Below are 56,374 nucleotides of genomic sequence, written 5' to 3'. Positions count from 1 at the left end.
CCTGTGGACAACGGGTGACGCACCGTCTTGCCATGCGGTACGCCTGCCGCCTCACACGCCCCGATGGCAACCCCTGCCTCGCATCGTCACAGCTGTCGCCGGGGCGCGGAACGGGCGTACGGAGGCGCAGGGGTCCCCATGTGGAGCCGAGCGGCCGTACTCATGTGCGCCGCCGTGCCACCCGGGCACTCCGCTGCTCTGACACACGGCCACTCGGCGGGTCTAGTCGCCCGCGTCGAGGCGGACTTGGCCGGAGGCGTCGATCGACCAGCCCGGGTTGTGGCAGATCTCCCAGACCACTCCGTTCGGGTCCGCGAAGTGGCCGTGGTAGCCGTTGAACACCGGGACGGGCTCAGGGGACTTGACCAGGCGCCCGCCCGCCGCGACGGCGGCGTTCAGCAGTGCGTCGACTGCCTCCCGGCTCTCGACGTTGTGGGAGAGCGTCACGCCCGTGACGCTCGTGTCGGAGACGGCACCGGCGAGTTCGTCGCGGAACTTCTCCGAGTCGAAGAAGCCGAGCACCATGCCGGGGCCCGTCTGGAAGAAGATGATCTCCCCCGGGACGTCCCCCAGCGGCTGCCAGCCGAGCCCGTCCCGGTAGAAGGTGCGGGCGGCGTCGAGGTCCGGCGTCGCGAACGTGACGAAGTGTGTGCGCTGGTCCATGCGGCGAGTCTGGCACGGCCGCGCGCGGATTCCGGGGATGCCGACTCGCCGGTTCTGACGGCCTGTTGCTCTGTCCACAGCCTGTGGACAGAGCAACAGGCCGTCAGAACCTGACGCGTTCGAGCCAGAACTCCAACAGCCCCGCGTCGCCCAGCACTTCGGACCTGCTCTCCGCGGGCGCCAGACGGCGAAAGAGGACGAGGAACAGGTCCGTGAGGGGGCCGCGTACCGCGGTGGTGGCCTTCTCATGCGTCCGCGTCCAGGTGAAGCCGTCTTCCTCGATGCGGATCAGCCACTCCGCGGCGACTGTCCGCGAGGTGTCGGTGGCGTGGAGATGGAGCGTGTCACCGGCGCGCTCGGCGAGCGTGCGCAGCGCCGGCCACTTCGCCGACGCCTCGGGAGCTGCGGCGAGTTCAAGGAGTTCGTCCATGCAGTCGGCCGTCAGGCCGGGGGACGCGTCGAACCCGGCGCCCGCGGCCAGAGCCGCGTCCGCGCGGTGCACGAGCGTCTCGTGCGTCCTGCGCCGCGCCCAGAAGGCCGCGCGGTGCTCCCCGGCGAACGTCCAGGCGGGCGATTCCTCGCCTGCGACGCGCAGTTCGTCGGATACGAGCTGCGCGCTCTCGGAGAGCCAGGTGCTGAGAGCTTCCACGTATGCCCCGGGCGCGACGGCCGCTTCCGGGAGGTCCGCCGGGCCGCCGCAGCCTGGGATGTCGTCGGCCCGGATGGAGGAGGTCGCCCGCGTCCGTACGAGCTCGGCCGCGCGGCGGTGGCCGTCGCCCACGTGCACCGCCAGATCGCGCAGCGTCCATTCCGGGCAGGTGGGGACGCGCGAGTCGAGCCCGGCGCTCTTGAGGGTGTCCCTCAACAGACGGGTCTGCTCGATGATCTCGGCGCAGTAGCGGTCGAACGCGAGGGCGTTGGTCATGCCGGAAGCCTAAGAGCAGCTATGACGGCGGGTACGGTCAGGCCTCCGCGCGCGTGTGCGTGTCTGCTTCCGGGGCCCTGCATCCGGGCCTGCCCCAGCTCCGGTTCCGTCCCCTCGCCGCGCCCCTATCGGCTGCCGTCGCTCCTCGTCACCGCTTCCGCACCAGCGTGACGCCGTCGCGCAGCGGCAGCATCACCGACTGGACGCGGCTGTCCGCCGTGATCGTGTCGTTGATCTGGCGGATGGCCCGGTCGGCCGGGTCCTGCGCCGACGGGTCGACGACACGGCCCCCGCGCAGCACGTTGTCCAGGACCATCAGGCCGCCCTGCCGCATCCGCGGGACCAACTCCTCGTAGTACGTGGGATAGCCGGTCTTGTCCGCGTCGATGAAGGCGAAGTCGACGGCCTGGTCCGTCGGAAGGGCGCGCAGCGTCTCGTCGGCGGGCGCCAGGCGCAGGTCGATGCGGTCGGTCAGGCCCGCGCGCTCCCAGTAGCGGCGGGCGACGGACGTCCACTCCTCCGACACGTCGCACGCGAGCAGACGGCCGTCCGCTCGCAGGCCGCGGGCGATGCAGATGGAGGAGTAGCCGGTGAAGACACCGACCTCCACCGCGAAGGACACCCGTGTGAGGCGCACGAGCATCGTGAGCAACTCGCCCTCGTCGTGCGAGATCTGCATCGTCGTGCCCGGCACCAGCTGGTGGGTCTCCTCGACGAGGTCGCGGAGGATGTTGTCCGAGGGAGAGGCGTGCGCGAGCAGATAGTCGTCGAGGGCAGGGTTGATGATGTCCATGCGTCTCCGAAGGTGGTCTCGTCGTACCCGTCGGTCGTACGTGGTCGTACGTCGTCGTACGCGGCGGTCAAATCGGGGCTGCACGCGCGGGCGTTCGTCGTACGAGAAGGCGAAGTGGGGCCGCAGGAGCGGCAGTTGCCGTGCCGCTGTCGCCGTGTTGCAGGAGTGCACAGGGCGACCGGGCGTGACCGAAGTCACCGCGGGAGTCGTACGAGCGGGCGCGGCCCGCCGCCCGGGGAGAAGGTGACCGGGCGCCTCCCGGTCCCGAACTCCCCGGATTCCAGGGGCCGTACGGCTATACCGCCATGCCGTACACGATCGTGAAGAGAGTGCCGAGCGATCCGATGATGAAGACTCCCGTCAGCCCCGCCACGATGAGGCCCTTGCCCTGCTCGGCGCTGAAGGTGTCACGGAGGGCCGTGGCGCCGATGCGCTGTTTCGCCGCGCCCCAGATGGCGATGCCCAGGCAGAGGAGAATGGCTATGGCCATCACGACCTCGACCATCACCCGGGCCTCGTTGCCCAGCGACCCGAACGGACCCCAGTCCGGTGCGATTCCGCCGATGATGGTGGTGATATCGCCCTTGTCGGCCGCCAGAAACATGGTGAACTCACCGCCCCATGTCGGAGATTGAAACGTGCACGTCGGGAATGAAGATTGAGTGAGGATAGGGCGCGCGTGTTTGGCGCGCCCACCTGGATTCTGTCATGAGTCGGACGGGATGGGCAGTGAACCACGCCCGCATGGGGGATGGTTGAGTGGTGCGGATGCGTGGTGCGGGGCGTAAGAAGGTCTGGCTGCTGGGTGTCGGCGGCGGGTTGGGACTGTTCGCCGGCTTCATGGTGCTTCTCGTCGTCGGTACGTATGTGGCGGCCGCGCATCTGGGCGCCGGAGGCAGAGCCGTGGGGCTGGCCAAGGGCGCGGTCCCGACGGCCTATCAGGGCCTCGTCCAGAAGTGGGGCGCGCTGTGCCCGGCGCTGAACCCGGCGCTTCTCGCGGCCCAGCTCTACCAGGAGAGCGGCTGGCGGCCCGAGGCGCGCAGCGGGGCTCAGGCGCAGGGCATAGCCCAGTTCATTCCCGGGACTTGGGCGGCGCACGGCATCGACGGCGACGGCGACGGCGACCGTGACGTGTGGGACCCGAAGGACGCGATCCCCTCGGCGGCCAACTACGACTGCAAGCTGGCCTCTTATGTGAAGGACGCGCCCGGGGACCCGGCCGAGAACATGCTGGCCGCCTACAACGCGGGCGCGTACGCGGTGATCAAGTACGGAGGCGTGCCGCCGTACCGCGAGACGAAGAACTACGTCTCGACCATCCGGAAGATGGAGCAGAGCTTCGCCTCCACCCAGGGCCGAGTCGATCCGTCCAAGAGGGCGGCGGGCGCCATCTATTACGCGCAGAAGAAGCTCGGCACGCCCTATCTGTGGGGCGGGAACGGCACCCCGGAGCAGGACGGCCGGTTCGACTGCTCGGGCCTGACGCTGGCCGCGTACCGGAGCGTGGGCGTGAAGCTGCCGCGCGTCGCCAACGACCAGTGGAACAGCGGCCCGCATCCGAAACGCGGCGAACTGCTCCCGGGCGACCTGGTGTTCTTCGGAACCGACCTGGGCAACTCGCGCTCCATCGACCACGTGGGCATCTACGTGGGCGGCGGCTACATGATCAACGCTCCCTACACCGGGGCGAAGATCCGCTTCGATCCCATCGACACCCCCAACTACTTCGGGGCGACGAGGCCGACGGGCGACGCGTGAACCGATCCGGGTGACGGCACGTCACACCCTCGGACAGTTGTGCTGCGGGTGGAACCCGCCGGAGCGGCGAAGGGGATGTGCGGAAGCGTGTAATCATTGCGGGACGGTCCGTGAGCGACAGCCGCTGAGCTGGGAAGACGGGTCACCCTTCGATAACGTCCGGGTGATCGTTCGGTAAGGCCGGAACGGGCGGTGCGCCGACTGGCGTTCTCTGTACGGCGGAAGAACGTCGAGGACCGCTTCCGCATCCAGAGCCACAACGACACAACGACACAAAGCCACAAGGCCGTACGGCCAGAAGGCCGCAGAGCGGCAAGCCCACGGGGTACGGGGTCACGGGGCACGGGGGGTCAGACCGGCAACGACCACGAGCACGGCAGATCAGAGCAGAGTGAGGTCAGCATCACCATGGCAGTTTGGGACGACCCGGATGTCGACCTTCTCTACGAGATCAACGGTCTCGCCGAGGCGGCCCCGGCCTGGGCCGACCGGACCATAGGGTATGTCGGCGAGTTCGGCGTCGTGGCCGTGCTCGTGCTGCTCGGCGTCATCGCGTGGTGGCGGGTCGTGCGCCGCAAGGCTGCACGCGACGAGGCGGTCGCGGGCTTCGCCGGTCTGATCTGGGCGCCGCTCGCGGCGGGGATCGCACTGCTGGTGAACATCCCCATCAGGGATCTCGTCGAGCGGCCGCGTCCCTTCGTCGAACACAGGGGCCTCGACGTGCTCGTGCACGGCAAGGGCGACTACTCCTTCGTCAGCGACCACTCCACGCTGGCCATGGCCCTGGCCGTGGGCATCTTCATGGTCGACCGGCGCTACGGGCTGCTGAGCATCGTGCTCGCCGTGCCCGCCGGTTTCAGCCGCGTCTACCTGGGAGTTCACTATCCGACGGACGTGATCGGCGGGCTCGCCCTCGGCGCGGCGGTCGCGCTGCTGCTGGCACCGGTGGCGATGTGGGGGCTGACGCCGCTGGTGCGCCGGCTCGCGAACTCGCCTCGTACGGGCTCGGTGGTGTGGGCCGGGCCTGCGGAATCCGAGGCGGAGGCGGGAGCCGGAGCCTCGACGCCGAGCGAGGAGACGGAGCCGGAGCCGGAGACCGTGCAGGAGCGGGAGACGGAGCCAAAGGCCGCGTCGGAGGCGGAAGCACCCCGTAACGACCGGGATCTGGCGGCCTGACGGCGACAATCCCCGGCGAAGGAGCAGTGCCGCGCGCGGAGTTGCCGAAGTCGCCCGAGGAGAAGCCGCCGAAGTGGCCCTGACCGGGGGGCCGTTGCTGTCGTACCCCCGCTCAGAGCGGGGACCTGCGCACGCCTTCCGCTCTCCCGCCCGCGGCCCCGGCCTCGGCATCCGCCTCGGCATCGGCATCGCCCTCGGCGACGACGTCGGCCGCGCCGTCGCCCGAACCGCCGCCGTCCGGAACGTCCTGAACGTCCTGAGACGTGCTGTGAGCCCTCGCGTCGGCCTGTGACGTCTCTCTCGCCCGTCTCGCCGGCCCGAGCCAGCCGCATGTGCAGCGGGCGTGGCTGAACGCGCCACGCTCGACCGTCGATGTGCGGTGTCCGCCCTGGTCACCACTCTCGTCGTGCCCGCTTCGCTGTCGCACCCGCCCACCGTATCGGTCCCCCGTGACGGCGGGGCCCGGCCGTTCGTTAAGGGATCGAATCCCGGAGAGAGAACGCTTGTTGGGGGCGGCAGACGATGGCGGCGCGGCGGCACGGGCGCAGGCAGGCGTGGGTCACCGGGGTCGCGGCGGCCGCCGCAGGCGCGTCGCTGCTCCTCGCCACGGGGTGCACGGAGAACGACGCGGCGGTCGCGAGCGACAGGGACCCGCCCGCGTCATACGGGGATCCGGGAGCGTCCGGATCGCCGAACGGCTCGCGGGCGGGGGACGGATCGTCCGGTGCGGGCAGTGGTTCCGGATCCGGCGGCCCCGGCGCGCGGAGGACGCCGGGGCTGACGGCCCCGTCCGATCCGGGCAAGGCCGTGCGGGCGGCGGCCGACGCGCTCGCGAGGCACGGCACGTCACGTACTCGTACGTCCATGTCGATGGCGAGCGGCGGCACTCGCATCGCGGTGCGCGGCGAGGGCCGCTTCGACTACCGCAAGGGCGAGGGCGGCCTCACCGTCCGCCTGCCGGAGGGCACTTCGGGTGCGCGGCCCGGCGAGCGCCGTACGGTCACGGAGCTGGTCGTCCCCGGTGCGCTCTACATGAAGAACCGCGGCGCCGGCGTCCCCCGCGACAAGTGGGTGCGCGTCGACACGGACGCGCTCGCCGACGGGAACCTGATCAGCGCCGGGGCCACGGACCCGGAGAGCGCGGCCGAACTGCTGCGCGGGGCACGGCACGTGACCTACGAGGGCGCCGTGCGGACCCCCGGAGGGACGGCGGTGCGGCGCTACCGCGGCACGCTCGACCTGGCCGCCGCCGCGCGGGCCGCGTCGCCGCACCGGCGCGGTCAGCTGGAGGCGGCGGCCCGCGGTTTCTCCGAGAGGTCGGTCCCGTTTGACGCGCAGATCGATGGGCAGGGGCGCCTCCGGAAGGTTCGGCACGAGTTCACCTTCGCGGGCGGTACGCCGAGTGGCCGGGACGGGACGGAGTCCGGCCGCGCCGGTGGCGGCCGGGACGGCGGTGACCGGGGCGGCGTGGACGGAATCGCTGTCGCGTCGACCACATGGTTCTACGGCTACGGTGCGCCCGTGAAGGTCGTGATGCCCGAACCGGACGACATCTACGCGGGAGAGATCGCGCCGTTCTAGGCGACTTGGACCGGGTTCGCACAGCACGTTCCGGCTGGGGTGACGGGTGCGAAATGGTTCGGAATTGCCATGTGCGGAGGGTGCGCTCGTCCCTACTGTGGGGATACACGAGGAGGTGGTGCGTGTGCCTGGCAGCGTTCCCGGTGTGCCCGGTCGTGGTTCGCGGGGTTCTGTGGTCCAGGATCACGTGGCCCTCGCCGAGATCGAGCTGTGCGGCGAGCTGATGATCGCGGCTTCCGCCGCGGAGGCGGCCGGCGAGGAGCGGCTGAGTCTCGCGCGCATCGACGAGGTGCTCGGCACGGCGCCCGGCGAGGGCGACGAGGGCGCGTGGCAGCCGCTGCCGCGGCAGGTGTCCCGGTGCTCCGCGTCCTCCAGAGCCGCGCAGGCCCCGCGGCCCACGCAGCCGTCGGGTCAGCGGAGTTGAGCGCCGGGCGCCGGAGCCCCGGGGCGCCGAGCGGCACTTGAGAGGTCCGGGCGGGACGCGAGCAGCACCTGAACCAGGCAGGAAACTGAACCAGGCAGAGACCTGAGCCAGGCCGGGACCTGGCGGGCCTGGAGTCGAGTTCGGCTGCGTCGCCTCACGTACGCAGCAGGCGGGCTATGGCGGCCGTGGCCTCCTCCACCTTCTCGTCCATCTCCGCGCCGCCCTCCTTGGCCGCGTGCGCGACGCAGTGCCGCAGATGCTCCTCCAGCAGCTGGAGCGCGAAGGACTGAAGTGCCTTGGTGGACGCGGAGACCTGCGTGAGGACGTCGATGCAGTAGACGTCCTCGTCGACCATGCGTTGCAGCCCGCGCACCTGGCCCTCGATGCGGCGGAGGCGCTTGAGGTGCGCGTCCTTGTCCTTGGTGTAGCCGTGCTCGCCGGTGGCGGCGTGCGCGGCGCAGTGGTCGTCCGCGCCGGAGCGGCCGTTCCCGCCCGCGGCACCGGAGAGGCCGGAGGAACCGGCGCCGGCTGTCTTCATTGGGTCCTCCGTCGGTCGTGGGACGGCCCCCGCGAGGGAGTCCCGGAAAGGCCGTCGATGGCCTGAAATGTACGGTGCTGAGGCCCTCTCGAAGGGCCGTCCACCTGCGAAAAATATACCCCTCGTGGGTATATGATACCGGATTCGGGGAGGGCCCTTCAGGGCACAGTCAGCTATGGGCGACACTGTCTGAGGCCGCCTCGCTGTGGCCGAATGATGCGCTTAGCATCAGCGAGACCGTTTCCGATGCACCCCGAGGATCTCCAGTGCGCTTTCGTCTGACCCCAAGGGAGACGAGCTTCTACGACATGTTCGCCGCTTCCGCGGACAACATCGTCACGGGCTCGAAGCTCCTCATGGAACTGCTCGGCGCAGAGTCCTCCGCGCGCGCCGAGATCGCCGAACGCATGCGGGCGGCAGAACACGCGGGCGACGATGCCACGCACGCGATCTTCCACCAGCTCAACTCCTCCTTCATCACGCCGTTCGACCGGGAGGACATCTACAAGCTCGCCTCGTCGCTCGACGACATCATGGATTACATGGAGGAGGCCGTCGACCTCGTCGTCCTCTACGAGATCGAGGATCTGCCCAAGGGCATCGAGCAGCAGATCGAAGTCCTCGCACGGGCAGCGGAGCTGACCGCCGAGGCGATGCCGCACCTTCGCACGATGGACAACCTCACCGAGTACTGGATCGAGGTCAACCGGCTGGAGAACCAGGCCGACCAGATCCATCGCAAGCTGCTCGCGCACCTCTTCAACGGCAAGTACGACGCGATGGACGTCATGAAGCTCAAGCAGGTCGTGGACGTGCTTGAGGAGGCCGCGGACGCGTTCGAGCACGTGGCGAACACGGTCGAGACCATCGCGGTCAAGGAGTCCTGACCACCTGTGGACACGTTCGCTCTGGTCGTGACCATCGGGGTCGCGCTCTTCTTCACGTACACCAACGGCTTCCACGACTCGGCGAACGCCATCGCCACGTCCGTCTCCACACGTGCCCTGACGCCGCGCGCCGCTCTGGCCATGGCCGCCGTGATGAACCTCGCGGGCGCCTTCCTGGGCAGCGGCGTCGCCGAGACGGTGAGCAAGGGGCTGATCGAGACCCCGCACGGCTCGAACGGCATGGCCATCCTCTTCGCGGGGCTCTCGGGCGCGATCGTATGGAACCTGATCACCTGGTACTTCGGGCTGCCGTCGTCGTCCTCGCACGCGCTCTTCGGCGGCCTGGTCGGGGCGGCTCTGGCGGGCGGGATCGCGGTCATCTGGACCGGCGTGATCGAGAAGATCGTGCTGCCGATGTTCATCTCGCCGATCGTCGGCATGGTGCTCGGCTACGCGGTGATGGTGGCCATCTTCTGGATCTTCCGGCGGGCCAACCCGCACCGGGCGAAGCGGGGGTTCCGCATAGCGCAGACGGTCTCCGCGGCGGGCATGGCGCTCGGGCACGGTCTTCAGGACGCGCAGAAGACCATGGGTGTCGTCGTGATGGCGCTGACCATCGCGGACGTGCAGGAGGGCAACGGCATTCCGCTGTGGGTCAAGTTCGTCTGCGCGGGGATGCTTTCGCTCGGTACGTACGCGGGCGGCTGGCGCATCATGCGGACGCTGGGGCGCCGGATCATCGAACTCGACCCGCCGCAGGGGTTCGCCGGGGAGACGACCGCGGCGTCCGTGATGTACACGGCGTCGTTCATCTTCGACGCGCCGATCTCCACGACGCACGTCATCACGTCCGCGATCATGGGCGTGGGCGCCACGAAGCGGGTCTCCGCTGTGCGTTGGGGCGTGGCGAAGAACATCGTCATGGGCTGGTTCATCACGATGCCTGCGGCGGCAGCGGTGGCGGGGCTCTGTTACGGGATCATCCTTCTGGTCTTCGGCTGACGGATCACAGCCGACAATTCACAGACGACAGCTGACAGCTGACAGCTGACAGCTGACAGCTGACAGATGACAGCTAACGACTAACGACTTCGACTGACGACTGACGACCGGCGGCCCGCAGTTGAGCCTGGCTTCGCGGTACGTCTGCGATCGGGCCGCCGGCGCGGGTGCGTTCGCACCGTCCTGCCGCCGTCCCGTCTCGTGAAGCATGTGCGGGCTCGCCCCCGGTGGTGTCGGGGGCGAGCCCGCCGCCTTGCGGTGGCACCGCCATGCAGCACCGCGAGGCCGTATGGGCGGCAGCCGGCCGGTGGCGTCCCGGCCGGCGCCGCGCATGGTGGCGGTTCAGCCGAAGCGGCCGGAGATGTAGTCCTCCGTCGCCTGGACCGACGGGTTGGAGAAGATCCGCTCGGTCTCGTCGATCTCGATGAGCCTGCCGGGCTCGCCGACCGCCGCGAGGTTGAAGAAGGCCGTGCGGTCCGAGACCCGCGCCGCCTGCTGCATGTTGTGGGTGACGATGACGATCGTGAACCGCGACTTCAGCTCCGCGATGAGATCTTCGATCGCCAGCGTCGAGATGGGGTCGAGCGCCGAGCAGGGCTCGTCCATCAGCAGCACCTGCGGCTGCACGGCGATGGCGCGGGCGATGCACAGGCGCTGCTGCTGACCGCCGGAGAGACCCGAACCGGGCTTGTTCAGGCGGTCCTTGACCTCGTTCCAGAGGTTGGCGCCCTTGAGGGAGCGCTCGACCGTCTCGTCCAGATCGCGCTTCTTCTTCTGGCCGTTCAGGCGCAGTCCGGCCGCGACGTTGTCGTAGATCGACATCGTCGGGAAGGGGTTGGGGCGCTGGAAGACCATGCCGATGGTGCGGCGTACGGCGACGGGGTCGACCTGCGCGCCGTACAGATCCTCGTCGTCCAGCATCACCTTGCCGTCGACGCGGCCGCCGGGGGTGACCTCGTGCATGCGGTTCAGGGTGCGCAGGAAGGTCGACTTGCCGCAGCCGGAGGGGCCGATGAAGGCCGTGACGGAGCGGGGTTCCACGCTCATGGATATGTCGTCGATGGCCCGGTGCGAGCCGTAGAAGGCTGTCAGGCCGCTGACGTCGATGCGCTTGGCCATGGTGTCAGTCGCTTTCTGAGTGCGGGGAGTACGAGGAGTTCGGGGCGTTCGCGCGTACGGGCACGCAGGCGCGTACGGGCGCGAACGCGGACGCGGTCGCGAACACGGATGCGGGGGCGGGCGCGGACATCAGCGGCCCGCCGCCTTCGGCGCCTTCCAGCGTGCGATGCCGCGCGCCACCAGGTTGAGCAGCATCACGAAGGCGATGAGCGTGAGCGCTCCGGCCCAGGCCCGGTCGATGCTCGCCGCGTTGCCGAGCTTGTACTGGTTCCAGACGTAGAGCGGCAGGGACTCCTGCGCGCCCGAGAACGGGTTCGGGTTGATCAGCGTGTTGCCGAAGACGAGCAGCATCACGGGCGCGGTCTCGCCGGTGATGCGGGCGATCGCCAGCATCACGCCGGTGGCGATGCCGCCGATCGACGTGGGCAGTACGACCTTGAGGATCGTGCGCCACTTCGGCACGCCCAACGCCAGCGAGGCTTCGCGCAGTTCGTTCGGAACGAGCTTGAGCATCTCCTCGGTGGAGCGGACCACCACCGGCATCATCAGGATCGCCAGCGCCATCGAACCGGCGAACCCGGACGGGCCGAAGCCCAGGCCCAGGTTCCAGAACGCGAGGACGAACAGGCCCGCGACGATGGACGGGATGCCCGTCATGACGTCCACGAAGAACGTGACGGCGCGGGCGAGGCGGCCACGCCCGTACTCGACGAGGTAGACCGCGGTGAGCAGGCCCACGGGCGCGGCGATGAGCGTTGCCAGACCGACCTGTTCGAGGGTTCCGAGCAGCGCGTGGTAGACGCCGCCGCCCTCCTCCAGGTTGGTCATGCCGCCCATGGAGTGGGAGAGGAAGTACCCGTCCAGGAGCTTCGCGCCGCGGCTGATCGTCGTCCACGCCAGGGAGACGAGCGGTACGACGGCGAGGATGAAGCAGACCCAGATGACGCTCGTCGCGACGCGGTCGCGTGCCTGCCTGCGGTCCTCGACGAGGCTGGTCACGGCGTAGGTGATGGCGACGAACAACAGGGCGGCGATCAGGCCCCATTGGATGCGGCTCTCCCAGCCCGCGGCGTTGCCGAGGCCGACGGCGAGCCCCGCGGAGACCAGGGCGACGGCCACCGGGGACCAGCGCGGCAGGCGGCGTCGTGCGAGAGGTGCGGAAGGCGGCGGCGGATCGGTGATCTGCGGCTTCTCCAGCAGTGCGTTGTCGCTCATGCGTGCCCCCGTTCCCGGGTGGTGATCCGTGCGTCCCGAAGCTGCTGTGCCTGCCGAAGCAGCTGTGCCCGGCTCATGCGTTGGCCCCCGAGTACTCCTTGCGGCGCGCGATGATCCAGCGGGCCGCGCCGTTGACGACGAGGGTGATGACGAAGAGGACGAGGCCGGACGCGATCAGCGCGTCCCGGCCGAAGTCGTCCGCCTCGTTGAACTTCGCGGCGATGTTCTGCGCGAACGTGCCGCTGCCCGGGTCGAGGATGTGCCAGGTGAAGAGGAAGCCGGGCGAGAGGACCGTGGCGACGGCCATCGTCTCGCCGAGCGCGCGCCCGAGGCCCAGCATCGAGGCGGAGATGATGCCCGAGCGGCCGAAGGGGAGGACCGAGGTCCGGATGGTCTCCCAGCGGGTCGCGCCGAGGGCGAGAGCGGCCTCCTCGTACATCTTCGGTGCCTGGAGGAAGACTTCGCGGGAGACGTTGGTGATGATCGGCAGGATCATGATCGCGAGCAGGATCCCGACGGTGAAGATCGAACGGGCCGGGCTGCCGGGGTTCGACATCTCGAACACCGTGGTCCAGCCGAAGAACTGGTCGAGCCAGCGCGTGAGCCCGTCGAGGTAGGGGACGAGGAAGAGCGCGCCCCACAGGCCGTAGATGATCGAGGGCACGGCGGCCAGCAGGTCGATCACGTACGCGAGCGGCGCGGCGAGCCGGCGCGGAGCGTAGTGGGAGATGAACAGGGCGATGCCGACGGCGATGGGGACGGCGATGATCATCGCGATGAGCGAGCTGACGATCGTGCCGAAGGCGAGGATGCCGATGCCGAACGCGGGCGGGTCGCCCTGCGGGTTCCACTCGAAGGCGGTCAGGAAGTTGACCGAGTCCTTCGAGACGGCAACGGAGGCGCGGTAGGTGAGGAACCCGGCTATCGCGGCCATGATCACGAGCAGCGTGATGCCGGAGCCGCGGGAGAGGCCGAGGAAGACCTTGTCGCCGGGGCGTACGGCCTTGCCCTTGACCGGGCCTGTGGCGGGCGCGGCGGTGCCGCCGCCCGCGGGATCGGTGGGAGGCGGTGCCTTCTCGGATGTGCTGGTGGTGTCCATGGTGTCTCCGGTCTGGTCGGGGACGGGCCCCTGGCGGCGGTGCACCGGATGGTCGCTGGGTGGGTGGTGGTGGGTGAACGTGGTGTTGATCAGGCGCTGATCGGGGTGTTGATCGGGTGCTGATCGGGGTGGACTGGCGGGTCGTGGGCGAGCGGTCTTCGGATGTGGCGTGGGGCCGGCCCGGTGTGCCGGGCCGGCCGTTCACGCGTCGTGCGCCGTGACCGCCGTCGTGGCCCTGGCCTGGATGATCAGGACAGCTCCGGGATGACTCCGCGGACCTTCTGCGCGATCTCGTCCGGCAGCGGTGCGTAGCCGAGCTTCGCCAGCTCGCCCTGGCCTTCCTCGCCGGCCGTGTAGGTCAGGAAGGACTTGGTGGCGTCGAGCGTCTTGGGCTTGTTGCCCTTGTCGCAGGCGATCTCGTACGTGACGAGGACGATCGGGTAGGCACCCTCGGCCTTCGTCTTGTAGTTCAGTTCGAGGGCCAGGTCCTTGTCCTTGCCCACGACCTTGGCGTCGGCGATCGCCTTGGAGGCGTTCTCCGAGGTGGGCTCGACGGGCTTGCCCGCGCCGGTGTCGACCTTGACGCTGTCGAGGTTGTTCGCCGTGGCGTAGGAGAGCTCGAAGTAGCCGATCGCGCCGTCGGTCTGCTTCACCTGCTGCGCGACACCGGCGGAGCCGGACGCGGACTGGCCGCCCTTGGCCTGCCAGGACTTCTCGTCCGGGTACTTCCAGTCGCCCTCGGCCGCGGTGCCCAGGTACTTGCCGAGGTTCTGCGTGGTGCCCGACTCGTCGGAGCGGTGGAAGGCCTGGATGTCGGTGCTCGGCAGCTTGGCGTCGGGGTTGAGCTTCTTGATCGCCGGGTCGTTCCACTTCTTGATCTTCGAGTCGAAGATCTTGGCGATGGTGGGAGCGTCCAGGACGAGGTCGTCCACGCCGTTGAGGTTGTACGAGATCGCGACGGGGCCGCCGAGCATGGGCAGGTTGACGCCCTGGCCGCCCTTGCAGACCTTCTTGGACTTGGCGACCTCGTCCGGCTTGAGCGCGGAGTCGGAGCCGGCGAAGGCGGTGGTGCCCTGGAGCCACTCCTGGACGCCGCCGCCGGAGCCGATGTCCTTGTAGTTGATCTGGGTTTCCTTGCAGGCGGTCTGGTAGTTCTTCACCCAGGCGTCGACGGCGTTCTTCTGCGCCGTGGAGCCCGAGGAGAGCAGCTTGCCCTTGCCTTCGCACTTGATGTTCTTGGCGGCCTTCTGGGCGTCCTTGCTGGTGTTCGTGTCCGAGCCGCAGGCGGTGAGGACCAGGGCGCCGGAGACCGCGACGGCGCCGAGAGCGAGGGCGCGCAGCCGGATCGTGCGCTGAAGCATCACTGTCGTTCGGTTCCTTCCTGGAGCCCGCCGTTGGGGGCGGCGCGCGAGGCGTGTGTGGTGCGTGTGGTTTTCGGGAGCGCGTACGTTCGCCCTCCGTAAGGCTGAAATTAGACAGATCAGGTGAAGCGGCCCACGGCGGAGGATGAACGCAGGGTGAACCTCGGCGGTCGGCCCAGTAGCGTGCTGAGCTGCCGAGACGGGCTCTCGCGCGCCGGTCTGCGGCCGTACGGTGCGGCGCCGGCCGCGGCGCCGGCGTGTGGCCGGACTCTGTCGAACCCTCGACTCGGGGGCGGGGCGCGGGAGTTGCGGCGCGATCGCTGCCCTGTCGGATTCCGCGGGCGCGTGGCAACATCCGCTGAGGGGGCCGCGGTTGACCGGTGCGGGCAGTGGAAGACCGTATGCGACGGGCCGGTTGGGCGGTGCCTCAGCGTGACGACGCGGCGGGCGCGCCGGGAACGAGGGCGCGGCGACGCGGAGCGGGACCTGCGGGCATGCCGGGGACGGCGGGCGCAGGCTCACGCACGGCACGTGCACGAGCACGGACAGCACACGCACAGGCACAGAGCACAGACCACAAGGCACAAGGCACAAGGCACAGGGACCGGCACGACAGACAGGACCGAGAACCCCGAAGAGACGACTACGGCGAGGGGGCAAGGTGGGCGGGACGGGGAAGCGCCGGATGCTGGTGGCGGCCTGCACGCTGGGGCTGCTGGCGGGACCCGCGGCGGGAAGCGCGTACGCGGCACCGGAGCCGCGCCCGGACGGCGGGCAGAGCCTCGAAGAGGTCGCCCGGAAGATCGACCGGCTGCACGAGGCGGCCGAGTCGGCGACGGACGCGTACAACGGCGCTCAGGAGCAGGCCGGGAAGCAGCAGAAGGCCGTCGACAAGCTCAACCAGAAGATCGACAGGCTGCGTGAGACGCGCGGCAAGTACACGAAGACGGCTGGAGCGCTGGCACGCGCCCAGTACCGCAGCGGCGGGATGCCCGACGAGGCGCATCTGATCCTGCGCAAGACCCCCGAGGCGTTCATGCGCGACGCGGTGATCATGCGCAAGGGGCAGCAGGCCGCCAAGGGCGTCATCACCACGCTCGCGAAGACCGAGTCCCGCCTCGACGACTACGCGCTGGAGGCGTCGGAGAAGCTCCGGAAGCTGGAGGAGAACAAGAAGCGCAAGGCCGCCGCGAAGAAGAAGATCGAGAAGGATCTGAAGGCGGCCGAGGACCTCGAATCGCAGCTGGCGGAGAAGGAGTTGAAGCGGCTGCGCGAGCTGGAGGACGAGGCCGCGCAGGCGCGGCAGTCGAAGTGGCTCGAATCCGGGGTGCTGGACGAGATCTCCGGCAAGGCCTCCAAGGCGGGCAAGAGGGCCATCGCCTACGCCACCAACCAGATCGGCAAGGACTACGAGTGGGGCGCCGAGGGGCCGCGCACCTTCGACTGCTCCGGGCTGACGCTGCGGGCCTGGCAGGCCGCGGGCGAGGAGATCCCGCGGACCTCGCAGGAGCAGTGGAAGCAGCTGAAGCACGTGCCGATCAGGAAGATGCGTCCCGGCGACTTGATCATCTACAAGCGTGACGCAAGCCACGTCGCGATGTACGTGGGGGGCGGCGAGATGATCCACGCACCGCGTACGGGCCGCCAGATCACGGTCGCTGGCGCGGGTTCCCTGCTCATCAAGGGCGTCGTCCGTCCGGACAAATAGGGTCAACCGGCCGCAGGGGACTGGCATATGACGGTGGTGGATTGCCGTCAGCCATTCCGTACACGTGTGCGGTGGCGTTAAGGTCCCCTGGACAGCCCGGTCGTGTGCACGCGAGCAGGAGCAGCGCCGCCGCACCGGGCCGGGTGGTGAGCCGGCTGGCTCACGGCCGCGCCCTCGGGGGGAGGGAAGGAAGCACATATGCCCGTAGGCGTGCCACGCGATGACGCCGTGTCCGCCGCCCCGCCCCGTGCCTCGGTTCCCCAGCAGAGCAGCGGATCGCACGAGCGGTCCGGGGGAGCCGCGAAGAGCGGCCTGGCGCTGCTGGTCATCGAGGACAGCCTCGCCGGAGGACGGAGCGTGCCGGAGATCCTCGACGCGGCAGGCGGATATCTGCCCGGTGACGGGCACTCCGGGGCGTCCGGCGAGCGCATCAAGGTGCGCACCGCGCGCAATCTCACCGAGGCCGAGCGGCTGCTCACCGACGACGTGCAGTGCATCCTGCTCGACCTGGCGCTGACGGGAGCGGGCCGTAAGGCTCCGGCCGCCGCGCCGGCGGGCTCCGGCGCCGGCTCCGGCCTCGCCGTCGGCGACGACCCCGCCACGGGCGAGTTGGAGATCCTGCGCCATGTGCTGCGGCTCGCGCCCCGGCACGCGGTCATCGCGCTGACGGACGGGGCCGACGCCGAACGAGCCGCCGAGGCCGTACGCGTGGGGGCCCAGGACTATCTCTTCCGCGACGAACTCGACGGCCGGCTGCTCAGCCGCGCGATCCGCTACGCCGTCGAACGCAAGCGCTCCGACCTCGCCCAGCGGCAGCTCACCGAGTCACGGCTGCGCGCGCAGGAGAACGCCCGCCTGGAGCGCGGGCTGCTCCCGACTCCGCTCCTCGCGGGGAGCCAGCTCCGCTTCGCGGCCCGCTACCGGCCCGGCCGCTCCCGGGCCCTCCTCGGCGGCGACTTCTACGACACCGTCCGTACGGCCGACGGCACCGTCCACGCGATGATCGGCGACGTGTGCGGGCACGGGCCCGACGAGGCGGCCCTCGGCGTCGAACTGCGCATCGCCTGGCGCGCGCTGACCTTCGCGGGGCTGTGCGGCGACGAACTCCTGGGGACGCTCCAGAAGGTGCTCGACAACGAGCGGGCGAGCGACGAGATATTCGCCACACTCTGCACCGTCGACATCGCTCCCGACGGCCGCCGTGCCGGGGTCTGCCTGGCAGGGCACCCGTCGCCGCTCGTCGCGGGGGCGGGCGGCTCAGTGCCGCGGCTGCTTCCGTACGACTACAGCGGTCCGGCGCTCGGCGTCGTCGCGAACGCCCGCTGGCCGCGCCGGCAGGTCGAACTGGGCCGCGCCTGGAGCCTGTTGATGTATACCGACGGCCTCATCGAGGGACGTGTCGGCGAGGGCCGGCAGCGCCTCGGCCAGGACGGGATGATCGACATCGTCACCGGGCGCATGGCGCAGGGCGTGGACGGAGAGCGGCTGCTGGACGCGACGATGGAGGACGTGCGGCGGCTGAACGGCGGCGAACTCACCGACGACGTGGCGGTGTTGCTGCTCGACCGCGGGTGAGCCGACCGGTGCGCGCTGCGCGGCCGGCCGCCTCTGCGCCGTGAGCCCGGCGCCCGATACGGAGACCGAGCGGCCCTCGGGTGAGGGCCGCTCGGAGGGACGACGACGGGATCAGGGGTGCGCTCAGCGGGGGCCGTTGAACGGCCCGTACGGACCGTCGCTGCTGCTTCCCCCGCGGCCCCATCGCGGGCCGCCGCCCATGACCTGCTTGAGCGCGGGACGCACGTCGACGATGTAGACGATCGTGGCGATCAGGCCGGCGATCTGGAGGAAGATGATCGGGTAGATGTTCACGGCGATGGTCAGGCCGAGGATGATCAGCCAGAACGGCTTGGTCTGCTTCCCGGCCGCCGGGTAGGCGTCGGTCCGGCGCATCGCGCCGTCGATGAACGCGAAGACCGCCATCGCCAGCAGGACCAGGGAGATCACCCACAGCAGCCCTTGGAATCCCTGCATCATGTCGTCCACATCCCTGTGAGTCCGTGAGTTCTGCCCGGGTCCGGCCTGGCCGGTGTTTCACCGAACGTGCTGGCCGCGGGCCGTCTTCAGGCCGTCGGTCCGCGACGGCCCGGCAGCATAGCCGACCGTCCGCTGGGGGCTCTCCTCCCCCGGCTGCGCCGAAGGCAACCGCACGACGGGCCCCGTGGGCCGCGGCCTGCTGTGGCGCCGCTGGTCCTGCAACCGTACCCGTTCGCCGGACCGGGGGTCCGGCCCGGCGAAGGGCTGGGTGAACGGCTGGACGATGCGCTCGGCTATGGGCCGGGCGAGCGGCCGGTCCGGCAGGGACGACTGCCGGTCCGGGCTCAGGCGCCGGACTTCGGCGGCGTCTTCTTGCTCCCGTTGGACTTGGCCGTGCCCGGCTTCGTGCTGCCGGTCTTCCCGGTCGTGGTCTTGGCCGTGGTCGTCTTCCGGGCGGTGCCCGCGGACTTGGCGGCGGAGGCCGCTCCGGCGGAGCCCTGACCCGTCTTCTTCGCGCCCGCGGTTCCGGCGGTGCCGGTGGACCCGGTCGTGCCGGAGCGCGTACCGCCGCGCGGCTCGGCCGGCGGCTCGGCGACCTTCACCGGCTCGCGCTCGACGGTGACCTCGGTCACACCGCCGTCCTCGCCGCGCCAGTTCTTCACGGCGCCGCGGCCGCGGTCGGCCAGCTCGTCGTACGCCTCACGCGCCTTGACCGCGTACTCGGCGGCGATGCCCACGCTCTGCAGAGCGAGCTGCTGTGCCTGCTCGCGCAGCTTTTTGATGTCGGTGTCGATGCTGCCCAGGGTCTCGCTGACCTTCGCCTGCGTCTCCTTGGCCTGCTTGGTGAAGCGCGCCTGCACTTCCTTGGGGTCGGTGGCGCGTACGGCCGCGATGCGCTCGGGCGCCTCCGCGCGGATCTTGTCGATGACACCGGCGGCGAAGTAGAGGGGCTTGGGGTCGGTGAGGGTGCTGCGGATGTCGTTCGTGGTCGGCATGAGAGGTCTCTCCCTGGTGGACTGACTGCTATCGGGCGTCGGCCTCCGTGGCCTCGGCATCGGCTTCGTCTTCCCCGGTGTCCCGGGCGTCTTCGCCGTCTCCCCCGGCTGCGCCGCGCCTTCGGCCCTTGCCGCCGGCCCGCTTGCCGGACTCGGCGCCACGGGCGGCCTCTTCCTGCTGCGCGGAGCCGTTCTCCTTGCGGAAGGACTCGTAGATCTGGAGCAGCGCCTGCTTCTGGCCCTCGTTGATCGACGGATCGGCGAGGATCGCGGCGGGGACCTGCAACAGGTCGTCCCGCTCCCGCTCGTCGAGCATCCCGGCCTGCACGTACAGCGTCTCGGCCGAGATCCGCAGGGCCTTGGCCAGCTGCTGGAGGATGTCGGCGCTCGGCTTGCGCAGGCCGCGCTCGATCTGGCTCAGATACGGGTTGGACACCCCGGCGGCGTCGGCGAGTTGGCGCAGCGAGAGCTTGGCGTTGCGCCGCTGCTCACGCAGGAACTCGCCCACGTTGCCGACATTCAGGGAAGCCATGGGTCCCACCATGCCTCGCCTTGCTAACTTTTGCAAGCGCCCTGCTTGCAAGTGTGTTAATCCTGTGTTGCCTCCGAGTTGTGAACGGTTCCGCGGGCCCCGTGCATCTTCACCAAGCTGCCCAAGCCGCCCCACTGACCGAGGCACACACCCGAACCCGTATCAGCGCTCGCCGCATCGCGGTTCGACGTTTCCCGCATGGAGCGGAGGCTCGCAAGGGCCGTGCCGGGGCCGTTCGGCGGTAGGCCAGGTGAGGTCGCTGCGTCTGCGGTTACCGACGACATGTCATCTCATCCCCCGGCCGACCAGCAGGGCCGCTGGGCGCCGGTGCCATTTCAACTCCAGCGTTGAGGAAGGCGTAGCGATGAAGATCATTCTGAGATCCGGTGCCGTGACCGCGGCGGTCGGCGTGGGGCTGTCCCTGGCGGTCCTGCCCGCCGGACCGGCCGACGCCGCCGGGGAGACCCACGTGCGGTGCAACGACATCACCGCCCTCAAGAACGCGATCAACCAGGCCAACACCGGTGGCGGCCGCATCAGGCTGGCCTCCGACTGCACCTACACCCTGACCGCACCCGACAACGCCGACGACGGCCTTCCGGAGATCACCGGGAACGTGACCATCTCCGGTCACAACACCACCATCCGTCGCGCCCCGAACGCGACCCAGGACTTCCGCGTCCTCCACGTCGTCTCCGGCGGCAACCTGACGCTGAATTCGCTCAGGATCAGCGGGGGACGCCTGTCCCTCGCCGACACCACTGGCGGCGGGCTCGCGAACAACGACGGCACGCTGAAGCTGAACCGCACGATCGTCAAGGGCAATCAGGCTTCCCTGGGTGGCGGCGTCTACAACTTCGGCGGAGAGCTCAAGCTCAACCGCAGCGTCGTCGTACGCAACACCACGACCACCGTCGGCGCCACCGCCGGCGGCGGAGTCTTCAACACGAACAACGGCACGATGACGATGAACGGCGGGTCCCTGCTCGACAACCGGGCCCCGAACGGCAACGGCGGCGGCCTGGAGAACATCATCGGAGCCACCGCTCACCTGGACTCCGTGTCGGTCAGGGGCAACACGGCGCTTCTGGGAGGCGGCATCCGCCAGACGCAGAACGGCTCGCTGCGCCTCACCTCGACCACCGTCCGCAACAACATCGCCGTGTCAGGCGCGGGCATGTCGAACAACGCCGCCACGGCCACGCTGGTACGAAGCCTGATCACGCACAACACGGCCATCACCAACGGCGGCGGCATCGACAACCAGGCCCCCAGCCAGGTCACCCTCACTGACAGCAAGGTCGTCCGCAACACACCGGACAACTGCACACCGGCAGGCAGCGTCCCCGGGTGCACGAACCCCGCCGGCACCACCGCACCGCCGAGCTCGCAGACACCCCCGTCCAAGGGAGACAGCAAGACGCGCTTGTGAGCGTCCGCTGACGCGACGCGGCGACGCTCGTGCCGGGGGCGAAGGCTGAACCGCCCCGCCGGACACCGGTGAACGAGGAAGAAGGGTGGGACCCACGCGCTGAGTCCCGCCCTTCTGCACGTCTCGTGCGCCGGCCCAGCGCGCAGCGGTGACGTCGGTTCTAGCCGTCCTCCGGCGTGTGGACGTCGATGTCCGTCGCCAAGTGCCCGTTGTCCGCGTCCAGTACGCCGCACAGCCGGTGCACCGGACTGTAGAGCGGGCGGCCGTCCGGTTCGATGCCGTCCTCGTCCGGGAACTCCTCCAGCCGCTCGAACGGGACGATCACGAACGGCCATGCGCCGGGGTCCAGTTCGAGCGAATCCGGATGGTACTGCCACACCGTTCCGAGGTGCCGGTTGTGGACCTCGCCGACGTACCAGGCCGCCGTCTGGAGGAAGTCCCCGCCGATCTCAGCCTCGGCCTCGGCGCTGCTGGAGTACGCCGAGCGCACCAGCTCCTCCACCCGGGCAAGGGAGTCGAGGCTGAAGTCCCAGCCGCCGCCGTGGCGTTCGGCCCACGCCGGGAACTCGCCGCGCTGGACCTCCAGCCAGGCGTCCAGCACCGGGTTGTCCGACCGGATCCGGTCCAGCTCCCGCAGCTCCTCGTACTCAGCGCTGGTTATCTCCATGCCCCGACCCTAGTCGCCCGGGCCGACAGTGTTGCAACTGTCCGGCATAGACGCAGAGTTGATGATTTCGACACTCCAAATTCCTTGCCGGGCACATGTGTTGACTTCTAGAGTCGTCGTGCTCGGCAGCGCCACACAGACACGGGGGCCCTGGCGCCGCACGAGCTCTCACCACTCTGGGCCCCAGCGGGGGAAACTCAAGTGAATCGAGCTTTACGCCCAGAGCGCCGGTCCGCGCTGCGCCGTGCCGGCGTCGCCGTGGCCTGCGCCTCCGTCATGGTCCTCGGCGGGCTGCCGGCCGCCATGCAGGCCGAGGCGAAGCCCAAGCCGCTCGACCCGGGCCTTCCCTGCTTCGAGTACTTCGATCTGCTCGAAGACGCGGCCGGCCTCCTCGACCTTCCGGAAGGCGACGCCTCGCGGGCCAAGTCCCAGTGGGACACGTACGAGTACGTCAACGAGGCCAAGAAGTGGGACGGGCTCCCGGCCCCGTCAGCGGACGATGAAGCCAGGCTCGGGAAGCTGACGACGAAGCCGCCGAAGTCCAAGCCGGTCGACCGGATCTACTGGACGTGGATCCAGGCCAAGAAGAAGGACCCGAAGAACTGGTCCCAGTGGGACCACTGGCGGGACGCCCGCTTCATCCGCAACTCCGGCAACGACCCGCGGGGCAAGGCGTTCGAGAAGAAGGTCATCAAGGACCACGGGCTGACGAGCAAGGACTGGATCTGCCAGAAGGAAGTGATCTTCGAGGACCCCGACACCGGGCAGAAGTACCGGCGCCAGCTCGACGCGTACAACCCCAAGACGGGCAAGATCCTCGAGGTCAAGGGAAACGGCGAGCTCACCGAGACGCAGAAGCCCAAGGACCGCGCCTGGGCCAAGGACCCCAAGTGGCGTGGCACGTCGTGGAAGTACGTCTTCGCCGAGCCGCAGACGAAGGGGTCGCGCGACTTCATCGAGGAGCAGCGCAGGACGGCGCAGACCAACGGGCGGGGAGTGACGGAGTACAACTACCGCTCCGACAAGGTGGAGAAGGCGCCCAGCGGGGGCGTGCGCTACAAGTCGACCAACATGCAGCCTCCGGGCAGGCCCGGCACCACGGGCGGCGGCGCGAGCGATCTCATCCGTGAGTCGCGGCCGACCCCGAAGGACATGAAGGAGTTCCTGGACCGCAAGAACCTGGCCGACCCCAGGCGGCTCTCCCCGCGGGGCCCTGGAGGGGTGGACTTCACCACCCTGGAGCTGCGGTACGTCGGCAAGCCCCAGAAGGGCAAGGGTCTGGACTACGGGTTCTCCGCCAAGCAGGACCCGACCGGAGAGGGCGGCTGGGGAGGCAAGGCGAAGTCCCAGCTCATCTCGGACGCGTTCTTCACCTGGCTCGCCCTCACGCCGGAGAAGTTCTGGGTGAACCTCAACCCGGACCAGCCGGACAAGATCATGGACTCGCAGTTCAGCAAGACCGACGCGGGCAGGGTCCTGCTGGAGTCCGACCTGGAGCTGAAGAAGGACTTCGCCTCCGCGATCAACCCGACGAAGCGGCCCGAGGCCGACCAGTACTGGAAGTCGCTGCCCCGCAACGACAAGGGCCAGCCCTGCTGGTTCCAGGTCCGCAACTGGATCGAGCCGAAGGAAGCGGTCGTCCGCGAGGAGAACGGCGGCATCCACATCCTGGATACGCCGCTGTCGGTCAAGGCCGAGTATCTGAAGATCGACAACATGCCCGGCGACCCCTACCTCTGCGACTTCAACGAAGCGGAGAAGGAGGCCACCGAGCGCCGGATGAACCGGCTGATCATGCCCGAGGTCGAGAAGCAGGTGAACACCTCGCCCCGCTACGCCGACCTGCGGCGCGTCTACACCGCCCGCGTGGCCGCGGAGTTCATCCGGCAGCAGGACGCCCAGAAGGCCACCGACTACCGCAAGATCATCAACAGCAACGACGTGAGCGCCTGGCCGCTGCGCGCCCCCAACCAGGACTGGACGAGGGACAAGGTCTACCAGGCGTATCTCGACTCGCTGAAGAAGGGGGAGGAGAGCTGGGAGCATGACGCCGGCGGCGGCCCGTACACCTACAGCGTCGGCGGCGTGGACTTCTCCAAGCAGCCGAAGCGCAACATGAGCAAGACGCGCTTCACGGTCGAGCACCGGAATCTGCCCAAGCAGACCCGGACCAGCGTGCGGACCCTCACCGACAACACCAAGGACGGCGAGGACAACCTGCTGCTGCTGGGCGGCAACACCGCGACCAGTGACGCCGGAGGCGGCGGGGGCGACGATCCGGACCCCACACCGACGCCGACTCCGACGGACAAGCCGAGCCCGACTCCGACGCCCACGGACAAGCCCACGGACAAGCCCACCGGGGGGCCGACGAGCCCGGCTCCGGACCCGTCCGGACATGGCGGCGGCGGCGGTGACAAGCCGGTGCCTCCCGCCAAGGACCCCGACGGTGACCTCGCGCACACCGGGTCCGACATTCCGCTGGGGCTGATCGCCTCGATCGCCGCGGCGCTCGCGGCGGCCGGAGCAGCCCTGACGTGGTGGAAGCGACGCCAGGGGCAGCGAGCCGCCGAGTAGGACCGGGCATCCGGACCGGCGAACGCGGCGGGGCCGCTCTTCCTCTTCGGGAAGGGCGGCCCTTCGCCGTACGGCCGCGGGTCGTCCGGGCGGATCAGCCGCCGACGTGGATGCCGGGGCGCCGCTCGGGGTCCGGTTCGTGCTCGCGGATGATCTCGCGGGTGACCGGCGCCGTGTCGCCGCGCCCGAGCAGGAAGTAGCGGAACATGTGCCTCAGCGGGCTGCCTTCGGCCCACGAGAAGTAGCAGTGCGGCTGGACGCCGGTGGTGTCGCGCAGGGCGAGCAGGATGGCGGCGATGGCGTTCGGGGCGGCGGGGGCCTCGGCGCGCAGGATCCGGTAGCCCGCGACCTCGACGCCGTGGACGTTGAGGGATTCGCTGAAGTCGGACGGGTCGACGACGTCGATCTCCAGGAACAGCACGTCGGCCGGGCCGGGAACCGGATTGTCGAGACGCTGCTCGCGCTCCTTGTCGGAGTACTCGGCCTCGTCCCCGGCCTGACGCCGGTTGGCGATGATGTTTATCGAGTTGTCGTGGGCGAGGGTGTCGGTGACGAACTGGCGGGCGGCCGGGTCGAAGACGATGCGGTCGGCCCGGAGTTCGGTGGTGCGCGAGACCCGTGAGACCAGCGACACGGTGATGATGCCGAGGATGAACAGGCCGGAGATGGCGATGCCCTCCGGCTTGTCGATGACGTTGGCGACCAGCGCGTACAGCAGCACCACGGTGAGCAGGCCGAAGCCCGTGGTGGCCGCGCGCCGGCGATTGCGGAGGACCGAGACGGTGACGGCGAACGCACCGGAGACCATCATCGCCAGGATTCCGGTGGCGTAGGCGCCGGCCTGGGCGTCGACGTCGGCGTCGAACCCGATCGTGATGACGACGCAGAGCACGGTGTACACCATGACGACGGGCCGCACCGCGCGTCCCCATTCCGGGGCCATGCCGTAGTCGGGCAGATAGCGCGGGACGATGTTGACCAGCCCCGCCATCGCGGACGCGCCCGCGAACCAGAGGATCAGGATGGTGCTGATGTCGTAGACGGTGCCGAAGGCCTCGCCGAGGTGCTCGTGTGCCAGCCAGGCCAGGGCCCGTCCGTTGGCCGCGCCGCCGGGCTCGAACTCCTTGTGCGGAATGAGCACGGTGGTCACGAAGCTCGCCGAGAGCAGATAGACGCTCATGGTGAGCGCGGCGGTGGTCAGCAGCCTGCGGGTGTTGCGGATGCGCGAGCGCAGCCGATGCTCGGGGTCGGAGCCCTCGGCGGAGACGAGCGGCATCATGCTCACGCCGGTCTCGAAGCCGGACAGGCCGAGCACCAGCAGCGGGAACGCCAGGAGCGCCGGCCCGGCCAGATCGCCGAGGCCGCCTCCGCCCTCGGCAAGGGAGTCGGTCCACGCCGACCACGCCCCCGCGTCGGTGAACACCTCGGCCAGTCCGGCGGCCACGATCACTGCGTTGAGCACCAGGAAGACGGCGACGAGCGGGATGGCCACGCTCAGGGCCTCGCTGAAGCCGAGCAGGAACACCCCGCCGAGGACGAGCAGCAACGCGACGGTGATGGCGACCTCATGACCGTGCAGAGCATGCGGCAAGTACGGGTTCTCGGTCACGTGGACCGAAGCGTCCGCCGCGGAGAGGGTGATCGTGATGATCCACGACGTCGCCACGAAGCCGAGCAGCGCGAGCACGAAGAGCTTGCCCCACCAGAACGGCAGCAGGTCCTCCAGCATCGCCACCGACCCGGCTCCGTGCGGGCTCTCCCGGGAGACCCGCCGGTACATCGGCAGCATCCCCACCAGCGTCAGGATCACGATCAGCAGTGTCGCGAACGGGGAGACGGCCCCTGCCGCGAGCGCCGCGATCGCGGGAACGTACGCCAGGCTGGAGAAGTAGTCGACTCCGGTCAGACACATCACCTTCCACCAGGCGTGCGTCTCCGTATGCGCCTCGACCGCCTCCGGCCCGACCGGCTGCACCCGGTGGCGCAGCATCCACCCTTCCAGGCCGCCGGCCGGCTGTGCCCGGAGAGCCGGGCTCTCCACCGTCTCCGGCACGGCCTGGCCGTCGTTGTCCGCCATCTCCCGGTCCGCCTCCACTGTCCGCGCCGCGTACCGCCACCGTCTCCACGGCCACCGTCTCCACGGCACCGTAACGAGCACCGAGTATGCGGGCCTTCGGCGGCGGCCATGCGGCCGGGGTGCAGAGCGTGCCGGTCTCCGGTTTCTTGACGCGTACGGATGCGGAGGCGGTGTGGGGTGCGTGCGGGGGAGCGCAGGGAGGAGAGACGTCCGACCGCCTTCCCTGCCGCCGCGGCGTTAGAGCGCCGTCAAAGTCGTGTGCCCGGCCGTATGGAAGCCATCAAGGACTGCCGCGGGCCCGCGGAACAGGCCTTTTCATCGAGAAGCCCGAACATTCCCGAACCTCTTCAGGAGTTCACGATGGCCGACGTGGCCTTCGTCGTCACCATGATCGCGGTCTTCGCGCTGGTGGCCGTCATAGCCAAGGGGGTGGCGAAGCTGTGAGCGCCGAGAACGTCGTCGGCCTCGTCGTGGCCGTCGCCCTGCTGGGGTATCTCGCCTTCGCCCTGCTGCACCCGGAGAGGTTCTGAGCCCTGATGAGCCCTTTCCTCGCCGGTGTGCTCCAGCTGCTCGCCCTGGTCGGCGCGCTGGCCCTGACGTACCGTCCGCTCGGCGACTACATGGCCGGCGTCTACTCGTCCACGATCCATCTGCGGGTGGAGAAGTGGATGTACAAGGCGGTCGGCGCCGACCCCGACACCGGGATGCGCTGGCCCGCCTATCTGCGCGGTGTCCTGGCGTTCTCCGCCGTGAGCCTCCTCTTCCTGTATCTGCTGCAACGCCTCCAGGGCGGTCTGCCCGGGTCGCTCGGCTTCTCGTCCATCGACCCGGACCAGGCGTTCAACACCGCCGCGTCCTTCGTCGCGAACACCAACTGGCAGTCGTACTACGGCGAACAGGCCATGGGGCACATCGTGCAGACCGGCGGTCTCGCGGTGCAGAACTTCGTCTCGGCCGCCGTCGGCATGGCCGTCGCCATCGCGCTCGTACGGGGCTTCGCGCGCTCCCGGAGCCATCGCGCGGCTCACGCGGCGGGGAGCCCCGACCGCACCGGCGAGCTCGGCAACTTCTGGGCGGACCTGGTGCGCGGAGTCGTCCGCATCCTGCTGCCGATCTCGGTTGTGGGCGCGATCGTGCTGGTCGCCTGCGGTGCCATCCAGAACTTCGCGGGCATCCACGAGGTCGGACAGTTCATGGGCGGCTCGCAGCAGTGGAACGGCGGCGCCGTGGCCTCCCAGGAAGCGATCAAGGAGCTGGGCACCAACGGCGGCGGCTACTTCAACGCGAACTCGTCCCATCCCTTCGAGAACCCCGACGCCTTCACCAATCTCTTCGAGATCTTCCTGATCCTGCTGATCCCGTTCGCATTGACGCGCACGTTCGGCCGGATGGTCGGCTCGCTGAGGCAGGGCTACGCGATCCTCGCGACGATGGCCACCATCTGGCTGGGCTTCGTCCTCCTGATGTGGTGGACCGAATTCGCCGGGCACGGACCGGCGTTGGAGCTTGCCGGCGGCGCCATGGAGGGCAAGGAGACCCGGTTCGGGATCGGCGCCTCGTCGATCTTCGCCGTGTCGACCACGCTCACCTCGACCGGGGCCGTGGACTCCTTCCACTCCTCGTACACCGGCTTCGGCGGCGGCATCACCATGCTGGGAATGCAGCTCGGCGAGATCGCCCCCGGCGGGGTCGGCTCCGGCCTCTACGGCATGCTGATCATGGCGGTGATCGCGGTCTTCATCGCGGGCCTGATGGTCGGCCGTACGCCCGAGTACCTGGGCAAGAAGATCGGGACCCGCGAGATCAAGCTGGCGGCCTGCTACATCCTTGTCACGCCGGCGCTGGTGCTCTGCTTCACCGCCGCGTCGATGGCGCTGCCCACTCCGGCGAACTCGATGACCAACTCCGGGGCGCACGGCTTCTCCGAGATCCTGTACGCCTTCACCTCGGGCGCCAACAACAACGGCTCCGCCTTCGCGGGCCTGAACGCCGACACCCAGTGGTTCAACACCACCATCGGCCTCGCGATGCTGCTCGGCCGCTTCGTACCGATGGTGTTCGTCCTGGCGCTGGCCGGCTCGCTGGCCGAGCAGCGGCCGGTCCCCGCCACCGCGGGCACCCTGCGCACCGAGAAGCCGCTCTTCACCGGCATGTTGGTCGGCACGATCATGATCGTCGCCGGTCTGACCTACTTCCCGGCGCTGGCGCTGGGACCGCTCGCCGAAGGGCTGGCGTGATGACCACCACGAGACAGAAACACGAGGAGCGCGGCTCCATGTCGACCGTCACTCCGACCCGTGCGCCGCACCAGGACGTGCCCACCGGTCACAGGCCCGGAAGCGGCAGCGGCCGCGTCGGCGGGGGGCTGTTCGACCCCAGGCAGCTGGTCGGATCGTTCCCGGACGCCGTACGGAAGCTCGATCCGCGGGTGATGGTCAAGTCCCCAGTAATGTTCGTGGTGTTGGCCGGCTCGGTGCTGACCACGGCCTTCGCGGTCACGAACCCCGCCGACTGGTTCGGCTGGGCGATCGCCGCCTGGCTGTGGCTGACGACGCTCTTCGCCAACCTCGCCGAGGCGGTGGCCGAAGGCCGCGGCAAGGCGCAGGCCGACACCCTGCGCAAGGCCAAGACCGGCACCGTCGCACGGCGGCTCAGCGGCGGTGCCGAGGAGCAACTGCCCGGCACGGAGCTGAACATCGGGGATCTGGTCGTCTGCGAGGCGGGCGACGTCATCCCGGGAGACGGCGACGTCGTCGACGGGGTCGCCAGCGTCGACGAGTCGGCCATCACCGGAGAGTCCGCGCCGGTCATCCGCGAGTCGGGCGGCGACCGCAGCGCCGTCACGGGCGGGACGCGGGTCCTCTCCGACCGCATCGTCGTCAAGATCACGACGAAACCGGGCGAGACGTTCATCGACCGGATGATCAAGCTGGTCGAGGGCGCCGCCCGCCAGAAGACACCCAACGAGATCGCGCTGAACATCCTTCTCGCGTCCCTCACCATCGTCTTCCTGCTCGCGGTCGTCACCTTGCAGCCGTTCGCGGTGTACGCGGGCCAGAAGCAGCCCATGGTCGTGCTGATCGCCCTCCTGGTCTGCCTGATCCCGACCACCATCGGCGCGCTGCTCTCCGCCATCGGCATCGCCGGCATGGACCGGCTCGTGCAGCGCAACGTGCTCGCGATGTCCGGGCGCGCGGTCGAGGCCGCCGGCGACGTGTCCACCCTGCTGCTCGACAAGACCGGCACCATCACCCTCGGAAACCGCCGGGCTGCCGAGTTCGTCCCGGTCGAGGGCGTCGACGAGGCCGAACTGGCCGATGCCGCACAGCTCTCCTCGCTGGCCGACGAGACACCCGAGGGGCGCTCGGTCGTGGTCCTCGCCAAGGAGAGATACCGGCTGCGCGAACGCGACCAGGGCGAACTCGTGCACGCGGAGTGGATCGCCTTCACCGCTCAGACCCGCATGTCGGGTGTGGACGTGGACGGGCGCCGGGTCCGCAAGGGCGCGACCGGCTCCGTCATCGCCTGGGTCGAGCAGCGGGGCGGGGTGGTCGCCGAGGACGCGGCGGCCACCGCCGACGCGATCTCGGAGGCCGGCGGCACCCCGCTGCTCGTCGCCGTGGAGGACGACCTGGGCGCGCGCGTCCTCGGCGTCGTCCATCTCAAGGACGTGGTGAAGGAGGGCATGCGGGAGCGCTTCGACGAGCTGCGCCGCATGGGCATCAAGACCGTGATGATCACGGGCGACAACCCCCTCACCGCGAAAGCCATCGCCGAGGAGGCCGGGGTGGACGACTTCCTGGCCGAGGCCACACCCGAGGACAAGATGGCGCTGATCAAGCGTGAGCAGGCTGGCGGCAAGCTCGTGGCGATGACCGGCGACGGCACGAACGACGCACCGGCCCTCGCGCAGGCGGACGTCGGGGTGGCCATGAACACCGGCACCTCGGCCGCCAAGGAGGCCGGGAACATGGTCGACCTCGACTCCAACCCGACCAAGCTCATCGAGGTCGTCGAGATCGGCAAGCAACTCCTCATCACCCGGGGTGCGTTGACCACCTTCTCGATCGCCAACGACGTCGCGAAGTACTTCGCGATCATTCCCGCCATGTTCGCCGTGGTCTATCCGGGCCTGGAGAAGCTCAACGTCATGGCCCTGACCTCGCCGCAGTCCGCGATCCTCTCCGCGGTGATCTTCAACGCGCTGATCATCGTGGCCCTGGTGCCGCTCGCCCTGCGGGGTGTGCGCTACCGGCCCACGAGCGCCGACAGGATGCTCCGCCGCAACCTCGGGATCTACGGCCTCGGCGGCCTGATCGCTCCCTTCGCCGGCATCAAGATCATCGACCTGCTCATATCCCTCATCCCCGGAATCGGCTGATCCGCCATGAACAACTCGATACGCAACACCACGCGACTGCTCGGGGCCGGGCTCCGCGCCCTGCTCGTACTGACGCTGCTGACGGGCGTCCTGTATCCCCTGGCGGTCACCGGCGTCGCGCAGGCCCTGTTCCACGACAAGGCCAACGGCTCGGAGGTCACATCGGACGGCAAGGTCGTCGGTTCCGAGCTCATCGGCCAGACGTACAACCTGCCGAAGAAGGACCCCGGCGACGACGAGGAAGCCCCGCGGCCGGACCTGAAGTGGTTCCAGCCGCGCCCGTCCAACGGACTGGGGACCAACCGCGTCAACACCCAGTACTCGCTCATCCTGTCCGGGGCCACCAACCGCTCCGCCGGCGACGAAGAGCTCGTCCAGTGGGTCAAGGACGCCAAGAAGGCCGTCATCTCGGACAACCGCGCGAAGGGCTACATACCCGGGCCGTCCGACGTGCCGGCCGACGCCGTCACCTCCTCCGCCTCGGGGCTGGACCCGCACATCTCCCCGCAGTACGCGGAACTCCAGGTCCACCGCGTCGCGGAGAGGAACGGCCTGCCCCTCGAACGGGTCCGGCAGCTGGTCGAGGACCACACGGACACACGGATCCTCGGCTTCATGGGCGAGCCCCGGGTCAACGTCCTCCAGCTCAACATCGACCTCAAGGAACTCGCCCGGAAGTGAACGGGGTTCGGTCCGACCCCACCTACTCGCTTGTCACGCAGGACGGAAAGGCGGCGCACCGATGACCCGGGTGCTGGTAGTGGAGGACGAGATACAGCTCGTCCGGGCGCTGGAGATCAACCTGAAGGCACGCAAGTACGAGGTGGCCGCCGCCCGGGACGGGGCGACGGCTCTCCGGACCGCCTCCGAGCGGCCCCCGGACGTCGTCCTGCTGGACCTCGGTCTGCCCGACATGGACGGCATCGAGGTGATCAGGGGGCTTCGCAGCTGGACGCGGATGCCGATCCTGGTGGTCTCGGCCCGCCAGACGTCGGACGAGAAGGTCGAGGCGCTCGACGCCGGCGCGGACGACTACATCCCGAAGCCCTTCAGCATGGACGAACTGCTGGCCCGGCTGCGGGCGGCGAGCCGCCGGGCCGAGGCGGGCGGGCCCGCGGACCATTCGGCGATCATCGCGACCGAGGAGTTCACCGTCGACCTGCGGGCGAAGAAGGTCGACCGCCGTGGCAAGGACGTCCGCCTCACCCCGACCGAATGGCATCTCCTGGAGATGCTGATCCTCAACCGGGGCCGGATGGTCAGCCAGATGAGGCTCCTGAAAGAGGTGTGGGGCCCCACGTACGGCACACAGGCCAACTACCTCCGCGTCTACATGGCACAGCTCAGGCGCAAGCTCGAAGCGGACCCCGCACACCCCCGCCACCTCATCACCGCCCCGGGGATGGGCTACCGCTTCGAAGAGTGACGTCAACTCCCTCCGGCAGCCGCCGAGATGAGCAGACACCCCCGTAACCAGTTCGTTCGACCGCAAGGACCGGGACCATGGCACGCGGCAAGCTCCGGATCTATCTCGGCGCCGCTCCGGGCGTCGGCAAGACCTACGCGATGCTCTCCGAGGCGCACCGCCGCAGCGAGCGCGGCACCGACTGCGTCGTCGCGTTCGTCGAGCACTACAACCGGCCCCGCACCGAGGTGATGCTGCACGGCCTGGAGCAGGTGCAGCGGCGGGAGCTGGAGTACAGGGGCACCTCCTTCGCGGAGATGGACGTGGACGCGGTCCTGGAACGCCGGCCCTCCGTCGCCCTCGTCGACGAACTCGCGCACACCAACGTCCCCGGCTCGCGCAACACCAAGCGCTGGCAGGACGTCGAGGAACTGCTCAACGCGGGCATCAGCGTCATCTCCACGGTCAACATCCAGCACCTGGAGTCGCTGGGCGACGTGGTCGAATCGATAACCGGCGTACGGCAGCGGGAGACCGTTCCGGACGAGGTGGTCCGCAGAGCCGACCAGATAGAGCTGGTCGACATGTCCCCGCAGGCGCTGCGGCGCCGGATGGCCCACGGGAACATCTACAAGCCCGACAAGATCGACGCGGCGCTCTCCAACTACTTCCGCCCCGGCAACCTCACCGCCCTGCGGGAGCTGGCGCTTCTGTGGGTGGCGGACCGGGTCGACGAGTATCTGCGCGAGTACCGCGGCGAGCACGGCATCCGCTCCACCTGGCAGGCCCGGGAGCGCATCGTCGTCGGGCTCACCGGCGGCCCGGAGGGACGTACGCTCATACGCCGCGCCGCCCGGCTTGCCGAGAAGGGCGCCGGGGGCGAGGTGATGGCGGCGTACATCGGGCGCAGCGACGGGCTCACCTCCGCGTCCCCGAAGGAACTGGCAGTCCAGCGCACGCTCGTCGAGGACCTGGGCGGCACCTTCCACCACGTCATAGGGGACGACGTCCCCTCGGCCCTGCTGGAGTTCGCGCGCGGTGTCAACGCCACGCAGGTCGTCCTCGGCTCCAGCCGCCGCAAGACCTGGCAGTACATCTTCGGGCCCGGCGTCGGGGCGACGGTGGCACGCGACTCGGGTCCCGACCTCGACGTCCACATCGTCACCCACGAAGAGGTGGCTCAGGGGCGGGGACTGCCCGTCGCCCGGAGCGCGCGTCTCGGCCGCTCCCGGATCATCTGGGGCTGGCTCGTGGGCATCGCGGGTCCCGTGCTGCTGACGCTGCTGCTCAACAAGGCCGCCCCGGGCGTCGGACTCGCCAACGACATGCTGCTGTTCCTGACGCTCACGGTCGCGGCGGCCCTGGCCGGCGGGCTCCTTCCCTCGCTCGCCTCCGCCGCCTTCGGCTCGGTGCTGCTGAACTACTACTTCACCCCGCCACTGCACCGCCTGACCATCGCCGACCCCGAGAACATCGTCGCCCTCGTGATCTTCGTGGGGGTGGCGGTGTCCGTCGCCTCCGTCGTCGACCTCGCCGCACGGCGCACCCACCAGGCCGCCCGGCTGCGCGCGGAGTCCGAGATCCTCTCGTTTCTCGCGGGGAGCGTGCTGCGGGGCGGGACGAGTCTTGAGGCGCTGCTCGACCGCGTACGAGAGACCTTCAACATGGAGTCGGTCGCGCTGCTGGAGCGGGAGAGCGACACCGCGCCATGGACCTGTACGGGGAGCGTGGGGAACGCCCGTCCGCTGCGGCGGCCCGAGGACGCGGACGTGGACGTGCCCGTCGGCGACCACATGGCGCTCGCCCTGTCCGGCCGGGTCCTGCCCGCGGAGGACCAGCGGGTGCTGTTCGCCTTCGCCGCCCAGTCGGCCGTCGTACTGGACCGGCAGCGCCTCCTCGGCCAGGCCGAACAGGCCCGCGCGCTCGCCGAGGGCAACCGCATCAGGACGGCGCTGCTCGCCGCGGTCAGCCACGACCTGCGCACTCCGCTCTCCGGCATCAAGGCGGCGGTCACCTCGCTGCGCTCCGACGAGGTCGAGTGGTCCGAGGAGGACACGGCCGAGCTTCTGGCCGGCATCGAGGACGGCGCCGACCGGCTGGACAACCTGGTCGGCAATCTCCTCGACATGTCCCGGCTGCACACTGGGACCGTCACGCCGCTCATCCGCGAGGTGGACCTCGACGAGGTCGTACCGATGGCGCTGGGCGGAGTGACGGACGCGGAGGTCGAGTTGGACATCCCGGAGAACCTGCCCATGGTCGCCGTGGACGCGGGCCTCCTGGAGCGGGCCGTCGCCAACATCGTCGAGAACGCCGTCAAGTACAACCCGGAGGGCAGGCGAGTGCTCGTGTCGGCCAGCGCGATGGCCGACCGCGTCGAGGTGCGCGTCGTGGACCAGGGCCCCGGTGTCCCGGACGAGGCGAAGGACCGGATCTTCGCACCGTTCCAGCGCTACGGAGACGCACCCCGCGGAACCGGGGTGGGCCTCGGCCTCGCGGTCGCCCGTGGCTTCGCGGAGGCCATGGGCGGCACCCTCGCCGCCGAGGACACCCCCGGCGGCGGCCTGACGATGGTGCTGACACTGAGCTCCGCGGCGGGCCACCCTCCGGCCCACCCCGACCTCCCGGCGACCGCCACGTCGTGATCGCCGGCCGGCCGGAGTCGCCCGTCGGCAGGCGGTCTTGACGGCGCTCAGGAGGCAGGGCGCGTCGTGGCGGCGGCCTCAGTCGCTGCCGGGGGCGGGCTTGGTCGTGGCGGGCGCGGAGCCCACGGCGTCGCAGCGGGGGACGCTGCCGGGAGGCGCGCAGTTGGTGGGGGTGTTCTTGAAGACGGCGCTCCTGATGAGGTTCACCTTGGGCAGCTCCTGCTTGGTGGAGCTGTCCGCCTTCTTCTGCTCACGTTCGGGGCTCCCGGTCGGACGGATGATGACGCCGAAACCGCGCCCGTCGTTGTTGATGCCGCCGCCCTGGGTGGCCCCGCCGTTCGCGGTGTTGCGGGTGACCACGCTCTTGTACAGCGTGGTCGGCTCATGGAACCCGATGAAGATGCCGCCGCCGGACGTCTCGGCGATGTTGCCCCTGACCCGGGTGGAGTTCAGGCGCAGCGGCCCGGCCTGGGAACCTGATCCGCTGCTGATGGTCATCGTCATGATGCCGGCCCCGATCCCGCCCCTGCCTTCGCCGACGTTGTTGCCCGCGACGGAGGCGCCGTTCAGCGTGGTGTCGCCCGCGTTCGCGAGGCCGCCGGCCCAGGCCGCGGCCGTGTTGTCGTTGAAGGCGCCGCCACGCATCGTCATCTTGCCGCTAGTGGCGACCGCACCGGCGACCTCGCTGCTGTTGTCCCTGACCGTGGTGTTCTTCAGGGCGAGGGTTCCCACGTTGTTCCAGATCCCGCCGCCGAGGAAGCGGGAACTGTTGTTCCTGACCGTCGAGTCGGTGAGCGTCAGCCGGCCGTGGTCGTTGAAGAGGCCCCCGCCGGCCGCGGCGAAGCCGCTGCCGGACGCGTCACCGCCGCGCACGGTGAGCGAGTCCAGGCTGAGGTCGCCGGTCTGCGTCACGTGGAAGACGCGGAAGGCACCGGAGGCGCTGGGAGCGCGCTGGACGATGGTGTCCTCTCCGGAGATCCGCACCTTGCCGGTGATCTCCGGCAGACCGTCGTCGGTGTTGTCGGCCGCCGTGAGGGAGTACGTACAGCGAGGGGCCAGGACGATGGTGCCGCCGCCGGTGTTCGCGTCCTCGATGGCCGCCTTGAGCGCGGCGATGTCGTTGCATGGCACGCGGAACTGCGCCTGTGCGTGCGCCTGTCCGGCGGGCATGAGGGTCAGGCACAGGCCGAGGCCTGTGACGGCGGTCAGGGTCACGCGTCTGAGCGTCTGGGTCATGCGGCTTCCCTTCGCTGTGGGGGTGGGCGAGTGGGCAAGGCGGACGGGACCTCGTGACGCCGGTCCTGGAGCGCCTCCGCCCCGGGCGCCACGGGCCGACACTCAGAGCTGTATAGGAAGCGGACACTCACCGCATGTGCGGTTGAACCGTCTGGCCTCCGCCCCGAACTCCCCGACTCCTCTCAGGCGCTCGTGAGGACGACGAGCTGCCGCGTCGCCCGGGTCATCGCCACATAGCGGTCGACGGCCCCCTCGATGCCCGTGCCGAACTCCTCCGGATCGACGAGGACTACGAGGTCGAACTCGAGCCCCTTCGCGAGCTGCGGAGTCAGCGAGCGGACGCGCGACGCCGCCCGGAACGCGCCCTCTGGGAGGTCCCGGTCCCCGGCGGCGATGACGCATGCGGTCCCGTCCGCGTGCGTCGCGAGCCAGGAGTCGAGGATCGAGCTGAGCTGCGAAGCGGCTCCGTGTACGACGGGGAGGCCGCCGCTGCGTACGGACAGGGGCACGTTGGCGTCCGGGAGCGCGGCCCTGATGACCGGCTCGGCCTCCGCCATGATCTCCTCCGGCGTCCGGTAGTTGATGCTCAGTGAGGCCGGACGGACCCGGTCGAGGCCGACCCGGCGGAGCCGCTCCTCCCACGACTCGGTGAACCCGTGCCTGGCCTGTGCACGGTCCCCGACGACGGTGAAGCTCCGGGACGGGCACCGCAGCAGCAGCATCTGCCACTCCGCGTCGGTCAGCTCCTGGGCCTCGTCCACGACGATGTGCGCGAACGGGCCGGCGAGACGCTCCGGGCCGGTGCGCCGGCCGGGAGACGGGAGGGAGGCCTCGTCGAGCAGGGTGTCCTGGAGGTCCTGCCCGCGCAGCATCGTCACCGCGCCCTCGCCGTCGTCGTCGGCTTCGAGGATGTCGTCGATGACGTCGGCCCTGCGCTCGCGTTCGGCGGCGGCGGACGCGTCCTGCCGCCGCCTGCGCAGCGACGCCTCCGGGTCGCCCAGCCGCTGCCGTGCCGCGTCGAGGAGCGGCAGATCGGACACCGTCCAGGCCTGGGCGTCCTCGCGCTGCAACGCCCGGACGTCGTCGGGGCCGAGCCAGGGCGCGCACATCCGCAGATAGGCGGGCACCGACCACAGGTCCCCGACGACGTCGGCCGCTTCGAGCACCGGCCATGCGCGGTAGAGGGCCCTGAGCAGCTCCCTGTCGTGCAGCAGCGACGTGCGGAGCAGATCGGGCGGCACGCCGTCGTCGTGCTTGCCGGCCACGATCGTGAGCAGCTCCTCCCAGATCTGGTCGCGCGCCTCGTTGTGCGGAGTACCGGGCTCTGCCGCTTCGAAGGCCGCGGCCCAGTCCCCGGCGCTCAGCCAGACGTCGGACCAGTGGGTCGAGACCGTCATCCCCTCCGTGGGCGGCTCCTCGTAGAACCTGACGGCCGTCTCGATCGCCTTCACCATGTCCGCGGACGACTTCAGCCGGGCCGCCTCCGGGTCGGTCTCGACCGCCGCTCCGGCTCCCTCGGCGACCAGGTCCCGCAGGGTGCAGGTCTGCACGCCCTCCTCGCCGAGGCTGGGAAGGACGTCCTCGACGTACGCCAGATAGGGCTCGTGCGGGCCGACGAACAGCACGCCGCCGCGGCGGTGGCCGAGGCGCGGGTCGGAGTAGAGGAGGTAGGCGGCGCGGTGCAGGGCGACGACGGTCTTCCCCGTGCCCGGACCGCCGTCGACGACGAGAGCGCCGCGGGAGCCCGCCCGGATGACGGCGTCCTGGTCGGCCTGGATGGTGCCGAGCACGTCCCGCATCCGTGCCGAACGGTGGCCGCCCAGGCTGGCGATGAAGGCGGACTGGTCGTCGAGCGCGGCGTGGCCCTCGACGAGGCGTCCGTCCGGCCCGTCTCCTGCAAGACCGTCGGCGGTGAACACCTCGTCCCAGTAGTCGCTGATCCGGCCACGGGTCCAGCGGTATCTGCGGCGGCTCGCGAGGCCCATCGGGTTGGCGTGGGTGGCTCCGAAGAACGGCTCGGCCGCCTGGGACCGCCAGTCGACAAGCAGACGGCGTCCCGCGCTGTCCTTGAGGCCGAGCCTGCCGACGTACACGGGCTCGCTGCCGTCCGCGGCGACCATGTGCCCGAGGCACAGGTCCAGGCCGAAGCGGCGCAGGGCGCGCAGGCGTGCGGTCAGCCGGTGGATCTCCGTGTCGCGGTCCATCGCCGCGCGTCCGGCCCCGCCGGGTGCCCTGCGCGCGGCGTCGAGGCGGTCGGACAGCTCCGCGATCGTCTCGTCCAGGCACCGCGCGATGGCCGCGAAGTGCTGCTCGTCGCCGCCGATCAGCTTCGGGTCGGCCTTGGGGGAGAGGCGGTCGGGAAGGTCGAAGGCATGGGTCGTCAGAGGGTTCACGTCATCAGCTCCGATCTGGTGCCGCATGCGGTCGCCGCGCGCGGCAATGCGTCTGGGCCGGCGTGACGAACCCGGGGTCATGGCGAGCGGCGCACAGCCTGAGGGACTGGTGGCCCCCGGCTCCCGCGGCTCGTGGCGCCGCCGTTCGGCTCAAGTGGCCGCCGTGGCCGGCCGGTTGGGGTCTTCCGGGTCGCGGCACGGCGACCCGGTGTGGTTCACGCCGGGACCGGCGCACTCTCCGGGCCGCCGACCTCGTCGACCAGCAACTTCGCGGCGACCGCTGCTCCGTCGGTACGGATCGACCCGGCCACGGCCGTCGCCCGCGCGCGGGTCTCCGGGGTCAGGGCCCTGCCGAGCGCGGCGGACAGCGACCCGGCGGTCGGCACCGGACCGTCGTGCGCCGCCCCGATGCCCAGGTCGGCCACGCGGCCCGCCCAGTACGGCTGATCCGCCAGCTGCGGAACCACCACCTGGGGCGTACCGGCACGGGCAGCGGTCGTGGTCGTACCGGCGCCGCCGTGGTGCACGACCGCCGCCACCCGCGGAAACAGCGCCTGCTGATTGACCTCGCCGACGACGAAGCAGTCCGTCCCCTCGTCGATCGGGGTCAGATCCGCCCAGCCGCGGGCCACCACCGCGCGGCGGCCCTGGGCGCGGACCGCCTCGACCGCGATCTGGGCGACGTCCGCCGACGCGTGCATGGGCATGCTGCCGAAGCCCACGTACACCGGTGGTGTGCCGGCGTCCAGGAACGCCGCCAACTCGGCCGGGAGCGGGCGCTCGTCCGGGAGGATCCACGCGCCGGTCTGTACGACGTCGAGATCCGAGGGCCGCCGCCAGGGATCCAGAAGCGGGTCCGTCGCCAGCCACGGCCGGTCGCCTACGACGTGATCACGTACGTCGTCCACGGGCGGCAGGCCGTTCGCCACCCGGCTCGCATTGAGCCCTTCACGGAAGAGCGCGTTGACGCTCTGGGCGTCCAGGTCCCACAGCGCCCGGTTGTCGGTGACCTCCGGCGGGAGCGGACGGCCCGGGTACGCCAGCGGCGCCCGGTGCGGCGACGGCAGCGTGAGCTGCTGGAAGGTCACGGACACCGACCGGATGCCCAGCTTCTCGGCCACCGACAGCGCTCCGGCCGCGGCGGGCATCATGCCCGTCGCCACCAGCACGTCACACCCCTCGGCCGCCGCGGTGACCCCGTCGAACTGGGCGGCGATCAACTCGGCCGCGTACCGGGGGATGGACGACGGCTCGGGGGCCTCGGCCGTCCGCTCGCGCGCCGACGGGCCGACCGGCACCAGCGGCACACCGGCGTCGGCCAGCCGCCGTGCGAAGTCCTCGTCCGGCGGCGCGCACATCCGCACTTCCGCGCCGAGCGACCGCAGTCGCACGGCGAGTGCCACGAGCGGTTCGACGTCGCCCCGCGACCCGTACGTCGACAGCAGCACACGCATTCCGGTCCCCCGTTTCCGCAGGTCCTGGCTTCGGCCGGCAATTCTGCGGTACGACGGGGGCCTTGCCGCAAGCCCCCCGGTGCGCTATACGTTGAGAGTGGCAAGGAGAGGGAAACCCCTCCTTGCCTTTGCTCTTTCACCGGTCGTCTCCGCCTCTGGAACGTCGGAGACCCGCCCGGACACGCGAACCGGCCGCAGGAATGCGGTTGTTCGCCGTACCGCTCCGGCATAGCGTGCGGCAGTGGATCTCTTCTCACGCTCCTGGACGGCACTGCGCGCGGCCGTCGCCGACATCCCGGACGAGGACTTCGAGCGGCCGTCGGGCTGCGCGGGCTGGCTCGTGCGGGATCTGGTGTGCCACCTGGTCATCGGCGCCCAGGACGTTCTGATCACCCTGGTCACCCCCGCCGAGACCGAACCGACCGCGGATGCGGTCACCTACTGGAAGCTCGTCGGGCCCCCGACCGGTGAGGATCCGCTCGACGCGCTGATCCCGCGCCTCGCCGCCGCATACGGCGAGCCGCGCTGGCTCAAGTTCCACCTCGACGACGTGGGGTCCGCCGCGGGCCGCGCCGCCGGACTCGCCGATCCCGCCGCCCTGGTCGGCACGCGCGACGAGGTCCTGACCGCAGGCGACTACCTCTCCGCGTACGTGCTCGAATGGACGCTGCACCACCTGGACTTGGTTGCGAACCTGCCGTCGGCGGCCGGGCCGCCCGCCGAAACCCTCGCGGCGGCACGCGAGTTGCTGGAGAAGGTCGCCGGGACCTCGTTTCCCGCCTCGTTCTCCGACGAGGACGCGCTGCTGACCGGCACCGGGCGTCGTACGCCGGCCGACGAGGAGAAGGCCGCGCTGGGCGACTTCGCCGCGAGGCTCCCGCTCGCCCTCGGCTGAGCCCCCCCCGCCGCCCAGCGCGCCGTACCCGTCGCCCGATGACGCCAACTGCGGGCTCGCCCACGGGTGTTCGGCGAGTGCCCGGGCGGCTGCCCGACGGCGGCGCCGTCGATCCGTACCGGCAGGTCAGCCGGTGCGTGTTCCTCACCCCGCATGAGTCCCGGGTGTGATGTGTGCCCTGTGCAACTACGAGCGAGTGCGCCATCATGGCGGCTGTCTCGATCAACGGGAAACGCCGATGACAACCTGCCAGGATCCGCACACCGCGCCCACGCCTCCCGTCACCCGCCCACCACGCGGCCTCTCGGCCGCGACGTTCGTCAGCAGCTTCGACCGGTTCGTCATCAGCCCCATGCTCGTCCCGATCGCCGCCGGCATGGGCGTTCCGCTCGCGACGGCGGTCACCACCGCGAGCGGCTACTTCCTTGCGTACGGGCTGTCGCAACCGCTGTGGGGCGTGCTCTCCGACCGGTTCGGGCGCGTCCGCATCGTGCGCGGGACGCTGCTGGCCGCGGCGGTGGCCGGGGTGGTTTCCGCGTTCGCCCCCACCATGGCCGTGCTGGCGGTGGCGCGCATCGTCGCCGGGGCGTTCTTCGGCGCCGTGGTGCCGACGTCGCTGACGTACGTGGGCGACACGGTCTCCGCCGGGCGGCGTCAGCGGGCGCTGTCGGACCTGATGGCGTCGATGGCGCTGGGCACCGCGATCGCCACGGCGTTCGGCGGCGTGCTGGCTCATCTGCTCGACTGGCGTGTGGTGTTCGCCACGTCCGGCGCGTGCGCGGTGCTGTGCTTCTTCGCCCTGCGCGCGCTCCCGGAACCGCCGCGCCCGCCCGCCGCCGGGGTCCGTGAGAACCTCCGCGCGGTGCTGCGCAACCGCTGGGCGCTGCTGGTGTTCGGGCTGGTCTTCGTGGAGGGCGCCGTGCTGCTCGGCACGATGACGCTGCTGGCCGCGGCACTTCAGGAGCGCGGTGTGAGCGCGGCCGTCGCGGGGCTCGCGACCGCGGCCTTCGGCGTCGGCGTGCTGGGGTTCTCGCTGCTGGTGAAGAGGCTGACCGGCCGGATACCGGTCTGGTGGCTCATGGCCCTCGGCGGTGCGCAGATGTGCCTCGGATACGGCATCGTCGCGGGCCGCGTGGGGCTCGTGACCGTCGCGGTCACGGCGCTGCTCCTCGGCGGCGGCTGGTCGTTCATGCACTCGTCGTTGCAGACGTGGGCCACGTCGGTCGCGCCGCAGGCGCGCGGCACGGCGGTCGCCTTCTTCGCGGCGGCGCTGTTCATCGGCAGTTCCGTCGCCGTGTCCGCCGCCGGTCCGCTGGCGCAACACGGCCGGTACGGGCTGCTGTTCGGCATCGCCTGCGCCCTGTCGGTGCCGCTGACCGTCGCGGCGGTGGTGTGCCGCCGCCGCTGGCCCGGGCGTTGACGTGCCGCGGCGGCTCCCGGCGCCCCGGCTCGGGCCGAGGTTCCGTGCGGGTGGGCGGCCTGGTTCGATGGGTTCCGTGAGCACTCGGCAAGCTGGTCCCTCGGTCGCGGTCGTGCCGCTGACGGCCGCCCACGCCGAGCAGGTCCTGGAGATCTACCAGGCCGGAATCGACGAAGGCGACGCGACGTTCGAGACGGCCGCCCCCACATGGGAGGCGTTCGACGCCGCCAAGCTTCCTGAACACCGGTTCGTCGCCGTGGAGCCGGACGAGGACGGCGGCGCCCAGGGTGCCGGTGGGAGCGGTGGCGCCGGTGGCGGCGGACGCGTGCTGGGCTGGATCGCCGTCGCTCCGGTCTCGTCCCGCGCCGTCTACGCCGGCGTGGTCGAGCACTCGGTGTACGTACATCCCGCGGCGCGCGGCCGGGGCGTGGCCCGAGCCCTGCTGGAAGCCGTCATCGCCTCGACCGAGGCCGCGGGCGTCTGGACGATCCAGGCGGGCATCTTCCCCGAGAACGAGGCCAGCATCGCCCTCCATCTGCGCCTCGGCTTCCGCGTCGTCGGCGTCAGCGAGCGCATCGGCCGTCACCACGGCAGGTGGCGCGACGTGCAACGGCTGGAGCGCCGCAGCCCCGTGGTCCACTGAGATCGCGCCGGGTCAACTGCCCGCCCGTCATGGTCCGTTCGGGCGCCCGGCCGAGTGGGGCCGCTCCCGCGATGAGTTCCGGCCGGGTCGCTGGTCGTTTCTGGTGACCGCCGTCGTACGTCGTCATGCGCCATCGGACGCCGTACGGCGCTCCCCGGCACGAGAGACCACGGAGGACACCATGACGACCACGCCGAGTGACCCGGCCGACGCGCTGCCCGGCCGCCCTCCCGTCGTGGACCTGGCCACCTGGCAGAAGGCCCGTGACGAGCTTCTGGTCCGCGAGAAGGCCCACACCCACGAGGGCGACGCCATCGCCGCGGCCCGCCGCCGGCTGCCGATGGTGGAGTTCGACGGGACGGTCGAGGTCGTCGGGCCCGACGGGCCGGTCCCGTTCCTGGACCTGTTCCAGGGCCGCGACGAGCTCGTGGTCTACAAGCACATGTGGCACGACGGCGCACCGCACCAGGGGCAGTGCGAGGGCTGCACCACCGCGGCCTGGCATCTGAAGGACGCCGTGTACCTCAACGCCCGCGGCGTCTCGTTCGCCATCGTGACCACGGGCCGCTGGGACGAGGTGGCCCCTTTCGTGGAGTTCATGGGCTACACCCAGCCCTGGTACTCGGTGCGCGGCGTGGACGGGCCGGCCGGCGGCGAGATGGGTTACATCACCAGCTACCTGCGCGACGGCGACCGTACGTTCCTCACCTACTCCACGACGGGCCGCGGCAACGAGGTGTTCAACGGGACCTTCGGCCTGCTCGACATGACGCCGTACGGCCGCGGCGAGGCGTGGGAGGACAACCCTGACGGCTGGCCCGAGGGGAACCACGCGTGCTGGTACTGGCGCACGGACGCGGACGGGAACGCCACCTGGGGCCCGGCCAGCCGCCCCGTGCCGCAGTGGACCCGTCCCGGCGCGACCCCCGTGGAGACCCTCGGCCGCCAGGGCGACTGTCACTGACGTGCCTTCGCCGACGCCGTGGGCGAAGGTTCCGGCAGAGGTGCGGGTACCGTCCCGGCCCTCCCTCAATAGGCGCGCGTGGCGACCGTCATCCCGGCGGCGCGCAGGCGGCCGACGAGGGCGTCGCCGAGGCCGGTGGCCGGGGTGAGCACTCCGCCGCCCGGCCCCGGCAGGGCGTCCCGGTCGAGTACGAGCGCCAGGGCGGACTCCCCGAGCATGACGGCCGTCGCCTTGTAGCCCGGGTCGCCCTGGGCCTGGAAGCGGGCCGCGTAGCGGGCCCCGGTCGTGGTGACGGTGAAGGTGTCGAAGGTGAAGTGGCCCTTTTCGCGGGTCCGCGCGTCCGGGCCGTCGCCCGGGGCGGGCAGGGCCTTGTCCAGCAGCGGACGGACGGGACGCAGCGCCAGCCCCGCCACGAGGGCACCCATGGCACCGGCCGTACCCGCGGCGACGAGCGGGGAGAGCACCGGCGGGCCGAGGCGCATGGCCTCGCGGTAGCGGAAGCGGGCGCCGTACGCGTGGCCGCGCAGCGCGGCGCTGCGGCGGACGATCCGGGTGTTGAAGGGAGCCATGGGGAAGGGCGCGAGGACTCCGCGCAGCGGAGTGCCCGCCGTCGAGCCGCGGGCGATGAACAGGTCGTCCTGGCGGCCGAGTTCAGGCTCGGCGGCGCGGTCGGGGCTGAGGGTGTACGGGTCCATGGCGAGGCGGCGGGCGTCCCGGTCCTGCTTCATGACGTCGATCTGGCGGCGCAGCGAGTCGATGGTGCCGCCGCTGACGCCGCCGCTCACCGCGGTGAGCACCGAAGTGGTGTCGGTCAGTTCGCCGTTGCCGTCGGCCCGGACCTTCTCGTGGAGGACGTGGACGTTGACGTCGGAGGGGATCGAGTCGAATCCGCAGGCGTGGACGACGCGGGCGCCGGTGGAGGCCGCGGTCTCGTGGTGGGCGTCGATGCTCTCGCGGACGAAGAGCGCCTCGCCGCACAGGTCCAGGTAGTCGGTGCCGGAGCGGGCGCAGGCGCCGACCAGTTCGCGGCCGTATCGCGCGTACGGGCCGACGGTGGTGACGACGACATGGGAGGCGTCCGCGATCTTCTCCAGCGCGGCGCGGTCGTGCGCGTCGGCGGCGAACAGGGACAAGCCGCCCGCGGGTTGCCCCGACTCCTCCGCCAACTCCTCGCGCAGCGCCGCGAGTTTCTGCTCGCTGCGTCCGGCCAGCGCGATGCGGGTCCCCTCGGGAGCGCTGCGGACGAGGTGGCGCGCGACGAGGCCGCCGACGAAGCCGGTCGCACCGTAGACGGTGACGTCGACGTCTCGTACGCGGCCGGGCGGGGTGGTATCCGTCATGGCGGCTGGTCCTTCCGGGCTCCGGGGCTTGCGGACGCACGCACGTGCCAACGTATCGGCAGCGGAGACCCGGCCCGCGTGCGGACCGGGTCCCGTACCCCTGGGGCCGCCACGCCCCCGCCGCACCCGGGCTCAGTAGAGGTGTGCCGGATCGACCTGGTTGCGGAGCGGGCGGCCGTCGAGATAGCGGCGGAGGTTGTCGCAGAAGATGTCGGTGAGCAGCTTGTTGGCGGTGCCTCCGGTGGTCATGGCCGTCGCGTGGTAGCCCAGCAGCACGTTCGGGAGGTCCCACAACGGGCTGTCGACGGGCAGGGGTTCGGTCTCGGTGACGTCCAGGGCCGCGCCGGAGAGATGGCCCGAGCCCAGGGCCGCGATCAGCGCCGGTTCGTCGATCACCGCGCCCCGGCCGACGTTGACGACGTACGAACCCGGCTTCATGGCCTTGATGAGCGGAGCGTCGAAGAGGTGGTGCGTCTGCGGCGTCGCGGGGAGCGTCACGACGACGTAGTCGGCCTCGGCCACCGCCTCCGCCAGTCCCTCCGCCGGATGGACGCTGCTGAGCAGCCAGGTGTTCTCGCTGCCCCGGCCCGTGCCCCGGCCGAGGGCCGTGCCCCGCCCGGTCACGGAGCGGCGGACTCCCGTGAGCCGGCAGCCGAACGGATGCAGGCAGCGGGCGACTTCCTCACCGATGCTGCCCATGCCGACGATGCAGACGGTCTTGTCCTTGAGCGTGCCGGTGGCCGCGGTGTGCCAGTACCTCTCGCGGCGCTGCCTGCCCAGCCGGTCCAGGTCCTTCACGTGCGCGAGGATCGCGGCGACCGTGAACTCCGCGAGAGGGCCGGAGAAGATGCCGCTGCCCGTGGTGACGGTGACTCCAGCCTCCAGAAGTCCCGTACCGGCGACGGCCTCACCGGCACCCGCCGCGCCCGCCTGCAACCATCGGAGCCCGGGGGCGGACGCCTGGAGCGTGTCCAGGTCGTCGAGGTGGATGTCGAGGATCACCTCCGCCTGCGCCAACTGCTCCTGCCAGGCCCGCTCTTGCTCCGGAGTACGGCTGAAGTCCCGCGGCTCGGGCAGGGATTCTTCCCGGTAGAGCAGTCGCCGCCGCCCCTGCGGCGGTGGCAGCATCTCCGTGTCGTACAGGACGCGGACGCGCGGGTCCGACTCCCGTATGCGCTCGACGTGTTCGGGTTCGAGCCAGCTCTTGATCAGTACGTCGACCATGGTGCGGTTCATTCCTCGGGTGTCCGACGGGAGGAGCCTCGTCCGAGCCGGAAGAGGCGTCAGGCGGCGGCCGGTCGCGTGATCGGACGGCGCACCCCGACCAGTAGCAGACTCCGGCCCGCGCCGCGATGACACCGGCCGTGTAGAAGGCGTGACGATGCCGGTGCCCGGTGCCCGGTGCCCGGTGTCCGGTGCCCGGTGCCCGGTGCGCGCCGTAGCCGGCGCTCCTGAGCAGCCTGCGCGGTGCAGCGGGTGGGCGGCTGCCGAGGCGACGGCGCGGCCGACGCACAGGGGCGCTCTTCCGCACGGGCCGGTCCGGGCGCACGCTGAATCCATGCAGCAGACCACGACGGACACGGCCCGGGCCGAGGGACGCGCTCGACTCGCCCTCGCCCAGCAGGAGTTCGACCCCGAAGTCGTCTACCTCAACACCGCCTCCCTGGGCCTTCCGCCGCGCCGCTCCCTCGCCGCCCTGCACGCGGCCGAGGACGAGTGGCGCAGGGGCAGGGCGAGCCCGGCGGCCTACGACGCCCCGCTCGCCGCGGCCCGTGCGGCCTACGCGTCCCTCGTCGGCGTCGACACGTCGTCCGTGGCCGTCGGCAGCCAGGTCAGCGCCTTCGTGGGGCTGGTCGCCGCGTCGCTGCCGGACGGGAGCGAAGTCCTCACCGCGGCAGGGGAGTTCACGAGCGTCGTCTTCCCCTTCCACGCGCAGTCCCCGCGGGGCGTACGCGTACGGGAAGTGCCGTTGGACTCCCTCGCAGATGCGGTGACGCCCCGTACGTCCCTGGTGGCCGTCGCCGCCGTCCAGTCCGCGGACGGCCGCCTCTCCGACCTCGGCGCACTGGAGGCGGCCTGCGAGGCGAACGGCGCGCGCATGCTGCTCGACACGACACAGGCGGTCGGCTGGCTGCCCGTGGACGCGAGCCGCTTCGCCTACACCGTCGACGGCGGCTACAAGTGGCTGCTGGCCCCGAGGGGCACCTGCTTCTTCACCGTTCGGAGCGAGTACATCGACGATCTGATCCCGCACTCCGCCGGCTGGTACGCGGGCGAGGAGCGCTGGGAGAGCCTCTACGGCGCTCCGCTGCGGCTCGCGAAGGACGCGCGGCGCTTCGACGTCTCCCCCGTGTGGCACGCCTGGGTCGCCCAGGCCGCGTCCCTCGACCTGCTCACCGGCATCGGCACGGACGCGCTGCACGAGCACGCCCTCGGCCTCGCGAACCGCTTCCGCGCTGCCGTGGGCCTGCCGGAGGGCGACTCCGCGATCGTCAGCGCGGCCGTCGAGGCGGACACGCCGAGGGCGCTGGAGCGCGCGGGCGTCGTGGGCAGCACACGGGCGGGGCGCATGCGGCTTGCGTTCCACCTCTACAACACCGAGGCCGACGCGGACCGCGCCGCCGAGGTCGTCGAGGGGCGGCTGACGGCGGAGCAGTGAACCCGGGCGGCCTTCGGGCGCGGGCGGCGCGAGCCCGGGCACGGGGGCTCGCGGTCAGGTGGCCGACTTGACGGTGATGGAGCCGTTGGTCGTCGTCAGATCGAGGCTGTTGTCGCCGGACGGGTCGTTGCGCAGGCCGATCTTCTTGTGTCCGTTGCTCGACCTCGCCGACACCTTGTAACTGCCGTGCGGCGCCGTGACGGAGACGGCGCCGTTCGACGTCCTCGCCCGTACGTCCTGCGGCGTGCTCAGCCTGAGGTCGATCGCGCCGTTGGACGTCTCGGCCCGGATGCGTTCGCCCTTCAGGCCGCGGCCGTTGATGCGGCCGTTGGTCGTACGGACGCCGACGGCGCCGTCCACGTCGTCGAGGTCGACGGCGCCCGAGTCGGTGTGCACGTCCACCCTGCCGACTCCGGAGAGGTTGATGCCGCCCGACGAGGTGCCGCCGCTCACCGGCACCCGCGGCGGCAGGTCGACCCGGTAGCTCACCCGGCAGTCGTCGCCGCAGCCGCGGAGCACGAGCACACCGTCCTCCACCCTGAACGTGCGCTTCCTGGGCTTGTCCCCGTCGAACTCGATGGTCCGCTGCAGGGTCGTCCGGGTGACGGTCTGCTTGCTGCGCAGCCTGACGGCGCCCGAGCTGCTGTCCAGGCGCACCGCCTTGATCTTCCCCGGCAGCTTCGAGCTGTCCTCGACCGTCTCCCCAGGGATCAGTCCGCACGCCCCGAGCGTGCCCGCGCCGATCCCCGCCGCCGCGACCGCCCCGAGGAGGCGGATATGCCTGCGCATGATGTTCTCCCCGTTTTCGTGGAGGGTGGAGGCTGTCGCCGTCCTCCGTGAGCCTTCGGACCAGTGCCCGACGAGGCTATGGCACCCGCCGCGAGACGGCGGTGAGGCGAACCCCCGCATCCCCCGCCGGGTTGTCCCCGAGGGCGTCACCGGCGGCGAAAGCGGGGCCGGACGGCCGGGCTTGACCTTGTCCTTGGGGGAAGCCGGAGCATCGGGCGGGCCGGGCGAAGGGCCCGGAATCAGAGAGGGGGCGGGCATGCGAGAGCACGCGAATCCGGACGCGAGCGCGGCCGAGGGCCTGCTGACGATCGGGGCGTTCGCGAAGGCGTCGCGGCTGTCGCCCAAGGCGCTGCGTCTCTACGACGAGCTGGGGCTGCTGCCCCCGGCCCGCGTCGACCCGGCGTCGGGCTACCGCCTCTACGCTCCCGCGCAGCTGGAGCAGGCCCGGCTCGTGGCGTGGCTGCGCCGCATCGGCATGCCGCTGGCCCGCATCCGCGAGCTGGACGGGCTGGACGGGCCCGCAGCCGCACGCGAGATCCGGGCCTACTGGGCGCGCGTCGAGAACGACGTCTCCGCCCGGCGGGACCTCGCCGCCTTCCTCATCGACCATCTGTCACGGAAGGACACCGCCATGCCGCACACCGACGGCCCATCGCCGCAACAGGCAGAACCTGCACGGTTCGGAGGACCCGCACAGCCCGCCTCCGCCTCGCCGCCCGCCTCCGCCTCGCCGCTCGCCATCCGCTACGCCGCGCTCACCGACGCCGGACTCGTACGGAAGAGCAACCAGGACGCCGCGTACGCGGGTTCGCGCCTGCTCGCCGTCGCCGACGGATTCGGAGGCAGCGGCGGGCCCGCCAGCTCCGCCGCCGTCGACGCGCTCAAGCGGCTGGAGGAGGGCGACCTGCCGCCGGGGGAGCTGCTCAACGCCCTCGACGAGACCATCGCGCGCGCCGACCGCGCGGTGGGCGAGGTCGTGGCCTCGGCCCCCGGCGGGGACGAGGCGGGCACGACGCTGACCGCGATGCTGTGGACGGGGTCGCAGCTGGCCCTCGTACACATCGGGGACAGCCGCGCCTACCTGCTGCGCGACGGCCGCTTCTTCCAGATCACCCACGACCACACGCTCGTGCGGTCGATGGTGGACGAGGGCCGGATCAGCGAGGAGGAGGCGGCCTCGCATCCGCAGCGTGCGCTGCTGATGAGGGCGCTCGCCGGGAAGCCCGAGGACAGACCGGACGTGCGGCTCCAGGACGTACGGGCCGGTGACCGCTTTCTGCTGTGCTCGGACGGGCTGACGTCCGTCGTGCCGGACGAGCGGATACGGCAGGCCCTGGCGGAGACGGGCGAGCCTGAGCCGACCGTCCGCGAACTGGTCGCCCTGGCCCACCGGTCGGGCGGGCCCGACAACGTCAGCTGTGTCGTCGCGGACGTGGTCGAGCGCGAGCGGTAGGCACCGGCAGCACCACGGGGAGCGGTACGGACCGGGCCGGGCGCCCGGCCCGGTCCGTACCGGTCAGCCGAAGGCCCGGGTCACGCGCGCTCGCCGAACAGCTCCAGCAGCTCCGTCTTCTCGAACATCCGCGCCGTCTCCACGGCCGACGGCTCCCCCGCCCGCGGATCGGCGCCGCCCGCGAGGAGCACCCGTACGACCTGGTCCTCGCCCTTGAAGACCGCGCCCGCGATCGGCGTCTGCCCCTTGTCGTTGGGCCTGTTGGGGTCCGCACCCCGGTCGAGGAGCGCCTGCACGGCGGGGGCGTGACCGTGGTAGGCGGCGAGCATGAGGAGCGAGTCGCCCTTGTCGTTGGTGAGGTTCGCCGGTACGCCCGCGTCCACGTAGGCCGCGACCGTGTCGGTGTCGCCGTGCCGCGCCAGCCCGAAGATCTTCTGGGCGAGCTCCAGCACCTCGGGGTCGTGCGCGGGCTCGTCGCTCTCGGGCATGGGGGCGTCGCTCATCGCGTCCTCCTCGTGCTGCCAGGGCCGTGTGCCGGGCACCGTGCCTCTGCTGCCCACCTTACGTACGGTTCACCGCGTGCCCATCTCCGCGCATCGCACCCTCCCGGTGACGGCGCTCGTCGTGCTCAGACGTGGGCGCGGGGGTCCACGATGACGACGACGTCACGCAGGGTGTCGACGATGTGCTCCGCGCCCGCCGCGCGCAGCTGCTCCGCCTTGCGCTCGTTGCGCGCATAGCCGAGGAAGGCCACCCCCGCGGCGCTCGCCGCCTCCAGATCGCGCGGCGCGTCCCCGATCATCAGGGCCTCCTGCGCGGGAGTGCCGGTGGACTCCAGGGCGCGCAGCAGGCAGTCCGGGTCGGGCTTGAGGCACAGGGCGCCCTCGGCGTTGCGCCCGTGGATGCGGCCGGCGAAGAGCTCACCGGTCTGCCGGGTCTCCAGATAACGCTCCACCGCCTGCTGCGAGTTGTTCGTCGTGACGGCGAGCTGCCTGCCGGTGGCGGCGAGCGTACGGACGAGGGCATCGGCGTACGCGGTGGGAAACGCACCGGGCGCCGCCTCCACCTCCTCCTCGGTCAGCGCACGCTCGATGTCCCGCGCGATGCCGCGCTCGACTAGATCCGGCTGATCGAAGGCGGCACGGAGTATCTCCAGCGGATCGGCGGTCTCCGGCAGCCAGTCGTCCCCCCGGCTGTCGCCTGCCACGACGACGTTCCGCAACCGCTTCGCGATGGCGGCCGAGGGGCGCCCCTGGAAGAGGTGGCAAATGGGCCCGTCGAAGTCGAAGAGCACGGCTTTCGCGCCTTCGATGAGTTCGCGCAATTTCACTCCTCGTCCCAGGTCCATGGCCATGGTGGACCCCAACTATCTCCTGCGGGGGACGAGGCGTACAGCGCGCAGGCGGCCCGGCAGCCCCTGCTGCTCCCGGTGCCAGGACCGCAGGGCCTGTCGCACTGCGGAGTGATCGGGGCCCGCGTCCTGCTTGAGCGCCTTCCGGGCGCGCGACAGCGCCCGGTGCACCGAGACCGCGGCCACATCGAAGTCCTTGTCGGTCGCAGCGACGGGCAGCTCGCTTGCCGCGCGAATGGTGTCCGGGAACACGGACTGCGCGTGCTCGAAGTCGACGTAGATGCGGAAATCCTCGTCCATTCCCACAAGCCGGTCCTCACGGCCACGCACGCGCATCTCTTGCTGCCAGAGCTGGATCAGACGCCGGCGCTCTTCCTCGGAGTACTCCATCCGCACGACGTGGGTCGCCAGATCGTGCAACGGGTCTCCGAACAGCGCCAACTCCCAGTCCACAAGGGCGAGGTCGCCGTTCTTGCACGTGAGCAGATTGCCCCGGTGGATGTCGCAGTGCAGCAGTGAGTAGGGGCGGGGCCGCAGCAGTTTGGCCTCGCGGGTGAACCTTTCGACCGCGTCGTCCGGGATTCCCAGACGACGGAACAGAGAGCCGAAGCGCGGCCGATTGCGGACGTACACCTCGTTGTGGGCGAAGGTCGCGAGGTTCTGGAGAAACCGCGTACTGTCGCCGTCGGTCTGCCAAGCCTGCGGTAGCTCCGGCAGATCGCTCGCAGGGATCTCCCCGAGTGCTCCGAAGAGCGCGGCGATCCTGCGCAGGGTCTCGTCCTCGACGGGCGCACCGCGGAGCGCGTCGGCCAGGGGCACGCCCTCGACGTATGTGTGCAGGGCGCGGCTTCCGTATGTGAGGAGGACGTGGGGCACATACGGCAGGTGAGGCCGGACTGCACGGAGAACCGCCGCCTCGTCCCACACCCGTGGGAGGACCGGGACCGTTCTCCGCCTGGTGCGGAACTTGCCGAGCCGACCCGGTGACACCCGCACTATCGACGCGAGCGGCTCGCGCAGTGCCACCACGTGATTGTGGTGATGGTGCCCCTGGAGGAAGAAGGCAGAGGGGCACCGCCGGTGCCGCTCGAAGTGCCATTGCAGACGGAACCAATTCCGGAGGCGTTGGAACGACGTTGTGTCCGGATCCGGTTGGGCGGCCTCTGAAGACGTTGTCCCTGCACATGGGCCGGACGGAGCGGCATCGGCCTCAGAAGGGGAAGTAACAGACATGCGCGCCGCCGGATGGTGTTTCAGGGGAACGTGAGGGCGCTGAGACTATCGCTTCCAGGGTGATGGCGAAGCCGACGGGCATCAGTCGGAATCGAGCCGCGTGGCGATGGTCGACCACAGGGAGTCGAACCAGGCCTGGGCGTCCTGCACCAGGGCGACGTCCTGCTTGTCGTTGCCCTTCGCACCAGAGAAGCGGAAGAGAGAGGTATCGAAGCCCAGCACGTCGAAGATCTGGAGCTCCTCCCCCCTGTAGGTCACCTGGTCGGACACCACCCGGTAATAGCCCATCAGCGCCTCGGTGCCGTTGAGGATGTAGAGCTTCTGCAACGGCGTCGCGGCCACTGTCTTTATCTCGCACGAGACTTCGGGAACGTCGTATCTGTCCCGGAAGGTGTTGAGGCTCATGCGCAGCGCTGTGGCCCAGGTCCGCTGGATCTCGTGCAGACGGTCCAACGGGCGCCGGTCGTCCGGATCGTCGACGAGACGGGGCAGGGCGAGGTATGCCTCGGGATGAGGAATGATGACGCGGACCGTGATCGAGCGGGGCCGGAGCGTGCCGTCGACGATGGAGCGGTGCGGACGGGCGAGGGCGTTGTTGAGCGTCTCCGTCGTGAGCGAGTACGTGTCGATCGTGACGTCCTCGGCACGGAACGCGTCGTAGAGGCGTTCCGCCAGCTCGGTGCCGGCCGGCTTCGGTGCCGCCTGGGACGCGCCCGGCTGGGCGACTGTGGGCGGGGCGCCGCGGCCGCTCTCCGCGAGGAGGCCGTGCTGCTTGAGCTCCTGGAGGGCCTGGCGGACCGCGGTGCGGTTGACGCTGAACTCGTCGGCCAGGTCCTTCTGCGTGGGGATGCGGGTTCCCGGGGGCAGCTCGCCGGAGTCGATTCGCTCACGTAGCGCGGTGGCGACCACTTCGTGCGGTGGGTGTGGTGCGCCTTTGGCGGGGCTCGTCCTGTTCACACCAAGACCGTACAACTTCCCGCCAAGCTCCGGGAGTTGTAGGTCAACTGTTTTCAATCTCCGGCCAAGTGGGCAGACTTCGAATAAGTTGGCGGACAACTTCGCACAGATGGCAGACAAGTTCAGGAGAATTTCGCCAAGTAGGCGCAGCTGCCCGGCAACACAGAGCGCTCCGGTTCCCGCCTGTCCGACGACGTACGGGCCCGTGCTCGACGAAGGGGGATTGCCATGCCTGTGTTCGCTCTCGCCGTTGCGGCCGTAGTGATCGGACTCGAGCGCCTTGTGGAATGGCAGTTCGGTGCCCTGGGGGTCATCGGTTGCGTACTGCTCAGTGTCGGTGTGAAGGCCAAGAACGTCACATGCAGCTGCATGGGGGCGGTCGTGCTGACGATGCTGATCGTCTGACCCACGCGGCGCGCGGTTTCCCATCCCACGCCATCAGCCGCGCGCCGCGTGTTCCCTTGTACGCCGGTACGGTGCCCGCTCGTCAGAAGACGTCCGGGCACCACGCGCGGCGTGACGTACGGAAGAGGCTGTCGGCCGACTGGGCGGCGCCCTCGCGGCGTTCCTCCACGCGGCCCAGCGACGCGAGCCGTACCGCCGACTCGTCGCCGAGGAAGAGCGTGCCCAACTCGGCCACGTCCAGGGCGAGATCGGGACTCTCGTGGGTGCTCTTGCACGTGGCGCCGTCGGGCCCGGCCTCCAGCCGGTAGCGTCCGCTCGCCAGGCCCGCCGCATCGTGCAGTTCGAGGACGAGCGCGCCGCCGACGGGATACGAGCGGCCCTCCAGCATGCGCGGCACATCGAGCGGCCGCAGCCACAGGAAGTCCGCGAGGGTGTCCAGCCGGGCCGCGCGCGGGTCGGGGAGCAGCAGCGGCAGGACGTCGTCGGGGGCGCGGAGCCCCGTACGTACGCGTGAGACCCAGTCGATCGAGAGCACGAAGAGCCACAGCGCGCGCTCGGCACCGGGTGTGAGGGCCGTGAGGCACTTCACCTCGGCGGTGTTCTGCGGGAGCTTGGCCTCCCAGCGCTCGCGCACCGTCCAGGAGACGAACCCCTGCGGCTCGCCCTGCGCGTCGCGGTGGACCGCGTGGAAGGGCGGGACGAACTCGTCGGCGGGGAAACGCCGTTGGCCCGTGAGCCCACGCCACCAGCGCTCGGGACGGTCGATGACGCCCTGCCGGTGCGGCTGCCCGCGGTACCGCTCGTGCAGCGCGGGGCCGATGCGGCGTACCTCCTCGCCGTCCGCGAGATCGATGCGCCCGCCGTCACTCGGCCCGGAGTGGCGCTTGTCGAGGCCCGCACGGGCGACGTCCACCTCCCACTCCGCGGCCCAGGAGGCCGGGCCGAAGCCGTGGTGCCCGTAGATCGGATACTCGGCCGAGACCAGGGAGGCGAAGGCGTCGCCGCGCTCCTTCGCGGCGGTGAGGGCGCTGCCCATCATCCGCGTGAGCAGGCCGCGGCGCCGGTGGGTCGGGGAGACGGTGACGTTCGTGACGGCACACGAGGCGAGGGCCGCGCCGCCGGGGACGGTCAGCTGGTGGGAGAACGTACGGAACGTGCCCACGCACCTGCTTCCGTCGAACGCGCCCTGGGTGCGGGCGAGTTCGATGTCCCGGCCCTTGACGGCCGCCTCTTCCTCCGGCGCGGCGTTGCCGCGCAGAAAGCCGACGGAGAGGGCCCGGAACCACTCGGGCAGCTCGTCGTGGGAGGTGAGGGTGCGGATCTCCAGGGCCATGACGGTCACGCTATGCGGCGCCGCGGCCGCGCCGCATCCGGATTACCGGCCCGCCGCGGCCCCCGGTCCGCGCCGCCCGGGCAGGCACGCACCGCCTCAGAACGCCGCGCGCACCTCGCCGACCCGCCGGCCCCCGCCCATCAGCGGGGAGTCGGCGATCCGGTCGAGCACGGGGGAGTCGACGCCGAGCAGCGCGAGCGTACGGGCCAGTACCGGGCCGACCGCCCGGTTGCCGCCGTCGTGGATCTTGAAGGCGAGCGCGCGGCCGTCGGGCAGCGCCGCCGCCTGCACCGACTCCGCCCCCACCTTCGCGATCGCCCCCGGCACCTCGCGCATGAGCCAGGTGTCGATGCGCCGCGTGCCCGCGACGTACTCGGGGTGCGCGCGCATCGCCCCGGCGACGCGGCCCTCGGGGCTGTCCGCCGGTGCGAGCGCGAGGGCGCGGAACGCGCGGGCCAGCCCGGCCGGTGTGATCGCCATCAGGGGCGCGCCGCAGCCGTCCGTACCGATGTGGGAGACGCGGTCGCCGGAGAGGGATTCGAGGGTCTCCGCGATCAACTGCTGGAGCGGGTGCGAGGGTTCGAGGTAGGTCTCCACCGGCCAGCCGGCCGCCGCGCAGGTGGCCAGCATCGCGGCGTGCTTGCCGGAGCAGTTCATGGCGACCCGGCTGCGGGCCGCCTCCGCCGAGCCCGCGGCGGCGATGGCATGCGAGGCCTCGTCCTGGTCGACGGGCAGCTCGGGGGGGCACTGGAGGAGGTCTTCGCCCATCCCGTTCTCGGCGAGCACCTTGCGTACGAGATCCTGATGGAACGGTTCTCCGGAGTGGCTCGCGGCGGCCAACGCCAGCCGCGGGCC

General features: G+C 70.7%; 51 protein-coding genes (1 of these 51 only partly in view). 24 read left to right on the top strand and 27 right to left on the bottom strand.

Translation table 11 applies throughout. The annotated features are described in order from the left end of the window. Positions 1-222: 222 nt before the first annotated feature. From QQM67_RS18925 to QQM67_RS18910, 4 genes are all read right to left on the bottom strand, one after another. On the bottom strand, positions 223-663 hold the full coding sequence (locus tag QQM67_RS18925) for a VOC family protein (RefSeq protein WP_314175100.1): 441 nt from the start codon (positions 661-663) through the stop codon (positions 223-225). A gap of 103 nt (positions 664-766) precedes the next feature. After that, on the bottom strand, positions 767-1,588 hold the full coding sequence (locus QQM67_RS18920) for a maleylpyruvate isomerase N-terminal domain-containing protein (protein WP_314175098.1): 822 nt from the start codon (positions 1,586-1,588) through the stop codon (positions 767-769). Positions 1,589-1,736: 148 nt separating this feature from the next. Next, positions 1,737-2,381, bottom strand: coding sequence for an O-methyltransferase (locus QQM67_RS18915; RefSeq protein WP_314175096.1), 645 nt, complete (start codon positions 2,379-2,381; stop codon positions 1,737-1,739). Positions 2,382-2,676: 295 nt separating this feature from the next. Continuing rightward, entirely contained in the window at positions 2,677-2,985 is a 309-nt protein-coding gene (locus tag QQM67_RS18910) for a hypothetical protein (protein ID WP_197351803.1), read from the bottom strand. Between the two features lie 164 nt (positions 2,986-3,149). Between QQM67_RS18910 and QQM67_RS18905 the strand changes: the two genes are divergently transcribed. Both QQM67_RS18905 and QQM67_RS18900 read left to right on the top strand, forming a co-directional pair. Next, on the top strand, positions 3,150-4,139 hold the full coding sequence (locus QQM67_RS18905; RefSeq protein ID WP_314175143.1) for a C40 family peptidase: 990 nt from the start codon (positions 3,150-3,152) through the stop codon (positions 4,137-4,139). Between the two features lie 408 nt (positions 4,140-4,547). Then, complete coding sequence (locus QQM67_RS18900; protein ID WP_314175092.1) at positions 4,548-5,315, top strand: phosphatase PAP2 family protein; 768 nt, start codon at positions 4,548-4,550, stop codon at positions 5,313-5,315. Positions 5,316-5,427: 112 nt separating this feature from the next. Here the strand turns inward: QQM67_RS18900 and QQM67_RS18895 are convergent, their stop codons facing one another. Beyond that, on the bottom strand, positions 5,428-5,742 hold the full coding sequence (locus QQM67_RS18895; RefSeq protein ID WP_314175146.1) for a hypothetical protein: 315 nt from the start codon (positions 5,740-5,742) through the stop codon (positions 5,428-5,430). 95 nt (positions 5,743-5,837) lie between these two features. On the opposite strand from QQM67_RS18895, the gene QQM67_RS18890 reads away from it, so the two are divergent. Together QQM67_RS18890 and QQM67_RS18885 are read left to right on the top strand one after the other, a co-directional pair. Next, entirely contained in the window at positions 5,838-6,896 is a 1,059-nt protein-coding gene (locus tag QQM67_RS18890; RefSeq protein ID WP_314175090.1) for a hypothetical protein, read from the top strand. A gap of 145 nt (positions 6,897-7,041) precedes the next feature. Further along, on the top strand, positions 7,042-7,320 hold the full coding sequence (locus QQM67_RS18885; protein ID WP_399067116.1) for a hypothetical protein: 279 nt from the start codon (positions 7,042-7,044) through the stop codon (positions 7,318-7,320). Between the two features lie 154 nt (positions 7,321-7,474). Here the strand turns inward: QQM67_RS18885 and QQM67_RS18880 are convergent, their stop codons facing one another. Then, complete coding sequence (locus QQM67_RS18880) at positions 7,475-7,858, bottom strand: metal-sensitive transcriptional regulator (RefSeq protein ID WP_314175089.1); 384 nt, start codon at positions 7,856-7,858, stop codon at positions 7,475-7,477. 266 nt (positions 7,859-8,124) lie between these two features. On the opposite strand from QQM67_RS18880, the gene QQM67_RS18875 reads away from it, so the two are divergent. Next, positions 8,125-8,745, top strand: a complete 621-nt coding sequence (locus QQM67_RS18875) for a DUF47 domain-containing protein (protein WP_314175087.1) — start codon at positions 8,125-8,127, stop codon at positions 8,743-8,745. A gap of 6 nt (positions 8,746-8,751) precedes the next feature. Then, positions 8,752-9,747, top strand: a complete 996-nt coding sequence (locus QQM67_RS18870) for an inorganic phosphate transporter (RefSeq protein ID WP_314175086.1) — start codon at positions 8,752-8,754, stop codon at positions 9,745-9,747. 342 nt (positions 9,748-10,089) lie between these two features. Here the strand turns inward: QQM67_RS18870 and pstB are convergent, their stop codons facing one another. From pstB to pstS, 4 genes are all read right to left on the bottom strand, one after another. Continuing rightward, on the bottom strand, positions 10,090-10,866 hold the full coding sequence (gene pstB / locus QQM67_RS18865) for a phosphate ABC transporter ATP-binding protein PstB (protein ID WP_314175085.1): 777 nt from the start codon (positions 10,864-10,866) through the stop codon (positions 10,090-10,092). Between the two features lie 129 nt (positions 10,867-10,995). Then, entirely contained in the window at positions 10,996-12,081 is a 1,086-nt protein-coding gene (gene pstA, locus QQM67_RS18860; RefSeq protein ID WP_314175084.1) for a phosphate ABC transporter permease PstA, read from the bottom strand. A gap of 73 nt (positions 12,082-12,154) precedes the next feature. Continuing rightward, a complete protein-coding gene (gene pstC / locus QQM67_RS18855) occupies positions 12,155-13,180 on the bottom strand; it encodes a phosphate ABC transporter permease subunit PstC (RefSeq protein WP_314175083.1) in 1,026 nt (341 codons plus the stop codon). 248 nt (positions 13,181-13,428) lie between these two features. Beyond that, positions 13,429-14,544, bottom strand: coding sequence for a phosphate ABC transporter substrate-binding protein PstS (gene pstS, locus QQM67_RS18850; RefSeq protein ID WP_314175081.1), 1,116 nt, complete (start codon positions 14,542-14,544; stop codon positions 13,429-13,431). Between the two features lie 658 nt (positions 14,545-15,202). On the opposite strand from pstS, the gene QQM67_RS18845 reads away from it, so the two are divergent. Further along, positions 15,203-16,249, top strand: coding sequence for a C40 family peptidase (locus tag QQM67_RS18845; protein WP_314175080.1), 1,047 nt, complete (start codon positions 15,203-15,205; stop codon positions 16,247-16,249). A 210-nt stretch (positions 16,250-16,459) separates the two neighbouring features. Continuing rightward, the gene (locus QQM67_RS18840; RefSeq protein ID WP_449657452.1) at positions 16,460-17,824 is read left to right on the top strand and encodes a PP2C family protein-serine/threonine phosphatase; all 1,365 of its coding nucleotides are present in this window, start codon (positions 16,460-16,462) and stop codon (positions 17,822-17,824) included. Between the two features lie 123 nt (positions 17,825-17,947). Here QQM67_RS18840 and QQM67_RS18835 read toward each other — a convergent pair whose 3' ends face one another. From QQM67_RS18835 to QQM67_RS18825, 3 genes are all read right to left on the bottom strand, one after another. Then, positions 17,948-18,283, bottom strand: a complete 336-nt coding sequence (locus QQM67_RS18835) for a DUF2516 family protein (RefSeq protein WP_314175078.1) — start codon at positions 18,281-18,283, stop codon at positions 17,948-17,950. A gap of 344 nt (positions 18,284-18,627) precedes the next feature. Next, on the bottom strand, positions 18,628-19,278 hold the full coding sequence (locus tag QQM67_RS18830; RefSeq protein ID WP_314175077.1) for a hypothetical protein: 651 nt from the start codon (positions 19,276-19,278) through the stop codon (positions 18,628-18,630). 28 nt (positions 19,279-19,306) lie between these two features. After that, positions 19,307-19,810: a helix-turn-helix domain-containing protein gene (locus QQM67_RS18825; RefSeq protein WP_314175076.1), complete on the bottom strand. Its 504-nt coding sequence runs from the start codon at positions 19,808-19,810 to the stop codon at positions 19,307-19,309. A gap of 364 nt (positions 19,811-20,174) precedes the next feature. Between QQM67_RS18825 and QQM67_RS18820 the strand changes: the two genes are divergently transcribed. Continuing rightward, positions 20,175-21,242 (top strand): hypothetical protein, encoded by a 1,068-nt coding sequence (locus QQM67_RS18820; protein ID WP_314175075.1) that lies wholly within the window; start codon positions 20,175-20,177, stop codon positions 21,240-21,242. A gap of 160 nt (positions 21,243-21,402) precedes the next feature. Here QQM67_RS18820 and QQM67_RS18815 read toward each other — a convergent pair whose 3' ends face one another. After that, a complete protein-coding gene (locus QQM67_RS18815; RefSeq protein ID WP_314175074.1) occupies positions 21,403-21,909 on the bottom strand; it encodes a hypothetical protein in 507 nt (168 codons plus the stop codon). A gap of 201 nt (positions 21,910-22,110) precedes the next feature. Here QQM67_RS18815 and QQM67_RS18810 point away from each other — a divergent pair, with 201 nt between their 5' ends. Further along, the gene (locus QQM67_RS18810) at positions 22,111-24,486 is read left to right on the top strand and encodes a hypothetical protein (RefSeq protein WP_314175072.1); all 2,376 of its coding nucleotides are present in this window, start codon (positions 22,111-22,113) and stop codon (positions 24,484-24,486) included. A gap of 94 nt (positions 24,487-24,580) precedes the next feature. On the opposite strand, the gene QQM67_RS18805 is transcribed toward QQM67_RS18810, so the two are convergent. Next, positions 24,581-26,563 (bottom strand): APC family permease, encoded by a 1,983-nt coding sequence (locus QQM67_RS18805; protein WP_314175071.1) that lies wholly within the window; start codon positions 26,561-26,563, stop codon positions 24,581-24,583. A gap of 270 nt (positions 26,564-26,833) precedes the next feature. Here QQM67_RS18805 and QQM67_RS18800 point away from each other — a divergent pair, with 270 nt between their 5' ends. The 7 genes from QQM67_RS18800 to QQM67_RS18770 all read left to right on the top strand — a co-directional run bounded on the left by QQM67_RS18800 (position 26,834) and on the right by QQM67_RS18770 (position 34,994). After that, complete coding sequence (locus QQM67_RS18800; protein WP_314175070.1) at positions 26,834-27,007, top strand: hypothetical protein; 174 nt, start codon at positions 26,834-26,836, stop codon at positions 27,005-27,007. Beyond that, on the top strand, positions 27,004-27,093 hold the full coding sequence (gene kdpF / locus QQM67_RS18795) for a K(+)-transporting ATPase subunit F (RefSeq protein ID WP_314175069.1): 90 nt from the start codon (positions 27,004-27,006) through the stop codon (positions 27,091-27,093). The genes QQM67_RS18800 and kdpF overlap by 4 nt, the downstream gene beginning before the upstream one ends. A 6-nt stretch (positions 27,094-27,099) precedes the next feature. Next, positions 27,100-28,800 carry a potassium-transporting ATPase subunit KdpA gene (kdpA, locus tag QQM67_RS18790; RefSeq protein WP_314175068.1) on the top strand — a complete coding sequence of 567 codons (1,701 nt, stop codon included), beginning with the start codon at positions 27,100-27,102 and terminating at the stop codon, positions 28,798-28,800. Continuing rightward, the gene (gene kdpB / locus QQM67_RS18785; RefSeq protein WP_314175066.1) at positions 28,800-30,944 is read left to right on the top strand and encodes a potassium-transporting ATPase subunit KdpB; all 2,145 of its coding nucleotides are present in this window, start codon (positions 28,800-28,802) and stop codon (positions 30,942-30,944) included. The genes kdpA and kdpB overlap by 1 nt, the downstream gene beginning before the upstream one ends. Positions 30,945-30,950: 6 nt before the next feature. Beyond that, positions 30,951-31,625: a potassium-transporting ATPase subunit C gene (locus QQM67_RS18780; RefSeq protein WP_314175065.1), complete on the top strand. Its 675-nt coding sequence runs from the start codon at positions 30,951-30,953 to the stop codon at positions 31,623-31,625. A gap of 61 nt (positions 31,626-31,686) precedes the next feature. Then, entirely contained in the window at positions 31,687-32,370 is a 684-nt protein-coding gene (locus tag QQM67_RS18775; RefSeq protein ID WP_314175064.1) for a response regulator, read from the top strand. 77 nt (positions 32,371-32,447) lie between these two features. Then, complete coding sequence (locus QQM67_RS18770) at positions 32,448-34,994, top strand: sensor histidine kinase KdpD (protein WP_314175063.1); 2,547 nt, start codon at positions 32,448-32,450, stop codon at positions 34,992-34,994. Between the two features lie 78 nt (positions 34,995-35,072). Here QQM67_RS18770 and QQM67_RS18765 read toward each other — a convergent pair whose 3' ends face one another. From QQM67_RS18765 to QQM67_RS18755, 3 genes are all read right to left on the bottom strand, one after another. Beyond that, entirely contained in the window at positions 35,073-36,230 is a 1,158-nt protein-coding gene (locus QQM67_RS18765) for a hypothetical protein (protein WP_314175062.1), read from the bottom strand. Between the two features lie 182 nt (positions 36,231-36,412). Then, entirely contained in the window at positions 36,413-38,623 is a 2,211-nt protein-coding gene (helR, locus tag QQM67_RS18760; protein WP_314175061.1) for an RNA polymerase recycling motor ATPase HelR, read from the bottom strand. Positions 38,624-38,838: 215 nt separating this feature from the next. After that, positions 38,839-40,077 (bottom strand): glycosyltransferase, encoded by a 1,239-nt coding sequence (locus QQM67_RS18755; protein ID WP_314175060.1) that lies wholly within the window; start codon positions 40,075-40,077, stop codon positions 38,839-38,841. A 241-nt stretch (positions 40,078-40,318) separates the two neighbouring features. On the opposite strand from QQM67_RS18755, the gene QQM67_RS18750 reads away from it, so the two are divergent. The 4 genes from QQM67_RS18750 to QQM67_RS18735 all read left to right on the top strand — a co-directional run bounded on the left by QQM67_RS18750 (position 40,319) and on the right by QQM67_RS18735 (position 43,999). Beyond that, positions 40,319-40,972 carry a maleylpyruvate isomerase N-terminal domain-containing protein gene (locus QQM67_RS18750; RefSeq protein ID WP_314175059.1) on the top strand — a complete coding sequence of 218 codons (654 nt, stop codon included), beginning with the start codon at positions 40,319-40,321 and terminating at the stop codon, positions 40,970-40,972. Between the two features lie 238 nt (positions 40,973-41,210). Beyond that, positions 41,211-42,392 (top strand): MFS transporter, encoded by a 1,182-nt coding sequence (locus QQM67_RS18745; protein WP_314175058.1) that lies wholly within the window; start codon positions 41,211-41,213, stop codon positions 42,390-42,392. A 76-nt stretch (positions 42,393-42,468) separates the two neighbouring features. Next, positions 42,469-43,035, top strand: coding sequence for a GNAT family N-acetyltransferase (locus QQM67_RS18740; protein WP_314175057.1), 567 nt, complete (start codon positions 42,469-42,471; stop codon positions 43,033-43,035). 181 nt (positions 43,036-43,216) lie between these two features. Then, positions 43,217-43,999 (top strand): DUF899 domain-containing protein, encoded by a 783-nt coding sequence (locus QQM67_RS18735; RefSeq protein ID WP_314175056.1) that lies wholly within the window; start codon positions 43,217-43,219, stop codon positions 43,997-43,999. A 65-nt stretch (positions 44,000-44,064) separates the two neighbouring features. Here QQM67_RS18735 and QQM67_RS18730 read toward each other — a convergent pair whose 3' ends face one another. Both QQM67_RS18730 and QQM67_RS18725 read right to left on the bottom strand, forming a co-directional pair. Continuing rightward, positions 44,065-45,339, bottom strand: a complete 1,275-nt coding sequence (locus QQM67_RS18730) for a saccharopine dehydrogenase family protein (protein WP_314175055.1) — start codon at positions 45,337-45,339, stop codon at positions 44,065-44,067. 132 nt (positions 45,340-45,471) lie between these two features. Next, positions 45,472-46,575 (bottom strand): D-2-hydroxyacid dehydrogenase, encoded by a 1,104-nt coding sequence (locus QQM67_RS18725; RefSeq protein ID WP_314175053.1) that lies wholly within the window; start codon positions 46,573-46,575, stop codon positions 45,472-45,474. A gap of 322 nt (positions 46,576-46,897) precedes the next feature. Between QQM67_RS18725 and QQM67_RS18720 the strand changes: the two genes are divergently transcribed. Then, complete coding sequence (locus QQM67_RS18720; RefSeq protein ID WP_314175052.1) at positions 46,898-47,998, top strand: aminotransferase class V-fold PLP-dependent enzyme; 1,101 nt, start codon at positions 46,898-46,900, stop codon at positions 47,996-47,998. Between the two features lie 54 nt (positions 47,999-48,052). Here the strand turns inward: QQM67_RS18720 and QQM67_RS18715 are convergent, their stop codons facing one another. Beyond that, entirely contained in the window at positions 48,053-48,787 is a 735-nt protein-coding gene (locus tag QQM67_RS18715) for a DUF4097 family beta strand repeat-containing protein (protein ID WP_314175051.1), read from the bottom strand. 256 nt (positions 48,788-49,043) lie between these two features. Here QQM67_RS18715 and QQM67_RS18710 point away from each other — a divergent pair, with 256 nt between their 5' ends. After that, the gene (locus tag QQM67_RS18710) at positions 49,044-50,240 is read left to right on the top strand and encodes a MerR family transcriptional regulator (protein WP_314175050.1); all 1,197 of its coding nucleotides are present in this window, start codon (positions 49,044-49,046) and stop codon (positions 50,238-50,240) included. A gap of 80 nt (positions 50,241-50,320) precedes the next feature. Here QQM67_RS18710 and QQM67_RS18705 read toward each other — a convergent pair whose 3' ends face one another. The 4 genes from QQM67_RS18705 to QQM67_RS18690 all read right to left on the bottom strand — a co-directional run bounded on the left by QQM67_RS18705 (position 50,321) and on the right by QQM67_RS18690 (position 53,781). After that, positions 50,321-50,743, bottom strand: coding sequence for an ankyrin repeat domain-containing protein (locus QQM67_RS18705; RefSeq protein ID WP_314175049.1), 423 nt, complete (start codon positions 50,741-50,743; stop codon positions 50,321-50,323). 125 nt (positions 50,744-50,868) lie between these two features. Then, positions 50,869-51,564 (bottom strand): HAD family hydrolase, encoded by a 696-nt coding sequence (locus QQM67_RS18700; protein ID WP_314175048.1) that lies wholly within the window; start codon positions 51,562-51,564, stop codon positions 50,869-50,871. 42 nt (positions 51,565-51,606) lie between these two features. Beyond that, on the bottom strand, positions 51,607-52,824 hold the full coding sequence (locus QQM67_RS18695; protein WP_314175047.1) for a phosphotransferase family protein: 1,218 nt from the start codon (positions 52,822-52,824) through the stop codon (positions 51,607-51,609). 81 nt (positions 52,825-52,905) lie between these two features. Beyond that, the gene (locus QQM67_RS18690; protein ID WP_314175046.1) at positions 52,906-53,781 is read right to left on the bottom strand and encodes a winged helix-turn-helix domain-containing protein; all 876 of its coding nucleotides are present in this window, start codon (positions 53,779-53,781) and stop codon (positions 52,906-52,908) included. Positions 53,782-54,009: 228 nt separating this feature from the next. Here QQM67_RS18690 and QQM67_RS18685 point away from each other — a divergent pair, with 228 nt between their 5' ends. Then, positions 54,010-54,186, top strand: coding sequence for a hypothetical protein (locus QQM67_RS18685; protein WP_314175045.1), 177 nt, complete (start codon positions 54,010-54,012; stop codon positions 54,184-54,186). 82 nt (positions 54,187-54,268) lie between these two features. On the opposite strand, the gene QQM67_RS18680 is transcribed toward QQM67_RS18685, so the two are convergent. Both QQM67_RS18680 and QQM67_RS18675 read right to left on the bottom strand, forming a co-directional pair. After that, positions 54,269-55,519 (bottom strand): GNAT family N-acetyltransferase, encoded by a 1,251-nt coding sequence (locus QQM67_RS18680; RefSeq protein WP_314175044.1) that lies wholly within the window; start codon positions 55,517-55,519, stop codon positions 54,269-54,271. Positions 55,520-55,615: 96 nt separating this feature from the next. Continuing rightward, positions 55,616-56,374, bottom strand: the 3' portion of a protein-coding gene (locus QQM67_RS18675; RefSeq protein ID WP_314175043.1) for an asparaginase. Its footprint extends 204 nt past the window's final position; 759 of the gene's 963 nt are visible here — the last part of the coding sequence; its start codon lies off the right edge, out of view; it ends in the stop codon at positions 55,616-55,618.

The sequence above is a fragment of the Streptomyces winkii genome (genome assembly GCF_032248595.1).
Taxonomy (GTDB): Bacteria; Actinomycetota; Actinomycetes; order Streptomycetales; family Streptomycetaceae; genus Streptomyces; species Streptomyces winkii.
This window is presented reverse-complemented; position numbering and strand designations above follow the sequence as displayed.

What these genes read in the sequence shown, in the direction of transcription:
- QQM67_RS18925 (WP_314175100.1), bottom strand. Translation starts at nt 663, where the DNA reads ATGGACCAGCGCACACACTTCGTCACGTTCGCGACGCCGGACCTCGAC.
- QQM67_RS18920 (WP_314175098.1), bottom strand. Translation starts at nt 1,588, where the DNA reads ATGACCAACGCCCTCGCGTTCGACCGCTACTGCGCCGAGATCATCGAG.
- QQM67_RS18915 (WP_314175096.1), bottom strand. Translation starts at nt 2,381, where the DNA reads ATGGACATCATCAACCCTGCCCTCGACGACTATCTGCTCGCGCACGCC.
- QQM67_RS18910 (WP_197351803.1), bottom strand. Translation starts at nt 2,985, where the DNA reads ATGTTTCTGGCGGCCGACAAGGGCGATATCACCACCATCATCGGCGGA.
- QQM67_RS18905 (WP_314175143.1), top strand. Translation starts at nt 3,150, where the DNA reads ATGCGTGGTGCGGGGCGTAAGAAGGTCTGGCTGCTGGGTGTCGGCGGC.
- QQM67_RS18900 (WP_314175092.1), top strand. Translation starts at nt 4,548, where the DNA reads ATGGCAGTTTGGGACGACCCGGATGTCGACCTTCTCTACGAGATCAAC.
- QQM67_RS18890 (WP_314175090.1), top strand. Translation starts at nt 5,838, where the DNA reads ATGGCGGCGCGGCGGCACGGGCGCAGGCAGGCGTGGGTCACCGGGGTC.
- QQM67_RS18880 (WP_314175089.1), bottom strand. Translation starts at nt 7,858, where the DNA reads ATGAAGACAGCCGGCGCCGGTTCCTCCGGCCTCTCCGGTGCCGCGGGC.
- pstB (WP_314175085.1), bottom strand. Translation starts at nt 10,866, where the DNA reads ATGGCCAAGCGCATCGACGTCAGCGGCCTGACAGCCTTCTACGGCTCG.
- pstA (WP_314175084.1), bottom strand. Translation starts at nt 12,081, where the DNA reads ATGAGCGACAACGCACTGCTGGAGAAGCCGCAGATCACCGATCCGCCG.
- pstC (WP_314175083.1), bottom strand. Translation starts at nt 13,180, where the DNA reads ATGGACACCACCAGCACATCCGAGAAGGCACCGCCTCCCACCGATCCC.
- QQM67_RS18835 (WP_314175078.1), bottom strand. Translation starts at nt 18,283, where the DNA reads ATGATGCAGGGATTCCAAGGGCTGCTGTGGGTGATCTCCCTGGTCCTG.
- QQM67_RS18830 (WP_314175077.1), bottom strand. Translation starts at nt 19,278, where the DNA reads ATGCCGACCACGAACGACATCCGCAGCACCCTCACCGACCCCAAGCCC.
- QQM67_RS18825 (WP_314175076.1), bottom strand. Translation starts at nt 19,810, where the DNA reads ATGGCTTCCCTGAATGTCGGCAACGTGGGCGAGTTCCTGCGTGAGCAG.
- QQM67_RS18820 (WP_314175075.1), top strand. Translation starts at nt 20,175, where the DNA reads ATGAAGATCATTCTGAGATCCGGTGCCGTGACCGCGGCGGTCGGCGTG.
- QQM67_RS18815 (WP_314175074.1), bottom strand. Translation starts at nt 21,909, where the DNA reads ATGGAGATAACCAGCGCTGAGTACGAGGAGCTGCGGGAGCTGGACCGG.
- QQM67_RS18805 (WP_314175071.1), bottom strand. Translation starts at nt 26,563, where the DNA reads ATGGCGGACAACGACGGCCAGGCCGTGCCGGAGACGGTGGAGAGCCCG.
- QQM67_RS18800 (WP_314175070.1), top strand. Translation starts at nt 26,834, where the DNA reads ATGGAAGCCATCAAGGACTGCCGCGGGCCCGCGGAACAGGCCTTTTCA.
- kdpA (WP_314175068.1), top strand. Translation starts at nt 27,100, where the DNA reads ATGAGCCCTTTCCTCGCCGGTGTGCTCCAGCTGCTCGCCCTGGTCGGC.
- kdpB (WP_314175066.1), top strand. Translation starts at nt 28,800, where the DNA reads ATGACCACCACGAGACAGAAACACGAGGAGCGCGGCTCCATGTCGACC.
- QQM67_RS18780 (WP_314175065.1), top strand. Translation starts at nt 30,951, where the DNA reads ATGAACAACTCGATACGCAACACCACGCGACTGCTCGGGGCCGGGCTC.
- QQM67_RS18775 (WP_314175064.1), top strand. Translation starts at nt 31,687, where the DNA reads ATGACCCGGGTGCTGGTAGTGGAGGACGAGATACAGCTCGTCCGGGCG.
- QQM67_RS18770 (WP_314175063.1), top strand. Translation starts at nt 32,448, where the DNA reads ATGGCACGCGGCAAGCTCCGGATCTATCTCGGCGCCGCTCCGGGCGTC.
- QQM67_RS18765 (WP_314175062.1), bottom strand. Translation starts at nt 36,230, where the DNA reads ATGACCCAGACGCTCAGACGCGTGACCCTGACCGCCGTCACAGGCCTC.
- QQM67_RS18755 (WP_314175060.1), bottom strand. Translation starts at nt 40,077, where the DNA reads ATGCGTGTGCTGCTGTCGACGTACGGGTCGCGGGGCGACGTCGAACCG.
- QQM67_RS18745 (WP_314175058.1), top strand. Translation starts at nt 41,211, where the DNA reads ATGACAACCTGCCAGGATCCGCACACCGCGCCCACGCCTCCCGTCACC.
- QQM67_RS18735 (WP_314175056.1), top strand. Translation starts at nt 43,217, where the DNA reads ATGACGACCACGCCGAGTGACCCGGCCGACGCGCTGCCCGGCCGCCCT.
- QQM67_RS18730 (WP_314175055.1), bottom strand. Translation starts at nt 45,339, where the DNA reads ATGACGGATACCACCCCGCCCGGCCGCGTACGAGACGTCGACGTCACC.
- QQM67_RS18725 (WP_314175053.1), bottom strand. Translation starts at nt 46,575, where the DNA reads ATGAACCGCACCATGGTCGACGTACTGATCAAGAGCTGGCTCGAACCC.
- QQM67_RS18720 (WP_314175052.1), top strand. Translation starts at nt 46,898, where the DNA reads ATGCAGCAGACCACGACGGACACGGCCCGGGCCGAGGGACGCGCTCGA.
- QQM67_RS18715 (WP_314175051.1), bottom strand. Translation starts at nt 48,787, where the DNA reads ATGCGCAGGCATATCCGCCTCCTCGGGGCGGTCGCGGCGGCGGGGATC.
- QQM67_RS18710 (WP_314175050.1), top strand. Translation starts at nt 49,044, where the DNA reads ATGCGAGAGCACGCGAATCCGGACGCGAGCGCGGCCGAGGGCCTGCTG.
- QQM67_RS18705 (WP_314175049.1), bottom strand. Translation starts at nt 50,743, where the DNA reads ATGAGCGACGCCCCCATGCCCGAGAGCGACGAGCCCGCGCACGACCCC.
- QQM67_RS18695 (WP_314175047.1), bottom strand. Translation starts at nt 52,824, where the DNA reads ATGTCTGTTACTTCCCCTTCTGAGGCCGATGCCGCTCCGTCCGGCCCA.
- QQM67_RS18685 (WP_314175045.1), top strand. Translation starts at nt 54,010, where the DNA reads ATGCCTGTGTTCGCTCTCGCCGTTGCGGCCGTAGTGATCGGACTCGAG.
- QQM67_RS18680 (WP_314175044.1), bottom strand. Translation starts at nt 55,519, where the DNA reads ATGGCCCTGGAGATCCGCACCCTCACCTCCCACGACGAGCTGCCCGAG.